At 53.5% G+C, this 56919-nt stretch carries 51 protein-coding genes, 1 tRNA gene and 1 pseudogene; 14 read left to right on the plus strand and 39 right to left on the minus strand.

Annotated elements, in window-relative coordinates; genetic code table 11:
- Positions 1–197: 197 nt before the first annotated feature.
- From NXT00_RS06535 to glf, 10 genes are all read right to left on the minus strand, one after another.
- Positions 198–2042, minus strand: coding sequence for a FadD32-like long-chain-fatty-acid--AMP ligase (locus tag NXT00_RS06535; protein WP_259078581.1), 1845 nt, complete (start codon positions 2040–2042; stop codon positions 198–200).
- 143 nt (positions 2043–2185) lie between these two features.
- Positions 2186–3094 carry a cutinase family protein gene (locus tag NXT00_RS06540; protein ID WP_259158471.1) on the minus strand — a complete coding sequence of 303 codons (909 nt, stop codon included), beginning with the start codon at positions 3092–3094 and terminating at the stop codon, positions 2186–2188.
- A gap of 18 nt (positions 3095–3112) precedes the next feature.
- The gene (locus tag NXT00_RS06545) at positions 3113–3610 is read right to left on the minus strand and encodes a DUF732 domain-containing protein (protein WP_259158472.1); all 498 of its coding nucleotides are present in this window, start codon (positions 3608–3610) and stop codon (positions 3113–3115) included.
- Positions 3610–5538 carry an alpha/beta hydrolase-fold protein gene (locus NXT00_RS06550; RefSeq protein WP_259158473.1) on the minus strand — a complete coding sequence of 643 codons (1929 nt, stop codon included), beginning with the start codon at positions 5536–5538 and terminating at the stop codon, positions 3610–3612. Before NXT00_RS06550 ends, NXT00_RS06545 begins: the two co-directional genes overlap by 1 nt.
- 302 nt (positions 5539–5840) lie before the next feature.
- Positions 5841–6857 carry an alpha/beta hydrolase family protein gene (locus NXT00_RS06555; protein ID WP_259078575.1) on the minus strand — a complete coding sequence of 339 codons (1017 nt, stop codon included), beginning with the start codon at positions 6855–6857 and terminating at the stop codon, positions 5841–5843.
- A 217-nt stretch (positions 6858–7074) separates the two neighbouring features.
- A complete protein-coding gene (locus NXT00_RS06560; RefSeq protein ID WP_259078573.1) occupies positions 7075–8043 on the minus strand; it encodes a decaprenyl-phosphate phosphoribosyltransferase in 969 nt (322 codons plus the stop codon).
- A gap of 6 nt (positions 8044–8049) precedes the next feature.
- Positions 8050–8541 carry a phosphatase PAP2 family protein gene (locus NXT00_RS06565; RefSeq protein WP_259158474.1) on the minus strand — a complete coding sequence of 164 codons (492 nt, stop codon included), beginning with the start codon at positions 8539–8541 and terminating at the stop codon, positions 8050–8052.
- The gene (locus NXT00_RS06570) at positions 8534–10477 is read right to left on the minus strand and encodes a glycosyltransferase (protein WP_259078569.1); all 1944 of its coding nucleotides are present in this window, start codon (positions 10475–10477) and stop codon (positions 8534–8536) included. The genes NXT00_RS06565 and NXT00_RS06570 overlap by 8 nt, the downstream gene beginning before the upstream one ends.
- A 264-nt stretch (positions 10478–10741) precedes the next feature.
- Positions 10742–11281, minus strand: coding sequence for a phosphatase PAP2 family protein (locus NXT00_RS06575; protein ID WP_259158475.1), 540 nt, complete (start codon positions 11279–11281; stop codon positions 10742–10744).
- A 100-nt stretch (positions 11282–11381) separates the two neighbouring features.
- Entirely contained in the window at positions 11382–12548 is a 1167-nt protein-coding gene (gene glf / locus NXT00_RS06580; protein ID WP_259158477.1) for a UDP-galactopyranose mutase, read from the minus strand.
- Between the two features lie 223 nt (positions 12549–12771).
- Here glf and NXT00_RS06585 point away from each other — a divergent pair, with 223 nt between their 5' ends.
- Positions 12772–14649, plus strand: coding sequence for an N-acetylmuramoyl-L-alanine amidase (locus NXT00_RS06585; RefSeq protein WP_259158480.1), 1878 nt, complete (start codon positions 12772–12774; stop codon positions 14647–14649).
- 305 nt (positions 14650–14954) lie between these two features.
- Here NXT00_RS06585 and NXT00_RS06590 read toward each other — a convergent pair whose 3' ends face one another.
- The 3 genes from NXT00_RS06590 to serS are packed head-to-tail and all read right to left on the minus strand — an operon-like array spanning position 14955 to position 18079.
- Positions 14955–15767, minus strand: coding sequence for an HAD family hydrolase (locus NXT00_RS06590; RefSeq protein WP_259158481.1), 813 nt, complete (start codon positions 15765–15767; stop codon positions 14955–14957).
- A 44-nt stretch (positions 15768–15811) separates the two neighbouring features.
- A complete protein-coding gene (locus tag NXT00_RS06595; protein WP_259078561.1) occupies positions 15812–16801 on the minus strand; it encodes a 1-acyl-sn-glycerol-3-phosphate acyltransferase in 990 nt (329 codons plus the stop codon).
- 18 nt (positions 16802–16819) lie between these two features.
- Positions 16820–18079 (minus strand): serine--tRNA ligase, encoded by a 1260-nt coding sequence (gene serS, locus NXT00_RS06600; protein ID WP_259078560.1) that lies wholly within the window; start codon positions 18077–18079, stop codon positions 16820–16822.
- 102 nt (positions 18080–18181) lie between these two features.
- On the opposite strand from serS, the gene NXT00_RS06605 reads away from it, so the two are divergent.
- Together NXT00_RS06605 and NXT00_RS06610 are read left to right on the plus strand one after the other, a co-directional pair.
- Positions 18182–19198: a septum formation family protein gene (locus NXT00_RS06605; RefSeq protein ID WP_259158482.1), complete on the plus strand. Its 1017-nt coding sequence runs from the start codon at positions 18182–18184 to the stop codon at positions 19196–19198.
- A 16-nt stretch (positions 19199–19214) separates the two neighbouring features.
- On the plus strand, positions 19215–19559 hold the full coding sequence (locus tag NXT00_RS06610; RefSeq protein WP_259078557.1) for a metallopeptidase family protein: 345 nt from the start codon (positions 19215–19217) through the stop codon (positions 19557–19559).
- Between the two features lie 8 nt (positions 19560–19567).
- Here the strand turns inward: NXT00_RS06610 and NXT00_RS06615 are convergent, their stop codons facing one another.
- Together NXT00_RS06615 and pheA are read right to left on the minus strand one after the other, a co-directional pair.
- Positions 19568–20233, minus strand: coding sequence for a histidine phosphatase family protein (locus NXT00_RS06615; RefSeq protein ID WP_259158483.1), 666 nt, complete (start codon positions 20231–20233; stop codon positions 19568–19570).
- A gap of 52 nt (positions 20234–20285) precedes the next feature.
- Positions 20286–21203, minus strand: a complete 918-nt coding sequence (pheA, locus tag NXT00_RS06620) for a prephenate dehydratase (protein WP_396124763.1) — start codon at positions 21201–21203, stop codon at positions 20286–20288.
- A gap of 82 nt (positions 21204–21285) precedes the next feature.
- Between pheA and NXT00_RS06625 the strand changes: the two genes are divergently transcribed.
- From NXT00_RS06625 to NXT00_RS06635, 3 genes are read left to right on the plus strand one after another with little or no spacing between them, the layout of a single operon-like run.
- A complete protein-coding gene (locus NXT00_RS06625) occupies positions 21286–22446 on the plus strand; it encodes an amidase (RefSeq protein ID WP_259158484.1) in 1161 nt (386 codons plus the stop codon).
- The gene (locus NXT00_RS06630) at positions 22443–23183 is read left to right on the plus strand and encodes a CPBP family intramembrane glutamic endopeptidase (RefSeq protein WP_259158485.1); all 741 of its coding nucleotides are present in this window, start codon (positions 22443–22445) and stop codon (positions 23181–23183) included. The genes NXT00_RS06625 and NXT00_RS06630 overlap by 4 nt, the downstream gene beginning before the upstream one ends.
- A 37-nt stretch (positions 23184–23220) precedes the next feature.
- Positions 23221–24348, plus strand: a complete 1128-nt coding sequence (locus NXT00_RS06635; RefSeq protein ID WP_259158487.1) for an LCP family protein — start codon at positions 23221–23223, stop codon at positions 24346–24348.
- Positions 24349–24386: 38 nt separating this feature from the next.
- Here the strand turns inward: NXT00_RS06635 and NXT00_RS06640 are convergent, their stop codons facing one another.
- From NXT00_RS06640 to NXT00_RS06665, 6 genes are all read right to left on the minus strand, one after another.
- Complete coding sequence (locus tag NXT00_RS06640) at positions 24387–25892, minus strand: sodium:alanine symporter family protein (RefSeq protein WP_259158490.1); 1506 nt, start codon at positions 25890–25892, stop codon at positions 24387–24389.
- 314 nt (positions 25893–26206) lie between these two features.
- The gene (locus tag NXT00_RS06645; protein WP_259078542.1) at positions 26207–27112 is read right to left on the minus strand and encodes a DUF5926 family protein; all 906 of its coding nucleotides are present in this window, start codon (positions 27110–27112) and stop codon (positions 26207–26209) included.
- Positions 27113–27117: 5 nt separating this feature from the next.
- Positions 27118–27843: a glycerophosphodiester phosphodiesterase family protein gene (locus NXT00_RS06650; protein ID WP_259078541.1), complete on the minus strand. Its 726-nt coding sequence runs from the start codon at positions 27841–27843 to the stop codon at positions 27118–27120.
- Positions 27844–27907: 64 nt separating this feature from the next.
- Positions 27908–28858, minus strand: a complete 951-nt coding sequence (locus NXT00_RS06655; protein WP_259078539.1) for an L-lactate dehydrogenase — start codon at positions 28856–28858, stop codon at positions 27908–27910.
- 343 nt (positions 28859–29201) lie between these two features.
- On the minus strand, positions 29202–32123 hold the full coding sequence (gene topA, locus NXT00_RS06660) for a type I DNA topoisomerase (protein ID WP_259158491.1): 2922 nt from the start codon (positions 32121–32123) through the stop codon (positions 29202–29204).
- 230 nt (positions 32124–32353) lie between these two features.
- A complete protein-coding gene (locus NXT00_RS06665) occupies positions 32354–32557 on the minus strand; it encodes a cold-shock protein (protein ID WP_259078531.1) in 204 nt (67 codons plus the stop codon).
- Between the two features lie 391 nt (positions 32558–32948).
- On the opposite strand from NXT00_RS06665, the gene NXT00_RS06670 reads away from it, so the two are divergent.
- A complete protein-coding gene (locus tag NXT00_RS06670) occupies positions 32949–35294 on the plus strand; it encodes a DEAD/DEAH box helicase (protein ID WP_259078530.1) in 2346 nt (781 codons plus the stop codon).
- Here the strand turns inward: NXT00_RS06670 and NXT00_RS06675 are convergent.
- The 7 genes from NXT00_RS06675 to ssd all read right to left on the minus strand — a co-directional run bounded on the left by NXT00_RS06675 (position 35265) and on the right by ssd (position 39636).
- Complete coding sequence (locus NXT00_RS06675) at positions 35265–35576, minus strand: Rv3654c family TadE-like protein (RefSeq protein WP_259078528.1); 312 nt, start codon at positions 35574–35576, stop codon at positions 35265–35267. The two genes, NXT00_RS06670 and NXT00_RS06675, sit on opposite strands and share 30 nt — an antisense overlap.
- Positions 35569–35901 carry a hypothetical protein gene (locus tag NXT00_RS06680; RefSeq protein ID WP_259078526.1) on the minus strand — a complete coding sequence of 111 codons (333 nt, stop codon included), beginning with the start codon at positions 35899–35901 and terminating at the stop codon, positions 35569–35571. The genes NXT00_RS06675 and NXT00_RS06680 overlap by 8 nt, the downstream gene beginning before the upstream one ends.
- Positions 35876–36058 carry a DUF4244 domain-containing protein gene (locus tag NXT00_RS06685; protein WP_259078524.1) on the minus strand — a complete coding sequence of 61 codons (183 nt, stop codon included), beginning with the start codon at positions 36056–36058 and terminating at the stop codon, positions 35876–35878. Before NXT00_RS06685 ends, NXT00_RS06680 begins: the two co-directional genes overlap by 26 nt.
- Positions 36059–36081: 23 nt before the next feature.
- Positions 36082–36651, minus strand: a complete 570-nt coding sequence (locus NXT00_RS06690) for a type II secretion system F family protein (protein ID WP_259078522.1) — start codon at positions 36649–36651, stop codon at positions 36082–36084.
- Complete coding sequence (locus NXT00_RS06695; RefSeq protein WP_259158492.1) at positions 36648–37283, minus strand: type II secretion system F family protein; 636 nt, start codon at positions 37281–37283, stop codon at positions 36648–36650. The genes NXT00_RS06690 and NXT00_RS06695 overlap by 4 nt, the downstream gene beginning before the upstream one ends.
- Before the next feature lie 152 nt (positions 37284–37435).
- Complete coding sequence (locus NXT00_RS06700) at positions 37436–38587, minus strand: TadA family conjugal transfer-associated ATPase (RefSeq protein WP_259158493.1); 1152 nt, start codon at positions 38585–38587, stop codon at positions 37436–37438.
- The gene (gene ssd / locus NXT00_RS06705; protein ID WP_259158494.1) at positions 38584–39636 is read right to left on the minus strand and encodes a septum site-determining protein Ssd; all 1053 of its coding nucleotides are present in this window, start codon (positions 39634–39636) and stop codon (positions 38584–38586) included. The genes NXT00_RS06700 and ssd overlap by 4 nt, the downstream gene beginning before the upstream one ends.
- Positions 39637–39962: 326 nt before the next feature.
- Between ssd and NXT00_RS06710 the strand changes: the two genes are divergently transcribed.
- Positions 39963–40805 (plus strand): HAD family hydrolase, encoded by an 843-nt coding sequence (locus tag NXT00_RS06710; RefSeq protein ID WP_310470428.1) that lies wholly within the window; start codon positions 39963–39965, stop codon positions 40803–40805.
- Here the strand turns inward: NXT00_RS06710 and NXT00_RS06715 are convergent.
- Positions 40802–41440: a hypothetical protein gene (locus tag NXT00_RS06715; protein ID WP_259158495.1), complete on the minus strand. Its 639-nt coding sequence runs from the start codon at positions 41438–41440 to the stop codon at positions 40802–40804. The genes NXT00_RS06710 and NXT00_RS06715 overlap by 4 nt on opposite strands.
- Positions 41441–41666: 226 nt before the next feature.
- Between NXT00_RS06715 and NXT00_RS06720 the strand changes: the two genes are divergently transcribed.
- Together NXT00_RS06720 and NXT00_RS06725 are read left to right on the plus strand one after the other, a co-directional pair.
- Positions 41667–42167 carry a phage holin family protein gene (locus NXT00_RS06720; RefSeq protein ID WP_259158496.1) on the plus strand — a complete coding sequence of 167 codons (501 nt, stop codon included), beginning with the start codon at positions 41667–41669 and terminating at the stop codon, positions 42165–42167.
- 84 nt (positions 42168–42251) lie between these two features.
- Entirely contained in the window at positions 42252–43163 is a 912-nt protein-coding gene (locus tag NXT00_RS06725) for an alpha/beta fold hydrolase (protein ID WP_259158498.1), read from the plus strand.
- Here the strand turns inward: NXT00_RS06725 and NXT00_RS06730 are convergent.
- From NXT00_RS06730 to nth, 4 genes are read right to left on the minus strand one after another with little or no spacing between them, the layout of a single operon-like run.
- Positions 43160–44371, minus strand: a complete 1212-nt coding sequence (locus tag NXT00_RS06730; RefSeq protein ID WP_259078509.1) for a MarP family serine protease — start codon at positions 44369–44371, stop codon at positions 43160–43162. The two genes, NXT00_RS06725 and NXT00_RS06730, sit on opposite strands and share 4 nt — an antisense overlap.
- Positions 44368–45129 carry a CoA pyrophosphatase gene (locus NXT00_RS06735; protein ID WP_259158499.1) on the minus strand — a complete coding sequence of 254 codons (762 nt, stop codon included), beginning with the start codon at positions 45127–45129 and terminating at the stop codon, positions 44368–44370. The genes NXT00_RS06730 and NXT00_RS06735 overlap by 4 nt, the downstream gene beginning before the upstream one ends.
- A 6-nt stretch (positions 45130–45135) precedes the next feature.
- Positions 45136–45690 (minus strand): TlpA disulfide reductase family protein, encoded by a 555-nt coding sequence (locus tag NXT00_RS06740; RefSeq protein ID WP_259078506.1) that lies wholly within the window; start codon positions 45688–45690, stop codon positions 45136–45138.
- 2 nt (positions 45691–45692) lie between these two features.
- On the minus strand, positions 45693–46430 hold the full coding sequence (gene nth, locus NXT00_RS06745; RefSeq protein ID WP_259158500.1) for an endonuclease III: 738 nt from the start codon (positions 46428–46430) through the stop codon (positions 45693–45695).
- Between the two features lie 442 nt (positions 46431–46872).
- Between nth and glxR the strand changes: the two genes are divergently transcribed.
- Positions 46873–47556, plus strand: a complete 684-nt coding sequence (gene glxR / locus NXT00_RS06750) for a CRP-like cAMP-activated global transcriptional regulator GlxR (protein WP_259078503.1) — start codon at positions 46873–46875, stop codon at positions 47554–47556.
- Positions 47557–47590: 34 nt separating this feature from the next.
- On the opposite strand, the gene NXT00_RS06755 is transcribed toward glxR, so the two are convergent.
- From NXT00_RS06755 to NXT00_RS06770, 4 genes are all read right to left on the minus strand, one after another.
- A complete protein-coding gene (locus NXT00_RS06755) occupies positions 47591–48421 on the minus strand; it encodes an MBL fold metallo-hydrolase (protein WP_259078502.1) in 831 nt (276 codons plus the stop codon).
- Between the two features lie 59 nt (positions 48422–48480).
- The gene (locus NXT00_RS06760; RefSeq protein ID WP_259158501.1) at positions 48481–48936 is read right to left on the minus strand and encodes a RidA family protein; all 456 of its coding nucleotides are present in this window, start codon (positions 48934–48936) and stop codon (positions 48481–48483) included.
- A gap of 3 nt (positions 48937–48939) precedes the next feature.
- Positions 48940–49095, minus strand: coding sequence for a DUF4177 domain-containing protein (locus NXT00_RS06765; RefSeq protein ID WP_259078499.1), 156 nt, complete (start codon positions 49093–49095; stop codon positions 48940–48942).
- Positions 49096–49196: 101 nt separating this feature from the next.
- On the minus strand, positions 49197–49535 hold the full coding sequence (locus tag NXT00_RS06770; RefSeq protein WP_259078497.1) for a WhiB family transcriptional regulator: 339 nt from the start codon (positions 49533–49535) through the stop codon (positions 49197–49199).
- Between the two features lie 183 nt (positions 49536–49718).
- Between NXT00_RS06770 and NXT00_RS06775 the strand changes: the two genes are divergently transcribed.
- Positions 49719–52103 carry a transglycosylase domain-containing protein gene (locus NXT00_RS06775; protein WP_259158502.1) on the plus strand — a complete coding sequence of 795 codons (2385 nt, stop codon included), beginning with the start codon at positions 49719–49721 and terminating at the stop codon, positions 52101–52103.
- Between the two features lie 31 nt (positions 52104–52134).
- Here the strand turns inward: NXT00_RS06775 and NXT00_RS06780 are convergent, their stop codons facing one another.
- Positions 52135–52596: a GatB/YqeY domain-containing protein gene (locus NXT00_RS06780; RefSeq protein WP_259158503.1), complete on the minus strand. Its 462-nt coding sequence runs from the start codon at positions 52594–52596 to the stop codon at positions 52135–52137.
- Between the two features lie 71 nt (positions 52597–52667).
- Here NXT00_RS06780 and NXT00_RS06785 point away from each other — a divergent pair, with 71 nt between their 5' ends.
- Entirely contained in the window at positions 52668–53600 is a 933-nt protein-coding gene (locus NXT00_RS06785; protein WP_259078493.1) for a metallophosphoesterase, read from the plus strand.
- A gap of 96 nt (positions 53601–53696) precedes the next feature.
- Positions 53697–53773: transfer RNA gene (locus NXT00_RS06790), tRNA-Pro, on the plus strand.
- Between the two features lie 2326 nt (positions 53774–56099).
- On the opposite strand, the pseudogene NXT00_RS06795 reads toward NXT00_RS06790, so the two are convergent.
- Positions 56100–56919: pseudogene (locus NXT00_RS06795) on the minus strand (MSCRAMM family adhesin SdrC); the annotation flags it as partial.

A 56919-nucleotide genomic window follows, 5' to 3' on the forward strand; every position in this document is an offset into this window, starting at 1 on the left:
TAATCGTACCGTCAGCACCATGTTGATTAGTCAAAATCTACCCTTTGTCTCGTCTTTTCGCTCACACTGGGACGCCACCTTAGGACAGCGCCCAATCGCTCTATTTTATATCGCATATTGTTTAATAGCTGTTTCACACCTCAAGACCCCACGATCACTACCCATCATCGTGGGGTCTTGAGGAAACTGCGGAGGATTTAGGAATTCTCGTAGCGCTTTTTATTCACCCGGCGGGCAATCTTACCGGCAGACGAGCGCGCAATTTCATCTGGATTCAGGATCTGAATATCCGCCGGAACTACTCCATGAGCATCGGTTACAGCTTGTCTAATAGCCGCAATAGCGTGGGCGTCATGCGCAGGATCGGCATCGAGATCTCGCTCGGCGAGAATAATGAGCTTTTCTACATCCTCACCTGTAGTGGCGAATGCGGCAACTGCGGTAGGGCGCACCTGAGAGCTGGCATGCTCAACGGTATATTCAATATCTTGAGGATAGTGATTCCTGCCTGCGACGATGATGAGATCCTTGAGTCGGCCGGTGATATAGACTTCGCCGTTGATAATGGTGGCGAGGTCCCCAGTAGCCATCCATCGATCATCATCAGGCGCCCCGACAACCCGAGATCCCTCAACAAGGCGCTGACCTAAGGTATTGCGGAAGGTCGCCATGGTTTCTTCGGGGCGATCAAGATAGCCGGCAGCCATATTATCGCCATGGCACCATAGTTCACCTATATGGGAATCTCCGAGCTCGGCACGGGTCTCAGGATCAACAATCGTGAGGTACTGCGGGCGCACCGCCTGCCCACTGGACGTGAAGGCGACGGACCGATCACTGCGCTCCACGATCTCGGCGAGACCCTGAGCCAGCTTATCGCGATCAAAGTGGCTAATCAGTGGTCGACTTTCCGTTTGCGGGGTGGTAACCAAAAGCGACGCTTCCGCCAGTCCGTATGAAGGGCGCAGCGCTGACTTTTTCAGTCCGTATTCCTCGAAAGTTTGAAGGAAGATTTCCACTGCCTTCTCAGTTACTGGCTCCGAACCCACGATTAGTCCATCAACTGTAGAAAGATCGAGCTCGTGTCCAGCTTCAGGCTTGGCAAAACGGGCCGCCAATTCAAGAGCGAAGTTGGGGACAACGGTGTAGATATGGGTACCCGACTCCCGTTTATCAAGGAGCTGGACCCAACGTGAAGGCTGCTGAATGAAATCACGCGGCGCCATTAACTCAAAATCGAGTCCTAGAATGGTGACAAAGGTTGCCAGAATGATGCCCATATCATGGTGCAACGGCAACCAAGAGACTAAGGTCAGAGGGGTTTTAAGCTGAGCCGCGGTAAAAATTTGCAACACATTGGTCAGGATCGAGCGATTGGTGAGCATAACACCAGCTGGAGTGCGTGTAGAGCCCGAGGTATATTGCAAAAAGGCGGGCAAATCGACCGGAGCTTTTTGTAGGGTGGCAAGCATGCGCGCAGCCTCAGGGGAGGTAAGCGGATTGCTAAAACTGGCCGCCAAACTATCGGGCACAGCATCAACGAGTAGAATGCGGGGGCGCTCATGGCCTGGACGATCAGCGAAGAATGCCCGCACGGAGCGAGCAGATGCCTTATTAGTTAGTACCGCAGACGGTTGTGAATCGCCGATAACGGCCGCAAGATGTTCAGCGTGACCTGGCTCATTGGGATCATAAAGCGGAATGGGAACCATTCCAGCGTACATGGCCCCTAGCATGGAAAATAAATACTCTGGAGAGTTATTAGCAAGGATCATCACGCGATCACCGATGGAGCCCACCTGCTGCAAGCGAGCGGCAACGGCCTTAATCCGAGTATTGACCTCCGCGCGACTGTATTCCTTGAGCTGCCCGTCACGACGTTCAGAGTAATCCCAAAATTTCAGCACGATGCGATCGGTAGTTCCAGCCATTTTTTCCGTCTGGAACATCATCTCGCACATCCCTGCGAGGGTAATCTCCGGCGGTAAGGTAATCTCGTGCTTCTCGTTGAAAAATTGGCCAATTACTTTATTAAGATCCATTATTCTCCTTCATATCAGTGCTGTCGCGCGAAGCTTCACCCTCTAGTGCAAGAACCCACAAGGCAGTGTCCCTTAGTTGATCGGTACTAACCAGAAGATTATTACTTTTGCGAAAAAAATTATTTTACACCCTATAGGGCCGCTTATCCGCGATTAATCAAATCACTAGCCCATTCCACAACCCAGCTCGGTGCGGTGGTGCCTGGAACGACATTCGGATTCGTGGCGTATTGAGCATGAATACCATTGGCTTCAATGAGATCAAAAGCGCGGCCGAAAGCATCGTTCACATTCTGCGGAGCATCGCAGATAGTGTCATCAGGAGCACAAATATCAAAGACCCGATCATTAAGAACTCCGAAGCCGCCGGTGCGCGGGCCACGCATGGTTGCGCCAGGAACAATGGGTTGAACTACTAGATTCAACGGTGCCAGCGAAATCTCGGCCCCTACCCCACCCACGGGTGTGCCCACAGCCTGGCCCACACCCGGCTGTCGGCGACCATCAGCGATCAAGGCGACACCCCTGACCACGTGGGAGGGAATAGGAGTTTCATGCACTCCAATTTCATTGGCAAGATCACCCATAATCACAGCGCCTTGAGAAAAGCCAGTGAGAATAAATTCTGTCAGCGGACATTCGCGGTGTGTCTCGTTGATTTCTCGCTTAAGGGTGGCCATCCCCTCATTGCGAGAATCGTCGTAGCTCATTTCCTGTTGGGCGTTGATATTGCGAAACTGCGCAGTATACGGCAAGGTCCATATCTTTATATCCCCATGAGGGTAGCGCTGCTTGAGAGGATTAGTAATGGTCAGCATCAAAGAATTGGGGTTGGCCATCGGGTTAAGGGGATCATCGACGCTCGCAGATTCCCACGTCCCCGGAGCTGCGATGACCTCCACCCGTGGGCACCATTCAGGTTGCGTTGGACCCGCTTGATTCGAATCTGGTGCACCTGGAATATTATCGGTGCTACGCAGCCAACCCACGACCCCCGCGATAATAATCCCAATAACAATGAGTGCTACTACCGCGGTGAAAAACTTTTTCATACTGCCTTCAATCTAGATTTAGCAATAACTCTGGCGTGCTGCCTGCTCAATAACCGTAGTTATCTGCTCCACCGCCAGGGTGGAGCGGCCTTGCTCGATGAGCTGACCGGCCACAGCAGGGGTAGCGGCAGCAAAGTTATTGGCACAAACGACCTGCGCAACGCCGATCATTTGATTCTCTGCACCTGTGACCGTGATCCCCGCTAATTCCAAAGCTTTGAGAAATTCCCGATCTTGTTCAGTCAGGGATAGCCCTGGGGTGGGCACGTCACTGACTTCTCGGGCGGCCTGATCACCAGCCGAACGCGCGGGCGGGTTCTTCAAAGGTGGAACGCTGAGATCGATGCTCGTGCTCGGTTCTGCGCGTGCAGATGCACTAGGCGTTTTCGACATTTGGGCGGCCCGAGTGAGCGGCGCTACGGTCATCTCGGTGGGCTCCTCAGTGACACTGGAGCTCGAGCACCCAGCTAAAAATCCCAGTGCCACCAGCAGTGCGCAGGGCATAGCCTTATACACTATTTCTTCTCCTCAACGATGAGACCATTGATTTGAGAAATGGTGCCACGTTCGAAGTGAACGATCTCGCCGCCCGCTGGAATTAGGGCATGATCTTGGGTTGGGAAGCCAAATTCGCCCTGCTCCCAATTTTTCTTAGCCCATGCGTCAAAGATATCACCGTAGTTAATCACGTGTGCATCAGTTGCAGGTGACCAGTAAATATTGCCCCGCTCGAAGCGTTGGAAGGCACCACCATTGATGGCGATTTCATCCGTTGTAGGGAATCCCAGATTGCTGGTCGCGGTATTGATGGCTCGGTACTTCGCAGCGATCGCTCCTCGAACATGGAAATTTTTGTTATCGGGAGTACGGACTACATAGCCACCTTCAAACTGCTGCACGAAGCCGTCGCCGATCTTCTCAGCTGCAGAAACTGGGTACCCGAGTGTGCCATTTTCCCACTGCAACTCACCCCACTTATCCACAATATCCTTAGGCACGGCCACGGCACCCAGTGCTGGAGTCCAGTAGATATTGCCATGCTCGAAAGCTACGTAGCGGCCACCCCGTACCAATTCACGCTCGGTGCTTAAGGGGAAGCCCAACCAGCTAGCGGGACCGCCCATTTCGGTATAGAGAGCACCGATACGGCCATAGAGAGCGAAGGCTCCATGCTCCGGAGACCAGTAGGCACGACCCCTAGTGAAGTCTTCAGCCTTACCACCGGGTACATCGTATTCGTTGTTGACGCAGTTACCAATTATTCCAGAGCGTGTGGCTTCAGCAATGGCGCCGATAGCGGTGCAATCAGCGCCGCGGTCTTCCTTGGAGATATTCAACGCTTTTGCCATATGCGGCCATGCTTGTCCCAGTTCGTACTGCCAGTACGGCCAAGCATGTACGCCGGTGGGGCGGAAGACGGAAATGACCTCAACCTGCGCACGCTTAGCGTAGTCGACGAAGGTCTGGGTGGTCATCCGGGAGATTACTTCCAGACCAATACCAGCGGAATTGGCCCCATGCTTGGCTACGGAATCTGGCTCACCGAAATCATCGCGACCAGAGCCGGCTGATACATATACGGTTTTGCCTTTAAGGGATTCAATACCGAGTTTCGGATCGTGATCAATCCAATCTTGAGAACCTTCAGGGCCCCACATAGCCTCCGCATCGTAGCCGCCACCGTCTTGAAGGGCAGCCTTGACGGCAGCTGGCATACCAACGCTGGTCATATCGAGGTAACCAGAGAACGAGCCAACGAATTTAAAGAGCTGAGGGTGGCGTTCAGCTAGGTTAATAGCGGCGGTGCCGCCCATAGAAAGGCCGAAGATCGCGCGCTCCTCATTGGAGCGGTAGCCGTTACGCAGGATGGGTACGAGCTCTTGGGTGAGGAAGGACTCCCACATATAGTGCTTGCCGTTATTTTCACGCTGCCAGTCCGAGTAGAACGAAGACTCGCCACCGATTGGCAGAATAACGTTGACATTCTTATCGGCAAAGAGCTGTTCGATATTAGTCTCGGAGGTCCAGCCATTCTCAATATCTGTGGCGCGCAAACCGTCGAGGGCCCATACTTCAGGGAAGGTACGCGTGGGATTCGAGTGCCAATCGCGCGCTAACAGGATTTGAACTTTCACTGGCGCACCTGGCATCACGGCGGAGCGGATATACAGTTGTATACGGCGATCGCTAATCCAGTTCACGCGCTCAACTTCAACTCCGGCGGGTAGGCCCTGGATATTGGGGTTTTCATCCACGCGTATGGGGGTGCGTTCCTGGGAGTTTGGATCGAGGTAATCCGTGAGGCCGGGAAAGAAATTCGAAGATCCCGAAGATTGGGCCATGGTGGTAGCAGGGATAACTCCCACTAATCCGAGGCCGATGACTACAGGGAGCGTACTAACCCAACGGGTACGTCGAGTCGAACGGGATGCGGTGTCGCGCATAATAGGTTCCTTTTTGTGTTAGCGATTTTTTAGGTACTCCAGGTGCTCAAGCGCTGCTGCTTTTCCCACCTATCCCACGGTATAGCTATATGTGGGGTATAGCTCCACTGTGGCACAAGACTATGCTCAAGTTTAAGTTGAACTTGAGAGTTAGGGTTGAGACACACCGATTTACAGCTGTTTATTTTGTTTTCACCTTTAACATAGCTAACAACGCTCACATCGTTACATGACCAGGGCACCGCAATAAAAAACCCCGCGGCCTGTGCGGCAACGGGGTTGTTCTTACGGCGGAATGGTTCCTACCAAGCGTTCATATAATCTAGAATTCGCGGCTTCGTCTTCTCTAGCTGCGAGATCCATTGTTCCCAGCTGTGAATACCTGCCGGCGGATAATCTACCGTTACACGCAAGCCCTCAGCACGTGCCTTAACCTCCCATACCGAGGTGGAGTACAGCGAGACACCTTCGAGTACGGAGCCGACGATCCGGTCCCCAAATTTAATCCCTGGGCCGTCATAGCCTGACCAGAATCCGGTGGCCGCAGAGATATAGATATCGGTATTGCGCAGACCGCTCATATTCCACAGCGGGTCATTTGAAAAGCGTTCTGGGCTAAAGAAGAAACCGTACATGGCGTTGATATTAAAGCCACCCAATTCAACGAGTGCCAACCGCAGGAGGGAGTGCATCCCAGGCAGGGTCATGGATGGGTAGCCCGACCAACTCAAGGTCTGTCGGAATTGATTGGGGTGGCGGGCCGCGAGATTGAGCGCAGCGGTGCCGCCCATGGAGAGACCTGCAATTGCGTTATTATTGCGCGCGACGCCAAAATTTTGCTCAAGGTAAACGGGAAGCTCTTGAGTAAGGAATGTTTCCCACTTGAAGTGGTAGCCTTGTCCGTTGTAGAAGGCTGGCCCCAACCAGTCCATATAAAAAGATCCAGCGCCACCGACGGGCATGACGAGGGTGATATTATGTGGCGCATATGTGGCAGGAGCATTAGCTGAGGTCGTCCATGCACTAGCTCGTTCACTCGCACGGGCGCCATCAAGAAGGTAGAGACCAGCATTGCCCCCACGTTGTGCAGGCTGGATCTGAACAGTAATGGTTCGGTTATTAGCGGGTGACCACACATCACAGCGCTGTACCCAGTTTCCTACTTGGTCCCATTCGCAAGTCCCGGTGGCATCAGCGCGCAGCCAGTCACGATTGGCAGCCTCCGCCACTCCCTGTCCAGCGACCATAAGGGCACCAGCGGTGACCACTGCTGTCACTGTGGCTTGAGCCTTTCGTAGAGCTTGGGCGAAAACCTTCATGCTTCTCCTTGTCCAATTCCTATACCTTGGCGCTACCTTGGCGCGACATCATGGTACCCGCCTCATGACGGAATACAAAGGCACCTACTATATTTAGCGCTTATTATAGGCACGACACGCTACAGCAAAGACTTTATAACAGATTGGTAAAGCACGGGTAGTTTTCCTGCCCTTCACGCAGCAAAGGTCACCCCCACCTTGGTTTATGTTGGGAATTTTAAACGAGATAAACCGCTATTACTACGCTGGTCACCCACAACACGGCGAGTACTTGCAAAGTGCGATCCGTCAGTGCCAACTCATCTGGGGCGCCACCATCGCCACGGTCAACATCGGCAGCATAACGCAAGATAGCAACGGTGAAGGGTACCATCGAAATTTGGTACCAGACCCCAGCCACTGGGCTTGAAAGCCGAGCCATCTCAAAACCCCAGAGTGCATAGCTCATCACCACGGCAGTAGCCGCTAGAGTCCACACAAAACGCAGGTACGTGGGCGTATAGCCTTCAAGAGCCTTGCGGATCTTAGCCCCTGATTCTTGTGCCAGGAGGATTTCAGCATATCGCTTTCCGGAGGCCATAAAGAGAGATCCAAAAGCTGCAACCAAGAGGAACCACTGCGATAAATCAATGCCGGCCGCCACGCCACCAGCCATAGCTCGCAACATAAAACCAGAGGAAACCAAGGCAATATCGATAACCGGCTGATGTTTCCACCCAAAGCAATAACCCAACTGTAGAGCTATATACACCGTCATAACGATGGCCAAACTCCTGCCTGAGCTGGCGAAGAAATAACTCAGTACAATAGCGCCGATGATAAAGGCCACGGCCATAAAAAAGGCGAGGCCCACGGGAAGTACTCCCGCCGCAATAGGGCGATAGCGCTTAGTGGGATGCTGGCGATCAGCCTCGACGTCCTTAGCATCATTGATGAGATAAATGGCGGATGCCGCCATGCAGAAGGCTAGGAAAGCAACTGCGATATCGGTGAGGATACGCGGCTGCAGCAGGGCTTCAGCACCAGCTGCCATCGGAGCTGCTAGAACTAAAACATTTTTAACCCACTGCTTGGGCCGCAGCCCCTTAATCATGGCATCAGGAAGGTTCTTAGGCGGATGCAGCTTCCTATTATCTTCTAAGCCTCGAGTGTGTGGCTCAGATCCGATGAGGGATTCATTCGACATTACTCATTAAGCCTTCCGGGAATGACCAAGCGCTCGACTAGTTGCCCACCCCACGAGCGCACCTGTTAATACATCAGAGGGGTAGTGTACCCCTAAAAGCATCCGTGAGAACATCATCACGGGGACCCCAATCAAAGGCACACGGCTTTTCACAATAGCCGATAGGCTGGTGAAAAAGGCCGTGGTGCTGGTGGCGTGGGAACTCGGGAAACTCAAAGAGCTGGGAGTTTTTACCCCAATAGTGATGCGGGGATCATGGGGGCGTTGACGTCTGACAATCCTCTTAATGATCACCGATAATGCGTGGCTTATGAAGGATGCTGCAATAAGTCGCAGCCACTGCGGACGACGGTGTTTATCCCACAGTGCAGCCAGCGCACCAATTCCCATCCACCCCAAGGCATGCTCCCCAAAGTGGGATAGGGCACGGGCTATGCGCAGCGTTATTGGATAACCGACGGTGCGTTGGATCTGCACCAAGATGTCATTTTCAGTCATGATCGAATACCTTGCTCCATGCTTCGCGGCTAATCAGGTCGGGATAGGCGGCGCGATAGGCGGCGCGCAAGTGCTCAAAACGTTCCCGAACTAGTTTATGTCGTTCCCGTGACTGCTTATATAAATGTTTGGCCATGTCGAGATCGCGCTTGCGGTATGCCACACCGCGTCCATCCGCCGTGGCAACGGTGGCGCCATCGACACGCGAGAGACTAAACCACCGTGCCTCTATGGGCGCAAAATTGGCCTGTGGAATCTCGTGATGTTGGCGATCTGCGGGACGAAGGGAATGTTTGAGCCCTTTTAGTAGCCACACCGATTTTTTCAGCGGTGCCAAGCGCCCGCCGATATCCTTAACCGGTACCCCAGGTGCTCCCGTTGGGGTGGGGAAATCCGTGGCGGAGTCTAAAATGACCGCATCGGGGTATTCCTTGCGGATTTTTGCTATGCGCGGTAGCGATGTTTCCAAAATATCGAAAAGCTGATCGGGGCCAGCAAGGAAATCATCGATAGCTTCGATTTGGATCGCTGCGGTGGAATACTCAAGGCACAGAAGGTGTTTGACCAGTGCCTTATGCATACTACGCAGGAGCCCATCGATTGGGCCATCATGGTTGAGCGCCGCCACAATCAGTCGATTTCGTAGGTGGAAATAGGCTTGCCAGTCAATGGCGTCGTCCTTATCACTCCATGCCATATGCCAGATAGCGATACCAGGCCAGGTAGCAGTAGGGAAACCATGGCGCCCGGCGCGCAGGCCGTATTCGGCGTCATCCCACTTGATAAAGAGCGGCAGCGGCTGCCCGATCTCCTCGGCTACTAGCCTCGGAATCATGCACATCCACCAGCCGTTATAGTCCACGTCGATCCGGCGGTGCAGGTCACGTGAATGCTGAGCATCGGGCTTATCATCAACGGCTCCGCGATCACTAAGCGGGTGCTCGTCGAAATTGTGGTCGTAGTGCACGTGGGGGGCTTTAGTCCACATGAAGGTGCTACGGTCGATCACCTCACCCATAGAGTGCAAGTGGCTACGTTCCTGCAAATTGAGCATTTGCCCGCCTACGAGAATAGGGCGCTTAGCATAGCGGGCTGCTTGCAGGGCACGAAGGATTGAGTCAGGTTCGATGGCGATATCATCGTCCATATAGAGGATATAGGGGGATTTTTTTGCCCCTGCCGCGCCGTCGCCGAGGGCTTCGTACATAATGCGGGAATATCCGCCTGATCCGCCGAGGTTTCCCTGGCGGAATTCGAAGAAGCGGTCACCGAAGTGCTCCACCGCATCCTGATAGCCTGGTTCATCCGCTGGGTGCTTGGTACCTTGGTCGGGCATGATGACCGCATCGATCACACCATCAACCTCTGCATCACTAGCCAAAGCCTGTAGAGCTGCGACAGCGTCGGTGGGGCGGTTAAAAGTAGGAATACCGACAGTGACGCGGGCTTCGAAGGGGCCAACAGTGGTGCCGTCGGGGAGAATTTGGGCGCGTGGCGCATGCGGAGCGTACCAGCCTGCCTCATTAATGGTGACGTCGGTATCGGTAGTGATATCCCACCATAGCCAACCGCCAACTTCGAAGGGCGCGAGAGAGAGTTCGAATTCCGCGACATCATCGGTTACGAGCTTATTGCTGATGCTCAGCCGGGTTCCGTCGGGCTTTGAGCGGTAGATATTAATTCGGGCAGTGCCGGTGATATCCACTTTCAAAATGACGGTGTCGAGCTGTGACCATCGGCGCCAGTACGAGGCGGGGAAGGCGTTGAAATAAGTGAGGAAGCTAAGTTCGCTGGCGGCTGGAATAGTCAGTGAGCTGCGATCATGCCATCGAGGCTTCTCGAGATTATCCTCGTGTTCTAAGATATAAAGCTTGCGCACATCGCTAGGCTCCCCGATGTGGGGAAGCAGGAAGCGTTGCAGCTGGTTGTCCTTCATTGCTCAAAAACCTTTCGTTTCCGCCCCAGGGTGGTGCTCTAGGGGTATAGTTCCGCCACTTAAGGGTAGTCGCTTCGCCCCAGCCTCGCGGAGATAGCCACGCTCAGTTGCGCTAATCAGCTCACGAATGCGCGGAGAAATCGCCTGAAATGGTCAGTTCGGGCTCGCGATTTAGCACCAATAAACGCTGAAGGGTCAGCGCTTTTACTTATATCTATACTGGGACACGTTATAAGCAGCTATTGGGTACATACCTTCAAAATATTATTCCTCGGAGTGTTTTTCGGGGCGCGAAGACAGACGAGAAATTCCCAGTAGGCGTGCGATCAAGGCGCTAATGATGAGCCCTAGGATAATACCGCCAATAATATCGCTCATCCAGTGCACCCCGGTATAGAGCCTTGATATATACACGGCAATCGCCACGATATAAGTCCACCACGTCTTTTTCCAGCCCCATATTATTGTGGCCATACTCGCGCAGGCAGTGATTGCCGTAGCGTGTCCGGAAGGGAAGGCAAAGCTAGTGACTTCCACAAGGTGGCCGGCGATATCGGGGCGGGGTCGGGCAATAATCATCTTGATACCTTCTGCACTCAGACTGGCGAGCGCGACCGAAATAGGCAAGGCAAATATGACCCGAAGCGGACTTTTTAGCCTCGGCAAGCAGGACCAGAGTACCGCCATAATAAATAGAGAGATCGTGAGATATACCGGCCGCAGTGCGGTAGTAAAAGCGATAACGGCGGGGGTTAGTGGAGAATCGTTCAGCGCTAAAAAGCAGTTGTTGATGACGATATCCACACTATTTTCCTTGTACAGCTATAGAGAGCTAACAGGGTGCGGATTTTCGCGCACCCTGTCGGGGATTTTTTATGTACTTCTTAGGTACCTCTGTGGACTTTTATGCGCGCAGTGCCGGGCTGATCACATTATCAAATAGAGTTAGCGCCGAGGCAATAGCCATATGCATATCCAGGTACTGGTAGGTTCCCAGGCGTCCCCCGAAATAGACCTTATTCTCGGCGGTCTCTCGGGCGACGTGTTCGCGGTACTTTAACAGCATCTCGCGGTCTGCAGGGGTATTGATTGGATAATAAGGCTCGTCCCCGGCTTCCGCAAAGCGTGAATACTCGCGCATAATGACGGTTTTATCCTGAGGATACTGGTTGTCGCGCTCGGGATGGAAGTGGCGGAATTCGTGGATTCGGGTAAAGGGGAACTCAGCATCGTTGTAGTTCATGACGGGAGTTCCCTGGAAATCACCAGTTTCGAGAACTTCGGTCTCGAAATCAAGCGTGCGCCACCCTAGGGCTCCTTCGCGATAATCGAAATAACGATCAACGGGACCGGTATAGACCACGAGCGCCTTCGGGGAGGCGGCGCGCACCTCATCGCGAACCTCAAACCAATCAGTATTTAGACGCACGTCGATATTGGGGTGATCGGCCATTCGTTCTAGCCATGCGGCGTATCCGTCTGTAGGGAGGCCCTCGTAGGTATCGTTGAAATAACGGTTGTTGAAGTTATAGCGCACCGGCAGCCGGGTGATATTACCGGCTGGGAGATCCTTGGGATCCGTTTGCCACTGCTTCGCGGTGTAATCGCGAATAAAAGCTTCGTAGAGGGGACGGCCGATCAGAGAGATAGCCTTTTCTTCTAGGTTTTTAGCATCTTCGCTCTTGATCTCGGCAGCCTGCTCAGCGATGAGGGCGCGAGCTTCGTCTGGAGAGAAGTACTTTCCGAAGAACTGGCTAATAAGCCCGAGCCCCATGGGAAATTGGTAGGCCTGGCCTTTGTGCATGGCGAAGACGCGGTGCTGATAATTAGTGAAACTGGTGAATTGATTGACGTATTCCCAGACTCGCTTATTGGAGGTGTGGAAGAGATGGGCTCCGTATTTGTGGATTTCAATGCCGGTCTCTGGTTCGGCCTCGGAATAGGCGTTGCCGCCAATATGATCGCGGCGCTCAATAATGAGTACCTTCTTATTCAATTGGCTGGCTGCGCGCTCCGCTACGGTCAAACCGAAGAGTCCGGATCCAACAACGATTACATCAAAGTCAGTCATAGCTAAAACCCTAGCCATATAAGGTGCGTTTCGCTCTGCAGGACACACCGAGATATTCACTGATCCGACACGCCGGGAAAATAATTCTTATGCCCTTTACATGCACTTTCTTATTCACATGAGCAACATGCATCCCTTTTACCCCATAAATACACTACAGTTAAGCCCGATAGGTGGCACGACTGTGCCCATTTATCAATCACAATAAAGTTGGGAGATTAACGTGAAACAACGCCGCCGCCTTGGCATTACCTCGGCGCCCCCGATCACCGCAGCAGTGTTAGCAATGACCCTCATTGCTGGAACCGCTATTGGCGTGGGCACCACCTCAATACTGAAAACCGAATCTGATGGCATCGAACCCATCACTGCAACCACCAGCACCGAGAACTTCAACCTCGGCCAAAACGTGCTGGTCAACGATGCAGCCCTCGCCACTCAAAGTGACGAGGAGGGGCCCGTCGAACGCACGGTAAAACAATTTAACCGCGAGGAAGAATTCTCCATCTTCGCTATGACCTGGGCGGGAGAGAAAGATATCGCCGCCTTCGTCCGCAGCCAGCGCGCCGACGGTACCTGGACCGAATGGTTTGAATCCGAGGCCGTTGACGCTCGCGAAGTAGCTGACTACGAACGCCAAGGCACCGAACCCATCTATGTGGAACCGACTAAGTCTGTGCAGGTCTCCATCCTCGGTGTCGATCTCTTTAATCCTGAGGAAGCTGCAAAGCTCGACGCTGTCTTTATTGATGGTGGCGAATCCCCTATCGTCGATACCCAGATCACCTTGGCTAATGACGCGGTTGGCTTGCCGCGCGTGATTTCCCGTAAGGGCTGGGGCGCCGACGAATCGATTCGTTGCAAATCGCCAGAATACGCTGATGGGGTATCAGCGGTTGTCGTGCACCACACAGCTGGTTCCAATAACTACACCGAAGCCCAAGCTCCAGGCATCGTGCGTGGCATTTACCAGTATCATGCCCAGCAACTCGGCTGGTGCGATATCGGATACCACGCGCTCGCCGATAAATACGGAAACCTCTACGAAGGTCGCTACGGCGGACTAAACAAAGCCGTCATTGGTACCCACGCAGGCGGCTTTAACCAAAATACCTGGGCCATTTCAATGCTCGGCAACTACCAAACTGCTCAGCCCACTGCCGCAATGCTGAAATCAGTCGGCGAATTGGCTGGCTGGCGCGCTAAAGTTGCAGGTTTTAATCCGTCTGGCAATAATACCCACTATTCCGAGGGCACCAGCTATACCCAATACCCCTATGGTACCGCTGTGCAATTGCCCAATATCTTCGCCCACCGCGACGTTGGCCTCACCGAATGCCCCGGCGACTATGTATACAACAAGATGGGCACCATCCGTCAGATCGCTCAAGCTAAATATGATCTGCTTACTTCCAACGCTGTTCGACCTAACCCACAGCCAAAGAACACCATTCCACCGGTTGTTCCGCAAACACCGAACCGACCAATCCAACCGAGCCAACCAAGTGCAACCGGTAGCTCGTCCGAAGGAGCGGACCTTTTCACCAAGCTCTTAAGTTCCAATAATGGTGATGCAACTACGATTATTGTCTCGGCAGCCTCGCTCATCGTGCTCGGCATCGGTGTCGCTGGCGCTCTTGGTGTACTGCCTGAAGGCGGTATTGAGAGGATTGGCAATATCGAGGTAGTCAAAGGCTTGAAGCTGGAGAAGATCCCGGCGCTCATTAGTGCTTCAACTCAGCTGTCCTCCGACTCGGAGTTGAGTCGACTGTGGAACCAGCTCTCCCCAATCTTGGGCAAACTGCGCTCTGGTGCGATTACCTACAGTGGCGCCGATGGTCGCGATGTGACCTATCAGCTCTTCGACAACGGGATCATCGTCGATTCCGAGACCACTGGACCCCAGGCGCTGTGGGGTGTCATTGGTGACACCTGGGCTGCTCAGGGCTTCGACTTCGGGCCGCTAGGACTTCCCATTAATATGGAGCACCCCGATGACGGTAAGATTCGCGTCGATTTCGAACACGGCTATATCACTTTCGATCCTGCCACTGGAGCTGTTGATGCCCAGGCTTATGAGCCTGCTCCCGTAGCTCCTTAATAATCTTGGCGCGGGGATATTCTCCCAGATCCCCGCGCCATTTGCCGCCCCAAGCCACCACAGAAAGTGGTGGCTTTTCGCATTCGGGGCACGTCGAGAAAGAAAAACTGGTGCTGTATCTTTTCTCCCCGTAAAGGTAAGCGCTCACCTATATTACCGCTAGCCACAAAGACCGTAACGACAACGAGAGAGTATTAATCACCCTCGAGAGAAAGCACACTCCCTTCGACCTCTCTGAAAACCACGTCTGAAGGGCCGCCCGCAGTTTCGCCTTCTCTCTAGCGGTGGGGTATCGAGCGTTAATTTTACTGGCCAAAAACCCTCTCGAGAATCCGCGCGACACCGTCATCGTCATTGCTCGCGGTAACTTCATCAGCGCAAGCCCGCAGCTCTTGTTGGGCATTAGCCATGGCCACTCCGTGGCCCGCCCACTCGATCATTTCGCGATCATTGCGCATATCGCCAAAGGCGAGGACATCTTTAGCGGCGATTCCCATATCATCACAGAGCTCTTTCAAGGTCTGGGCTTTGGTAATATTCGGTGCGGATACTTCAAGTAAACCTTCATTAATGGAATAAGTGATGTGAACCAGATCGGTCGGGATCGCCGGGCGAATCAGGTCAAAAAGCTCCGGCGCTGTTAAGGCTTCATAACGCAGGAGTAGTTTCACTGCTGGTTCAGCAAGTGCGGAATCCAGATCCACGACGCTGTGTTCCGTAGAATCCCACGCGTGGGCATAATCCTCGGTCACCACATAACAGCCCTGGTTAATATCTAATACGGAGGTGCCACAGCGCTCTACAGCTACCCCAACGGGAAGGACTTCTCGCGCTTTACTCACCACAGCACGCAATACCTCCGCCTGAATACTGTGGTTTTTTATAATACGATCGCGAGCCGAATCATAGACAACAGCTCCGTTAGCGCAGATGCACACAGGTTTGAAGGGTAGTTGATTTACCAGTGGAATTACCCAGCGGGCAGGCCTACCAGTAGCTATGACAAAGTGATACCTGCCATTTGTGCACTCAAGTGCACGGTAGAGCCGAGGGCTAATCCGCTCGGCGCTGTTAATGAGCGTCCCATCCACATCGCTGGCGACCAACTTATATGTCATATCGTCTATCCTAGCGATCCCTTTCCGAGATGCGGACCGGCGATTTAGGAATCTTTCCACTTAAAGTAGATGACCTTGAGCTTCTCGAAGAAGGAAAGTTCCTTGGCTACAAGGAATTTTAATTCGCGTCTCTTTTCGCGGCGGTGCCGACGAGCCGCGCGACGCTCCCGCTTCGCAGCTTTCTTAGCCTCCTTTTCGGCGCGCTTGAGGCGTCGTTTTTCGCGGATCGCTCGAGTTTTAGCGGCAGCCTCTTCGCTAGTAGGAGCACCCCCACCGAGTGAGGCGGGTCGCCAATTCTCACCGCCTGGGAACGGTCCGTTGAACTCCTCGTATGCTGCGCGCACCTCGTCAAGAAGATTGCTAATCGCTTGCTCGAGGCGGCGGGTATCTTCATGGATATCGCCAGTTCTCACGACCGGTTCGCCCACCTTTAGCCACACAGGAAAATGGTTCCTACCTAAACGTTTAGGGAGGTCCTTGGCCCAGATCCGTTGAGAGCCCCACAGTGCCATGGGAATGAGCGGACAATCGGCTCGATTAGCAATCCTGGCCGCGCCCGTTTTAAACTCCTGTAATTCGAAGCTCGGAGACGTGGTTCCCTCGGGAAAAATTCCCACAAGGTTACCGTCCCTGAGACTCGCCACAGCTCGATCGAGAGCACTTCGGCCAGCGAAGCGATCTACCTCGATATGTTTCATTCGTGCTAAGAGCCGCCGCGCTCCTGGAATATCAAACAGCTCTTTCTTAGCCATAAAGCGCACCAATCGGCGGCCTCTGGAATAAGCAGAGCTACCCACGAATATGAAATCGTAATAGCCCATATGGTTACACGCCATGAGCGCCGGGCCCTGGGTTGGGATATTCTCAGCCCCAAAAATAGTGACCGTAATTCCTTGGGCCTTCAATAGGGCCTTCACCCCCACGATGATGCGATTATAAAAACTCTCGCGGCTATCGGGATGGAGGGGAACGTCCTCGACTGAATCCTCTACGAGGAAAATATCTTCAACGCGGTGAAAACCTGGGCGGCTCATGGCTTATAACCTCAGTTCTTAGTTTTTCGGTTCCAAGATATCCTTGCCCACAAAGGGCCTTAAGGCCTCAGGAACAACCACGGAACCATCAGCTTGCTGATTATTTTCCAAGATGGCAACCAACCACCGGGTTGTCGCTAGCGTGCCATTGAGCGTCGCGGCGATCTGTGGCTTGCCATTCTCGTCTCGATAGCGGGTGTGCAAGCGGCGGGCTTGGAAGGTCGTGCAGTTCGAGGTTGAGGTGAGTTCTCGGTACGTATGTTGGGTGGGCACCCACGCCTCGGTGTCGTATTTACGCGCCGCGGAGGACCCGAGGTCACCCCCAGCGACATCGATAATTCTATAAGGGACTTCGACGGCGGAGAGCATATCGCGCTCCATATCTAACAAAGCCTGGTGCTGGGCTGCGGCCTCCTCTGGTTTGCAATATACGAACATTTCCAATTTATCGAATTGGTGAACGCGCAAAATACCGCGTGTATCTTTGCCATAGGAGCCAGCCTCCCGGCGAAAGCACGACGACCAGCCGGCATATTTCTTCGGCCCCTGCGTGAGGTCAATAATTTCGTCTTGGTGATAACCAGCTAGCGCTACTTCGGAGGTGCCCACTAAATAGAGGTCGTCCCGTTCGAGGTAGTAAATCTCGTCGGAATGTTCCCCGAGAAAACCGGTACCGCGCATGACATCGGGGCGCACTAAAACTGGCGGGATCATTAATTCAAAGCCAGCGGCACGAGCCTTCTGGGCAGCTAATGTGAGCATACCTAGTTGCAAGAAGGCCCCATCACCAGTGAGGTAATAGAAACGGGCACCACCAACTTTAGTCCCACGTTTAACATCAAGAAGCCCTAAGGATTCGCCCAAGTCGAGGTGATCTTTAGGTTCGAAATCAAACGTTGTGGGTTCGCCTACATGCTCCAGCACGATAAAGTCGTCTTCGCCACCGGCCGGGGCACCCTCAACGATATTGCCCAATTGCATCTGCAAGGAGTTCACTGTCTCCTCTGCTGCCTTCTGGGCCTCCTCCGCTTCTTTAACCTTAGCTTTGAGCTGGTTGGAGCCAGCTAAAAGCTGAGGGCGCTCGCTAGGATCGGCTTGTCCGATCTTCCGCCCAAAGGTTTTTTGCTCGCTGCGCAGCTCGTCAGCTCTTTGGATTGCTTGTCGCCGGGCTTCGTCGGCTTCGATGAGAGCATCGACAAGCTCAGGTGACGCGCCGCGGGTGCGCTGGGATGCGCGGACGATATCAGGATTTTCGCGGAGGAATTTTAGATCAATCACGATCTTTAGCCTACCGCTAATCCTTGTAATACTTAAAGAATACGGGCCGAGAAAACGTAGTACGCTGGGGTCAACATAGCGATACGAGTACCTGAGGTTGAGATGGAGATAGAGTTTAGATCCGCCACGGCAACGCGGATTATATTAGTAGCCGCCCTCTCGGCATCATGTGCCATGGGTGCCTATCAATATCAGCGAGCCCAATTAAGTTCTCCACTCGTCACCCCCGTCGACATGACCACCAAGGTACCGGCCGCATCTACCGCTTCTTTTACCACCGCCGATGTCGGCTCGTGCGTGACGTGGACTGTTATCGACGGCACCGTTAGTAATTTTGAACAGGCAGATTGTGCCAGTCTGCACCGTTTTGAAGTCTCCTCCCGCGAAGATCTTGGCACCTACCCCAGCAGTGAATTTGGCCCTAGTGCGGCTATGCCTAACCAGACGCGGCAAGCGCAATTGCGAGAAGAACTATGCTTAGCGCCTACAATGCGCTACCTTGATGCGAAATTCGACCCCTTGGGCAAGTATTCCATCGCCTCAATCCTGCCACCCCAAGAGTCGTGGGATTTGGGCGATCGTACACTTTTGTGTGGGATTCAGGCCACGAATGAACTCGGCGAGGTCATTGAAACCAAAGGCAGAGTCCAAGATCAAGATCAGGCCCGCATCTCACCCGTAGGAACGTGCCTAGCTCTCGACGCCTCTAATTCCACGAAGCAGGTTGCCTGTGGAAAGCCGCATCAGATGGAGATCACCGCCGTTATTGATCTGCTCCCGGTTTTTCCGCAGTCGATCCCGTCGACCGAGGAGCAAGATAATCATCTCAGTCGTGTATGCACCCAAGCGGCCCGTGATTATCTCGGAGGCGATGATCCTCTGTATTTCTCCACCCTTAAGCCTTTTTGGACGACGATTGCCCCCAGCTCTTGGGATACTGGCTCCCACAGTGTGAATTGCTCGCTCGTCTTCCCCGTTGATAATCGCTTTGCGGTGCTCGAGGGCAGCGCAAAGGGCAACTTCACTATCAACGGAACTCCCCCTGAGCAGCGCCCCGAACGCGCCCCCATTATTAATCCCGAGGCTCTTGATGGTGTGGCTCCACCGCCACCACGCTAATCACTAGACTTGATATATGGTTGAGATTTCTGAAGCAGACTTTGCGGATCTAGTTGATGCAGCACTGGCTACAATTCCCCCCGAATTTCGGGATCATATGAGAAATATAGCCATATTGATTGAAGATCTGCACCCTTCAGGACCTGGAGTGCTCGGGCTGTATACGGGTATCCCACTTCCGGAGCGTCAATTTGGTAACGCCGGATATTTACCCGATACCATCACGATTTACCGTGAGGCATTAAAGCGTTTTTGTACCTCTAGGGAACAATTAGCAGAACAGGTGCGCATTACGGTGATTCACGAAGTGGGTCATTATTTTGGCTTCGACGATGAGGAGCTACACGCTCGCGGTTATTAGGGTCGCTCCTAGGGTACTGGTTGATCGGCAAAATACTTGCACGTCCAGGTACCGAAAGCGCCGCGGGGTTCGATGATACTCAAGGAGCCATTGGCGATATAGCTCTCGCGAACATAATCACCGTCAAGTGTTGTCGCATGCAGCCCAAGGATGCGGATAGCCGCCCCATGGATAACCATTAAGCTATCTTGGTTGGTGTCGTGGCAGCGTTGAGCAACCGCTTCTAGGATGGGGGTCGCTCGATTGAGATAATCCTGGGCGGTCTCTCCACCCGGCATTCCCGCATGTAGATCGCCCTCATTCCACCGCTTCAACGTCGCAATATAAGCATCGTGGGCTCGATCATCACTGCGCCCCTCGAGATCACCCGCTCCCAGTTCGTGGATGCCTGGCAGCACCGTCATAGTCATTTTTGGCTGGGCGATCTGAGGCACCTCACCCTCGTCCCCACAATATGCGGCCACCGCGAGGAGCATGGACTGCTGGGCCCGTAAAGCCTGGGAGCTCGCAGCGTAGCCTACGTTATCGCTAAGCGTGCGCAGCCTGCGTCCGGATTCGCGTACTTGGTGTCTGCCTATAACCGATAATTCCGCACCAGGTAGCTGAGTATCAAAAATTCCGCGAGCATTAGAATGCGTCCGGCCATGGCGCATCACAATAATTCGACCACTCATAGATTCCCCTCTTGTCTTACTCAGTTCATGGGTGCTGATCCACGAACATAGTCTAGCCCACTGGTGTGCCTTTCAATAAGGACTGAATCCACGACTGAGCACTCCGATAACGCGGCTCTTGGTCAACGCGGTCTATGGGGGCATCAATACGCGGCCATGAACCTAGAAAGATAAGATCAGTGGCGCGGCGGTACAGTGCCGCGAGGGCCTCTTGGATATCCGGGTCAGATATATGCCCATGAAGATCCACGTAGAAGCGGTAGCTACCCAATCCCTGATGCAGGGGGCGGGATTCAATACGGGTTAAGTCCACACCCCGTACCGCACATTCATTTAAAGCCCCTACCAGAGATCCCGGGGTATTCGGCAGGGTAAACGCTAAACCTGTACGATCATGACCGGTCCGTGGGGTGGGGACTCCAGGGAGACCGACGAGAACAAATCGGGTCATGGCATGGGCCTGATCTGCCACGTGAGTGGCCTTAATCTCTAATTCGTAGATCTCGGCCGAGAGGGCTGGTGCGACTGCAATATCTGCCTCACCTCTAGCTACTGCTTGTGCGGCAGCAGCATTCGAGGATGCGGGGAGAAATTCGTGCTCACCAATATGATCTTTTATCCACACCTTCGTTTGCTGGTATGCCACCGGATGCGTGCTTAATATTGGGCGCTTGCCATAGCTGTGGTGAGGGCGAGTCATGAGGGCGAAAGAGATTTCTAGGTCGTACTCATAATAAATTTGCACCCCCCTCGTTAGCGCGTCAAAGGTGGCTGTAATGGGCCCATCAACCGAGTTTTCCAAGGCTACACATGCATAATCGGCCTGGCGATCAAGCACAGCGGAGATAGCCTCGCTGGGAGAGTCAGTAGGGAGGGAATTGCTTTGAACCCCAGAAAAATGCGCACGTCGAAATTCGGCGAGAGCCATCTCAGTGAAGGTCCCCGCTGGTCCAAGATAGGACATTGTCACTGGCTGGTTCACCGCGTACTCCCATATATGCTCATGATGCTCGATGCTACCGCAGCCTAGGCGGACTCGGTACGCTAATCCTATGGTTGTTTCTGCAGTCTCTCAGCTGGCAAGCCAGCTACAGGCACTCACCCCTAAGGATCATGGGTTTTCCTATTTTGACCCCCACGCCCGCGCGCATGCTCACGGGCGGCTAAGTGGTTGGATTATTCCTGCCAAAGACTTAAGCGATATAGCGGGCATGCCCACTACTTTGGGCAATATCAACCGCACCTATATGGCCACAGAAACGGATGCCTTCCTCGCCTCTATCCTCAGCCAAGGGGCTATCATCCCTGGCAAATCTCTCACGCCGGAAATGGGACTATCTGCCTATACCGAGCCGGTGGGGCAGGCGCGCCCCGATAACCCACTCTTGCCCGGTCACACGCCTGGCGGTTCCTCGGGCGGAGCGGCTGTTATGGTGGCTCGCGGGCTGGTACGAGCGGCCCATGCCTCTGACGGGGGCGGTTCGATTCGCGTTCCTGCAGCGGCGACGGGGTTGATAGGGTTTAAGCCAGCACATTCCACCGCGGGAGCAAATCCCGTGGTGCAAGGTTTCCTCACACGCACGCTTGCTGACGCCGCCTATGTGCATGCAATCAGGCCTGTGACCCCACCTCCCCTGCACATTGGGGTGCTCACCCAACCGCTCCACGCCGAGACCCCCGTGGCCGATATGATGCTTGAAGCAGTCGATAGCGCTGCGACGCAGCTAAGTCAGAAGGGTCATAAGATCTCGGTGCTTGCTCGGCCTTATGGCGATTCCCCTTTTGAGGCCTTTAGCACTATTTTGGCCTTGCGTGCTCAGCGTATTCCAGGCGCAGCCTCTCCATTGGTGGAGTGGCTGCGCGAGCGTGGAGCACAACTATCACAGGCCTCCAGACGGCAAGCGGTTGCGGAGTTTATGTCGGTGAAGGATCAAATCCTCCGCGCTTGGGAAGTTGATGTGGTGCTCAGTCCCACCTTGGCATTTTTGCCCCCAGTCCACGGCTATTTTTCCTCTTATTCCCCCGAGGAGGATTTTTATCGGCAGACCCAGTGGACTCCTTGGGCGACAACCTACAATATGGCGGGTCTCGCGGCTTTATCCTTGCCCCACCTGTCGCCCTTGAGTTCTATCCATCTCGGAGCATTACGAATCAGTGCGGCAGAACTTTTTGGCCTCGCCATGCAATTATCAACACCTGGAGGTTCCACATGAGCATATCTGCAACTCAGTCTGAGCAGCGTCCGTGGGAGCCTGGTCTAGGGGCAGAGATTGTGGTGGTGCTCCTTGCTACCTTTGGTACTTCGGGGCTGAGAGCACTGTTGAATTTGGCCCGCTCGTTACTCGACACCAAACCGCTGAATGCGCAGCAGGTCGCAATTGTTCCCTCGAGAGCACCATTGCCACTGATCGATATCGGTTTTCAGCTCACCTCCATCGCTCTGGTTTTTTCCTGGGGCTTCTTGTGCCTCTACCTCCTTAAGATTCGGCTATGGCCAGTAGCACACCTCGTCCATTCCGCACGTTTAGGGGTGGGCCTGGCCGCACTTATTGGGATTCCGGGACTGCTTTTCTATCTAGGTGCCCTGCATCTAGGCCTGAGTAAGCAGGTTATACCGGTTCCAGCTGATAGCCCGTGGTGGCATATCGGATTAAGTGTGGGATTCGCTGCCGCAAACGCTTTTAGCGAGGAAGTAGTAGTGGTGCTGTGGTTGATGACGCGCCTGAAAAGCGCTGGGGTCTCGCAGGTAAAAGCGATAGCTTCTTCGGCTCTACTCCGCGGCTCTTATCACCTCTACCAGGGCATATCCGCTGGGGTGGGCAATATTATTATGGGGATAGTATTTGGGTATGTCTACCACAAAACGAATAGAGTGTGGCCGCTCATCTTCGCGCATTTCTTTATTGATCTCGTGGCATTTGTTGGATCTGTATATCTGAACCTTAAATAGTTTCAAGGCCTCAGCTGTTACTACTACTGTTAAAGCTATGACTAACCAGGGCAACCATATCGAGTATCTGCGTGATGCTCAGGGCAGGATCGTCACTGATCGTTTCGGTCGCCCCGTTCGAGCGCGTCCTAGGATGCAGCCCCCACCACAGCGCCCGATCCAGCGACCTTCACGTACCGACCCGATAAGACCACGCCAAGAATTACCCGTTCAGCGTCCAGCTACAATTCCACAGCCGCCTCGTCGCTTAGCCCCGCGGCGCTCTCCGGCACGACGATTCTTCAAATCGTTGAGTCTGATTCTGGCCACCATTGTGGTGTTTTCCTTGGTGTCAGTGCTGTGGCTGGATATGAAGATCAATCGCACTCCTTTCGCCTCCGCGGCGCCCATCGCGTCTACGTCGGGAACGAATTGGCTATTGGTGGGTTCAGACTCTCGAGCTGGGCTTAGTGAAGAAGAAGCGAACCGTTTAGGTACGGGTGGTGATATTGGTTCCCGGCGCACAGATACCATTATGGTCATGCATATTCCGCTGCGTGGACAAGCCACCTTGGTCTCTATTCCGCGTGATTCCTATGTCAATATTCCAGGTTACGGGATGGATAAAATCAACGCCGCATTTACCTATGGATCCGCGCCGCTCCTTACCCAAACAGTGGAGGAATCAACAGGCTTAAGTATCGATCATTATGCGGAGATCGGAATGGGTGGCTTAGCCCATGTGGTGGATGCACTGGGGGGCATTGAGGTATGCCCCGATCAGCCCATTGAAGATCCGCTCGCGCAACTCAATATAGGGGCAGGTTGCCAACTTGTCGACGGTCCTACGGCCCTTGGTTATGTGCGCACCCGCCAAACAGCGATGGGTGATCTCGACCGCGTGCAGCGGCAGCGGGAATTCTTCTCGGCATTAGTTAATAAAACCACCGACTTAAGTATCATTTTCAACCCCTACCGTCTGATACGCACAATTCTTACAACCGTTGATAGTTTCACGGCGGGTTCGGGTGATCATCTATGGCATCTGCTCCGCGTGGCTTTTGCTATGCGCTCTGGGGTGCGAACTGAGACGGTACCAGTTGGTGGCTTCGCTGAATATGATGTGGGTAGCGTGGTGCTGTGGGATGAAGCGGGAGCAACGGCATTATTTGATTCTATGCGTTAACAAAAAAGTGGGCCTATATAGGCCCACTTTTTTCCTATTTAGACGCGAGTTGTGCGCTTTCGGGTGCGCTCTTCCCAGAAGTCTGCGTTTTTAATGCCAATAGCTGCGGGGTCAAATTGGGGATCCACTCCAGCTTTCTTCTGTCGTTGATAATCACGCAGTGCCTTGTGGGCTGGTATCTGCAGGATCAGAATAGCGATAATATTCAACCACGCTGTCATTCCCACTCCGATATCTCCAAGAGCCCATGCGGTACCTGGAGTAGTCATGCCACCAACAAGGACCGATATAATAATCAACGCACGCAGTGCCCACACCATGGTGCGACGGATGACGGGAGAGCCAATCCAGCGATTGAAGTAGGCGATATTGGTTTCAGCCATATAGTAGTAGGCCAGTACCGTGGTGAAGGCAAAGAGCATAATAGCCACGGCAACGAAACTTGGTCCAACGCCACCGGCGAAGCTGTTAAGACCAGCTTGAACAAATCCTGGACCTACCGGAATACCCTCGGCTAAGGATCCACTATAGATAACTGTTCCTTCATCGGAGCCGCCTTCAAAGACTTTGTACATATCGGTCGAGATGATAATAAAGGCAGTTGCCGAACAGACAAAGAGCGTATCAATATAGACGGCGAAAGCCTGAACGAAACCTTGCTTAGCGGGGTGGGATACTTCGGCCGCCGCTGCAGACTGGGGGCCGGTACCCTGTCCTGCTTCGTTGGAGTAGATTCCGCGTTTGACACCCCACATAATCGCTACGCCGAGCATACCCGCGAAGGTGGCGTCGAGACCGAAAGCAGATCGAATAATGACCATAAAGACATCATCGATTTGATCGTAATTGGCAAAGAGGATCGCAAGCGCAACGATGATGTAGATAACAGCCATAAACGGGACGACGAAGGAGGCGAAATTAGCTATGCGCTTGACGCCCCCGAAGACAATGATAGCCAAGGCTACAGCGAGGATAATCGAGGTGATCGTCACATCGGTACCCCATGCATTCTCGACCGCGGCGGCTACTCCGTTGGCTTGGATACCTGGGAGGAAATAGGAGGTAGCGAGCACCATGGACACAGCGAAAATAATGGCATAGATCTTCATAAAGGGCGCAGCTTTGGTTCCGCGATAGGCCTTTTCAATATAGTAGGCTGGCCCACCACGGTATTCGCCGGTATCGCGGTCTTGTTCTTTGTAAATCTGCGCGAGGGTACATTCTATAAAGGACGTGGCGGAGCCGAGCAGTGCGACGGTCCACATCCAAAAGACAGCACCCGGGCCACCAAAGGCGATGGCAGTGGCTACACCTGCAATATTACCTACGCCCACGCGACCTGCGAGTGAGATCATCAATGATTGGAATGAGGAAATACCGTTTTCGGATTTTTCTCCATCGCGTAATTGCTTAAGCATATCGGGAATACACCGGATCTGGAGAAAACCGGTGGCGATGGTGAAATAAACACCGGCGCCGAGGCATAAGAAGATAAGTGCCGGTGACCAAATAACCGACGTTAGAAAATTAATGAACGCTTCCATTTAGGGGTCCCTTCATATTGTTGACTCCACACTAGAAGGAAAGCTGTGATAACAATCACTTAAAATGAGGTTTGTTCCCAATTCTGCACGAGCCAGACCGCAATTGCCACTATGAAATTATGGGCACGGTTTTAAGTCGCGAATAAGAAAGTCTCAGAAACTAGGAGAAATCTGCAGCTAAGCGGCAGATTTACTAAACCAATACCTCTCGGTTACTACCCGCTTTTTCCTACCCCCACCTACTGCCCCCTCTTTCGATCAACCTATAGAAAATAGATCCGAGCTCCCACTCGAAAGAGCGGGAGCAAGTGAATCTAGCGCAACGTGACTTGACGAGATTTAATATTCTCCAACTGACGGCGCTCATCAGCGCTCAGCGGAGCATCATTATCAATCTCGGCGCTAATCTTGGCATCCAAAGCCTCCAGATCTGCCGCATAGCTAGCAGACTCCCGATGCGGATCGAGATCCCACACCGGCACCACAATGCCATGAGTACGGAATGCGCCAGCGAATTTGGTCTCTGCACCCAATTTCAGCTCGCCACGCGCAGCAATACGAGCAAGAGCGTACAACACCTGATCCTCAGCCTCAGGGCGCACCCACCGAATGTGGGCCTTCGTCCCTGGATTAATCCACCACGCGGTGCCCGAAATCTTGGCCTCTACCTTAGCGCTCGGCAGAACACTCTCGTTAGCAGCCTCAATAGCCTGCAGATGCTGAGGGTCGGACTGGGCCGCCTCGGGGAGCCACCAATTGAAATTGTCATGCTCGTCAAAGACGATGTCTTGGGTGGGATCGAGGATCTCAGTCAAAGCCGGCTCAGTACCATCCGCATGGCCATTCTCCAAGGTTGCACCAGGGTGCGCGGACACAACCCACGCCAGCGCATAAGCAAGATCACGATTCGGGTTACGCGAAGGGGTGCGATGTTGGAGGGCTACCAGCGCCTCCCCATCCTCGCGCACAATTGCAGCCGCGCCACCAGGTAAAACTGTGCACAATAGCACCTTGCGGTCGGTTCCGGTAACAGAGATGGGAGCGAAAGCGGAAGGGACAAATTCCTGAACGGCGATAAGATCAGTTTCGTCCTTCACATCTCCGAAGGGACGAGGATCGCGCTCGAACTTAGCACGTTCTGCGGCGCGGGCCTGTAATTTCGCCTGCCGACGGCTCAATCCATCGGTTCGTTGGTTGTCATTCTTTTTCTTCTTAGCCATGCAGATCAATCTACCGCAGTCATCGCACGCGGGGGAAAATCAGTGGCTATGATCGTCACTTTATGGTCTCGACACCATATGAGATCTTCCACCTCATTGACCGTGAAGACATAGCTGGGCGGAACAATATAATCGGGTCGCAATTTAGCCCCGAGGATCGAAAGCCCCAAACCTTTAGGTTGAGACAATCCGAGTCTCGAGCTATCAAACCAACGTTCCCATTCGTGGCGTAAATAATAAGTGTCAAGATCAGGCACCCGAGCCCGTATACGGCGCAGAGCGGCGTGCGAAAAAGAAATGATATGGATACGATCGCACTGATCAAGGCCACGCTGCTGAAGGAGATCAACGAGATAGATATCGACTTTACGACGCGCGCATAACGGCTGTTTCGTCTCGATAAACAAGTGCTTATCAGTAGCGAGAACCAGATCGATGAGCTCCTCAAGCAGCATAATGCGCTGCGGCGGATATGGCGCGGTTGAGATATTGAGCTTGCTTAGCTCCTGGTAGGTCGAGCTTTCCACACGCAGCGGGCTGCCCGCCGTTCTGAGCATCGTAGGATCGTGGGTTAATACCAGACGGTTATCGAGAGTGAGCCGGACATCGCATTCCACACCAAAAAGACCAGGAAGCTCGAGTGCCTTTTGAAAAGCCAGGCGCGACATCTCCGGATACTGGCCGCTAAAACCGCGGTGGGCGACAATTTTTGGCGTGATATGTGCGCTCATTATTCCTAGCCTACAACGGAGAAAGCCCCACCCCAAGATAAGGGGCGGGGCTTTTTTAGCAGCATTAGTCTTGGAAGAACTTCTCCTGGATAGCGCGCAGCGTATCAGCAGAATGCTTGAAACGCTCGGCTTCATGGTCGTTCAGCTCCAGCTCAACAACGCGGCGAATACCCTTGCGATGGATGATCGCTGGGGTGCCGATATAGATATTTTCTTCGCCATACTCACCGTTGAGTAGCGCCGAAACAGGCAAGGCCACATCTTGGTTACGCAAAACAGCCTTTGCTATGCGGGCAAGACCCATGCCGATACCATAGGAGGTGGATCCCTTAGCATCAATAATCGTATAAGCGGCATCGCGGGTTTCTTCGAAGATCTTCTCTAGCTCCTCCTCCAGCCCCGGAGTCTTCTCCAGCTGCTTACGCATAGAGACACCTGCAACGGTAGCGGAGGAAAGAACAGGCAGCTCAGTGTCACCGTGCTCACCAATAATATAGGAGTGAATAGAGGTCGGAGCCACTTCATAGCGCTCACCGAGCATATAGCGGAAGCGAGCGGAGTCTAGCACAGTGCCGGAACCGATAACGCGGTGCCAGTCAAGACCGGAGTAGCGCCATGCAGCATAGGTGAGAATATCCACTGGGTTGGAGGCGATCAAGAATATGCCATCGAAGCCTGCACCCATCACGGAATCGACGATGGACTTCATGATCTTCATATTTTTATCCACAAGCTGCAGTCGAGTCTCGCCTGGCTTCTGGGGTGCGCCTGCGCAGATGACAACCATGGCTGCATCTTCGCAGTCAGCGTAGGTACCACGAGTGACCTTGGTGCGTGAAGGAGCCCACACCACGCCGTGGTTGAGGTCCATGACGTTGCCCTCAAGCTTCTTCTCATCAATATCAATGATGGCGAGGTGATCACAGGTACCCTGGTTGACGAGGGCATATGCAAAGGCGACTCCGACGTCGCCGGCACCAATGAGAACTACTTTATTTCCAACCGTTTGCTTCATAACGCAATGCGCCTTTCCCTTGAACCTTGAACTCTGGATAGAGTATGAGAAAATATTCGCGGTGCACCTCGTCTAAGCAGGCACTTTAGGCGCGGCGCCCCAGTATGTTGAATATGCTTTTAATTATGCCCGATAAGTTCCGATTTAGCCCGTTTTGCGGGAAATTTGTGGGGAATATCGCACCACGTTTCTCCTGTCCGATATCTAACGAGACATCTGTGACGGGTACATATTATAGGTTGCCCATCTGTGCTTGAGTGCTCGGCTGCAGAATACCTATTTCTGCCTGAGGTGGTCTCATTGGTATATGGGTGCGAACGCCAGCCCTCACCCATATATCGGACTACTTCTTCTTTGCACGTCCTGCTTTAACGACTCGTTTTGTCGTTTTCGCAGGCTTCTTCGTGGTCTTTTTAGTCCCAGAGCGCTTCTTTGGCTGAGCACCGCCATCAGCTAAGTCTTTGGCGCGGCGTTCGGAGATTAACTCATTCGCTCGCGCATCGGTCAGCGCTTGCGGATCGTCGCCGCGTCTTAAGGATGCATTCGTTTCCCCGTCGGTAACATACGGGCCAAAGCGGCCATCTCGGACAGTCATCGGCTTCTCTGAGACGTCGTTATTGCCCAGTTCCTTAATGATCGACTGCGAGGCAGCTCGACCGCGGCGCTTCGGCTCCGCATAAATCTTCACCGCTTGATCGAGCGTGATACTAAAGATTTGATCCTCACTTGAGAGCGAACGGGAATCCGTCCCCTTCTTCAGGTACGGGCCGTAGCGTCCATTTTGAGCAGTAATCACCTGATTATCTTCGGGATCGATACCCACTTCGCGCGGCAGAGAGATAAGTTTAAGAGCCTCTTCCAGGCCCACCGTGCTGGCCTCCATCGAAGAAAACAGCGAGGCGGTTTTAGGTTTGAGGGTCTCTTCAATAATCTGATTAATACGCTTCTCTTTAGCCGCCAAAGCAGTCTTGGTTTCCCAATTCTTCTGCCGCTTACCTTCGGCGGCGCGCTGCGCATCTTCGGCGGCGCGCTCCTCGGCGACGATTTCTTCTGCCTTGGCGGCTGCTTTCTCCTTCTCATCCTCACCCATGATCTCGGTGACATAGGGACCAAAACGTCCTTCCTTCACCACGATCGTGCGACCGTTATCGGGATTGCTACCCAATTCTCGTCCCGACTGAGGGGTAGCAAATAATTTCTCTGCAAATTCCAGCGTCAATTCATCTGGGGTGGTGCTATCCGAGAGATTGGCGCGCTGGTATTCCGGCTCACCGTCTTTTATCCCCACCTGTCGTTCGAGGTAGGGGCCGTACCTGCCCACGCGCACATATACTGGACGCCCTTCGGCATCATCGAAAAGCGGCAGAGAATTAACGGAGCGAGCATCGATTTGTTCTAAGTTATCTCCTACCAATGCTTTGAGCCCACCTTGGCGCGCAATGGAATCTGCCATCGCATCCGAAGCCTCGGCGTCGCCAAAATAAAAACCGCTCAGCCACTCACTGCCAATCTGGGTGCCAGTTGCGATATCGTCAAGCTCATCCTCCATCGAGGATGTGAAATCATAATCCACCAATGCCCCGAAGGATTGCTCCAAGAGCCCAACCACGGCGAAGGCAACCCACGAAGGCACCAGCGCATTGCCGCGGGAATACACATAACCACGATCCTGAATGGTCTTGATTATGCTGGCGTAGGTAGACGGGCGACCGATACCGAGCTCTTCCATCTTCTTAACAAGGGATGCTTCCGTATAGCGCGCCGGCGGGTTTGTTGTGTGACCATCAGCAGCCAGTTGATCCGCCTGCACGGGGTCACCCTCGCTCAAACGTGGCAAATATTTCTCAGCATTATCTGCAAGATCGCGACCATCTGACAGTTTGGTGGACTCGACATAGGCGCGGAGGAAACCTTGGAAAGTAATCGTGCGCCCGGTAGCGGAGAATTCAACGGCTGTGCCATCATGGGCGTTACCGCCAAGGGTGACCTTCATCGAGGTGCCTTTGGCATCTGCCATTTGGGACGCGACGGTACGCTGCCAAATCAGCTCGTATAGGCGAAATTCTTCGGCATCCAGGCTTGACGCCAATTGACCTGGAGTAGCAAAACTCTCACCGGCGGGGCGGATGGCCTCGTGCGCCTCCTGAGAATTTTTCACCTTACGGTCATAGGTGCGCGGGCTGGGAGAAACATAATTCTCACCATAGAGCGCCAGAGCCTGCTCGCGAGCTGCCTGTAAGCCTTGCGCAGACAGTGCGGTGCTATCAGTACGCATATAGGTAATATGGCCGTTTTCATAGAGCCGCTGTGCGATACGCATGGTGCGCTCAGAAGTATAATGTAATTTTCGTCCAGCCTCTTGCTGCAAAGTGGAGGTCATAAACGGAGCATAGGGCTTACGTGTATAGGGTTTTTCCTCAACTCGAACAACAGCCATCTCAGTGCCCGTGAGGTCCTCGACGAGCTGTTCCGCACGTACCTGGTCGATCACATGTGCCTGCGATGTCAACTGTCCGCGGTCATTAAAATCGCGACCGGTTGCCACGCGCTGTCCGTCGACACTGGTGAGGCGGGCTTCAAAAGCACTCGGATTACCGTCGTTGAGGTTTTTGCCTGAATCAAATTCCCCTTTGATATCCCAGTAATCAGCGGAGATGAAGGCCATGCGCTCACGCTCACGCTCGACAATGACGCGCGTAGCCACTGACTGCACCCGCCCAGCCGAAAGCCTGGGCATGACTTTTTTCCACAGCACAGGAGATACCTCGTAGCCGTAGAGACGGTCGAGGATACGTCGGGTTTCTTGGGCATCGACCAGATTATTATCTAAATCGCGGGTATTTTCAGCGGCCTGCAGAATCGCTGGTTTTGTGATCTCGTTAAAAACCATGCGGCGCACGGGCACGGTAGGTTTGAGAGTTTCCAATAGGTGCCAAGCAATGGCTTCACCCTCGCGGTCGGGGTCGGTCGCAAGGAGAAGTTCGTCGACTTCCTTGAGTTTCTTTCTTAAGTCTGCGACCTTCTTTTTCTTATCGGCGCTGACCACATACAGCGGCTTGAAACCAGCATCAACATTAACACCAAGCCGTGCCCATGATTCTTTTTTATATTTGGCAGGAATATCAGCAGCACCCCGTGGTAAATCACGGATATGACCGACTGAGGCCTCCACAATATAATCATCACCAAGATATGGCGCGATCTTTTTCGCTTTCGTCTGGGACTCGACGATCACAAGTCGCTTTATTCCGCTGCTCTTGGCCATAAGACGAAGAAACCTCAATTTCTAATCAAACAAGTTTAACTGCTTACCCTATCAAGCATGTGCGCACTAAGGGTATATCACACGAAGGGAGAACGTTAAGCACACGGGTATTCATGCGAAAAAGCCGCCGATCCCTTTTCCTTAGCATTCATTCCACCATAGTGATGAGGAGAAAGCGGGAGACAAGGTTCCAGCGGCTTGAAGCTAGCTACCTAGTGGTAGCTATGAAGTTAGATCGCGCGAACGGAAAGAGCCTGTGGGCCCTTGGCGCCGTCGCCGATTTCAAACTCGACTTGTTGGTTTTCTTCGAGGGAACGGAAACCGTTTCCTTCAATTTCAGAGTAGTGAACGAAGACATCAGCAGAACCATCTTCTTGAGAGATGAAGCCGAAGCCCTTCTCAGCGTTGAACCACTTTACAGTGCCCTTAGCCATGTGTATATCCTTATTTCTTTAAAACTATATTGAACACCGCATCCCTCAGATACATGTGAGACGCAAGCATTTAGCAAGCGATCACCCGTAAGAGAACTAACAGACCCTGGTGTAAAAGAGCCCCGCGGTTGCCCCAGAATGAGGAAACCGTGTGAAACTAGCAAGCTAGAATCAGATACGTATGCTTGAACGAGAGTAGGTCAAGGAAACTCTTCATAGAAGAATCTCCAGTTTTTATGCCCAATGGCTCTAAGAAACAACATCCGCCCCGTAAGGACGTGAGGAAGGTTCACTACCGTTTTGCAAAAAATCATTAAAAACTTTAACGAAGACCTATCCCTAGTGTGTCACAGATCTAAGCCCATGCCAAGAGCTACCCCCAGGAGCGCTCATGAATCAGCCCGCCGGCTCCCCTAATGATCACCCTCGTGTCGGCGCCGAACTAGCTGCCATTCTTGCCGACGTACTGGAAGCGCCGAGTGCTTGCCACACCGAATATATACCCCCCCAGACTGCCCGCTACGGCTCGTGGCCCGACTGGGCTTACCCACCCCTTGTGGAGTATTTCTCCGAGCTTGGCATCACTCGCCCTTATGAGCATCAAATACTTGCGGCCGAGAGTATTTACCACGGTAAACACACCGTGATTGCGACGTCGACTAGCTCTGGAAAATCTCTCGGATATCTACTGCCATCTCTCAGCGTTTTGGCAGATGATAAAACGGCAACAGCCCTTTATCTCACACCCACAAAAGCCTTAGGCTCCGACCAATTACGCTCTCTTATGAAGCTTACGAGTAGCACTCCAGGCTTCGAATCGATCATTCCCGCGCCCTATGACGGTGACACTCCCATTGACGCTCGCGCGGATATTCGGGCTCGATCTCGCTTCATTTTTTCTACCCCCGATATGCTCCATAGTGGCATTCTGAGCAACCACCATAAGTGGCGTCATTTTTTGAGCAACCTTCGCTTTCTCATCATCGATGAAAGTCACGTGTATCGCGGGATCTTTGGAGCCCATATCGCCCTAACCTTACGGCGTCTGCTGCGCATAGCGCACCACTATCAAGCGCTCCCCACCGTGGTCCTTGCTTCCGCTACCCAAGCACAACCCGAACTCAGCGCAGCGGCACTGATCGGAGCCCCCGTACAGGCGATCAGCTCCGATACCGCACCTCATGGCGCACGCACCATACTATTATGGGAGCCAGGGATCAGCGACGAGGCAGGGAAAAATAAACGCCCTGCGCTGGGCGATTCTGCCTTGATGATGGCCACGCTTATCAAAGAGGGAGCCAGAACCTTAGGCTTCGTCCGTTCACGCGGCCAAGCTGAACGCTTAGCACTGCGAGGAAAAGAATTGCTTGCCAGCTGGGGTCGCTTTGATTTAACCGAGCGACTAAGTTCTTACCGCGCTGGCTACCTAGCTGAGGATCGTCGCGCATTAGAAGCCGCCCTCAGTAGTGGGGATCTTTTAGGTGTTGCCAGCACGAATGCCTTGGAATTAGGTATCGATATTGGCGGGATTGATGCGGTTATTACTACTGGGTTTCCCCGAACTATCTCAAGCTTCTGGCAACAAGCTGGACGCGCAGGGCGTCGCGGGCAATCGAGCTTAGTGATCTTTGTTGCCTACGATGACCCACTCGATACCTATCTGGTTAGGCACCCCGACAAGCTCCTATCCGCCCCCGTGGAACGCACCGTTTTTGATCCCTCCAATCCCTATATCCTCAGTGATCATCTACTCTGTGCCGCTAGCGAAAAACCCCTTGATGAACACGATATTGATTATTTCCAGGCGGGTGCAATCCTGCCGGCTCTAATCCACAAGGGTCTCTTACGCACACGCCCCTCCGGCTATTTTTTGGCTGCACAACCAGGGTCAGAAAGCCCCCATCAGAGGGTTTCCCTGCGCTCGACTGGCAGTCAGATCATGATCTTTGCAGATTCTCAGCTCTTGGGTACCGCGGGCTCAGCCCAGGCACCACGACAACTGCACCCAGGTGCCGTTTATGTTCACCAGGGCGAATACTACGTGGTGGATTCGCTTGATCTCGAGCGTCGGCTTGCTATCGTGCACCCGGAGAATCCGGATTACTATACGGTGGCCCGCAACCACACCGATATTATGATCACCGCTGAACCCCAGCAGCTCCAGCAGTTACACCCTGGGGTTTGGTTAAGCAGTGTGGAGGTCGAGGTAGTCAATCAAGTCACGGGCTATTCCACCTATAGTTTCGATAGGCAATTGATTAGTTCCCAGTCCCTTGATCTACCCTGCCAGCGTTTAATGACTAAAGCCTGTGCCTATACGGTAGATCCACTCGTGCTACGCGACCTGGGTATCAACAATATTCCTGGTACTCTTCACGCTGCCGAGCATGCTGCAATCGGGATGCTCCCGCTTATTGCCACCTGCGATCGCTCTGATATTGGTGGTGTGTCTATAGCACTGCACCCAGATACCGAGTTGCCCACGGTCTTCGTCTATGATGGAGCTCCCGGCGGGGCCGGTTTTGCCGACCAAGGCTATGAGCACTTCGCCCAGTGGATTCACGCCACCTACGAGACTGTGCGAGACTGCGCCTGTGATCAGGGCTGTCCGTCCTGTGTCCAGTCGCCCAAGTGTGGCAATGGTAATGACCCTCTCGATAAGGAGGGGGCCATGATCCTTTTGGAATTTTTAAGCCAAGTGGCTCATTCACACCCGCCCGGCGCGAGCGCGGGCTAACTGAGTACCCATTCGGACTTGAATATAAATATCACCATCGATCTCCCGACATCCACGTGGCTCGGCCTCGTGAAGCTGGACGATCTCCACCGCGCGGGGGCACCCAGGGTGCCCGGTGGCAAGCTCATAGGCCCCTGCGACCGCCGCGAGGTCGGCAGCATTGCGTGCCTGATGAGCCTCAACCATGATGGTGAATACGTGGGCTAAGATCCCCACGATGACAACGATCATTACGATCATTCCGGCACTCACGATGGTGGTGGAGCCTTCTTCATCATTCATAGCTACTTCCTTCAAGGGCGAAAATAGCCTGAGCCCGCATCGTACCGAAGAGACTAGGCACTTCAGCGGTGGCCGTAGCCAGTGTGCCGGAGGTAGTGATATGCACGTGCCCTCGAGCTGGTTGATAGTCCACCCCGATCACATAGCTACGAGCGGCAGCGCCAGCGATATCAATAGCGCTGAGATAGCTAGCTGCCGATAGGATTGCCCCCACTGCCACACCCAGTACCGTCATGAGGCTAGCTATCCCTATCGCCGTTTCAATCGTGGTGGATCCGTCTTCGGCGCCGAGGACGCGTCTAAGCGGGGACTTGATTGAGCGCATTGCCGATAATGGACTCGATACCCTCAGCAACGGCGCCAGAACTCGCCACCATATAGAGAGCGCCAGCTAAGGCAGCCGCGGCGAGAGCGCCCATGGCATATTCGATCGTAGTCATACCTTCGTCATCGGATAGCTGGAGAAAGAAGTTGGAAGACATAAGGATTGGTCCTTTTCTTGTGTTTAGAAGGGGAGGATGGTTTGTCCCAGACTCAGTACTAGGGGCACGAGGCCTAGCAGTATAAAGGCTGGGAGGAAACATAGGGACAAGGGCACGGCAATGGCCACTCCAGCTCGCTGAGCCCGCGCCTCTGCGCGATTGTCTATCTCGGCTGTGAGTCTGGCGCTGAGGCACTCTAGCTCAGGAGCTAGGCTGGCACCCGAATGCGCTGAATTTTTCAATGCGGAACCGATGTCGTCGAGTTCAGCCCACGCCCGCTCGGGGGCGACACCCAGATCGAGAAGATCTGCCGCACGCAGCCATTGCAAAGATCCACCGCTAGCACCTAAGGCCCTGGCAGCGGAACTGTGACTCAAGCCGGTACGAATTAGTGCTGCAAATAATTCCACATCTTGAGCCTGTGCACGCGCGTGCATATGCGTGCGACGATTTCCACGGCGGAAATATTTAGGCCCATCTCTAGGGTTGACGCCACTCATACCATTACTACCAAGGCGCGTTATGGACACAGGGTAGGGGTGGATGGCAAGTCCAATAAGTGCCAGGACTAATGCCAAAAGGATCCAACTCATTCTGCACCTCCTGTCATAATGCGATGAGTGAAGAAAATTCCCAGAGCTTGTGCAGTAATGCCAAGGAAAAAGACGAGCTGTCCTAAGCTATTGCTCACGTAAAAGGCGAGAGTATTAATGCCCATGGCACCACCCATGGCCACTCCAATGACGGGCAGGAAAGCGAGCATCCACCCAGAAAGTACGGGTCCTTGCATTGCGGCGTGGGCTCGCTCTGCGGATTGGTGCCTATCCTCGAGCATCTTTCGGATACGCGCGGTTATCTCGGTCAGTGCGATACCGTGGTGCAGCGATAAGGTCCACGCGGTGGCGAGAGTGATCAGAGCTGGATTCTGCGAGTCGGCTAACTCTTTGATCCCCTGATTAATATCCATGGCAGCTCTGGATGCTGCTAGTTCCAAGGTCATACGGAGCTGCTCGTCGCTAGGCTCCGCGGCACCCGCTGCCAGTGCTGCCGCTGGAGTAGCGCCTGCGGATAATTCCGCGGCGATAGTGCCCAGGACGTGGATAGTGGATTGTTCTGTCTGTTTGCGCAGAAATCTTAGGCGATAATCGTGGATTACCCATCCGAGGCTGAGGCTTATGATGACTAGAGCCGCCATGACTAGAAAATATCCTCGCGCGATGCTCATAGCCGCGCCCACTCCCCCGACAACAGCGAAGCATTTTGGGTGTATCAAAAAAGAAGTGTAGGAGCCCTGAGACGAGGCGATGCGCTCGATAGGTCGCATGAGGGGAAGAGAAAAGGCAATGAGTATTAGCCCTAGAGAGCTCACAGTGGTAGTCATCGCGGTTGCCACCCCGCTACACTCATAAGCTCTTCGGGAATCATGGCTCTCCTGTGGTCCCATAAAATATCTACCTGCGGCGGATGGGAATGAATCTGAGCAATCTGCGAGAGGATACGAAGACGGCCTTGGCGCGCAGTACACAAGATAACTGGTTGGGCGGCGGCGAGCTGGGAGTGCAATGCGCTGGTGTCAAGGCCACCCATTGCAGCTAACGCCTCCAGGCGAGCCGGCACTTCCTGGCTGGTATTGGCATGTAGGGTGCCGGCTGATCCCTCGTGCCCGGTATTTAGAGCGCTGAGCAAGTCGATTACTTCCTTGCCCCTAATTTCCCCGATCACTATACGATCGGGGCGCATTCTTAGAGCTTGTTGCAAGAGAGTGCACATACCAATTTCACCCCTGCCCTCGGTATTCTTCGCACGGGTGATGAGATGAACGGTATGAGGGTGGCGGGGTTTTAGCTCTGCAGTATCCTCGATGCAGATGATGCGTTCAGCCTGAGGAACCTGCTCTAAAAGGGCACCCAGGAGAGTAGTTTTGCCACTGCCCGTGCCACCAACGACAAGGAAGGACCGTCGGGCCACGATTAGGGCGTCGAAGACGCGGCGCATTTGAGGTGGGAAACTGCCGCTTTCTTCTAGGTGTCTGAGATTTGCGGTGGCACTGTTTAAAACCCGGATGGAGATGAGTGGACTTGTTTCCGCGGGTGGGGACAAAATGGCGTGGATACGCACATGAGTTCCATCCTCTCGGGCGATTTTTCCGTCCCCATAACTTTGGGCTCCGTCAAGGCGGCGACCGGCGACATGGAGAAGGCGGGTGGCAAGCCGACGTATATCGTCGTGGGTTGAAAAACTCACCGTGGCTTTTTCAAATCCAGCCCCGCGATCGAACCACACCTGATCGAGATCATTAACCACGATATCGGTGATCCCCCTCAGTGCGAGGAGAGGTTCGAGCACCCCCAGTCCCACGGTATCGTAACGCAGTTGGCGCATAATGGTGAGAACATCCACATCACTCACAACCCCCGAGGACTCTGCTCGGATGAGAGTAACGATCTCCTGGGGAGTCAATCCTTGAGGGTGCTGGGCTATCTGGCGTTGGATAGTGGGGATGAGATCAGCGGCGACGTTGGAATTCATAGGTCGTCCCCCTGGGCTATCCGCATGGCTGCACGTCGGATCCCCCGCGGCAATTTCTGAAATGTTCCAGCGAAACCGGAGGTTTCCTGGCGTTTATTCATGCCAGGGTCCATGGGTACCTCTGCACTAAATGCCGGTTGAATCAGACGCTCCATTTCTTTTCGCGTCAGAGCTGACCACCCGCGGTGATTGATCACAGGGTGCGCCCGCACCGGAAAATTTCTTAACTCTTTGAGCAATTCACAGGCAGCAGCGAGCACGCGTACCTGTGGAGTCATGACTACAACGCAGTGGTCACTGCGCTCAAGTACTGCGTCAAAATAGGGGGCAGACCATGGGGTATCTATGACAATGGAATAATTGCTACGGACAATGTCAAGGACATTATTAAGCTGATTTTCTTTCTGTTGTGACCGCCCGACTCCACGTTGAGTGCTGATCACTCCCAGGCCTGATTCTGTATGAGGTAATGCTTGGTAGAGAGTAGGAGCTGGAGTGCTGCCATCGTCGAGGTTGATATCGGGCCATCGAATCCCGGCAGTATCTTCGAGCCCTAGAACGAGATCGAGTCCAGCCGAGAAGGGGTCAGCGTCGACAAGTAGCGCAGGATCATGATCGTGGAGGGCAAGCGCGAGAGCTGCAGCCACACTACTGGTGCCCACACCCCCAGCGGCCCCCGTAACGGCCCAGATGGGGTGAAATTTGGAGCGTGATTCTGCACTGCGAATATGCCCGAGATAGGTGAGAAGTTCTTGGGCTTGCGCTGGCAAAACATAGGCATCACGGATGGGGGTGCGGGCGACGAACTTCCAGTCTATATGCGCAATATCGGCACAGACTAGGTAAATCGGAACGGTGGGAGCTACCTGAATCACGTGCGCGGCGATGGTGGGATCGACAAGGATGCAGTGCGCCTTTTTAGCCCAGCGTATAATCGAACGCGGGTCGGTGGTATCGATAGTTTTTAATCCGGTTGCAGCTGCGACGGCGATAGCTTCAGGATGCACGACGGGATCCGCGACGGCTACGAGGATGGACGTGGAGTTCATATCCTCAGTGTGGGCGTGTTATGCAGCGGGCTCAACGGGTACGACGTCAGGCGAAGTAAATCTGTGGATAACGGATAATCAGCTGTCCGTAGAGTATAAAGCGGCAGCTCGCGCAAGGGGGGGTAATGAGCGCGAGCTGCCTACCCGGCCATTAAAGGGGGGTTCGCTGGCCGGGGTGTGCCGGCCGCACTGTATATCGGGGCCTGGCTATTGCTATTATGACATATAATCCCAGTCCTGCCAATACTTAAGTGCCCAGCTTATTGCGCCCTTTGGCAGGTAGAATTGAGGGGTGAGATTGGCGTCCAAGCTACAGTTAAGAAATCATGAGAGTTCCCGATTCGTCCCCCAGTGCGGCAATCCCCAATGCCTTGGAGCAGGATGCGATGCACACCACCATAGGGGCTTTCTTCGATCTCGATAAAACCATCATCGCCACCTCTTCGGCCCACGCTTATGGTAAGGAATTTCTCTCCTCAGGTTTAATTTCGGTGCCGAAGGCGGCGCGCCTTTCTCTCCAAAAAGTACTTTATTTATGGGATGGTCTCTCCCGCGACCAACTACACCGCACTCGCAACCAGCTAGCCTCCATGATTAGCGGCTGGGAGGTGGGCGAGGTCGAGCGCATTGTTGAGGAGTCTTTTCATACGGTCTTGTGCCCCACGATCTATGCCGAGGCACGGGAGCTCATTCGATGGCACCGCAATCAGGGTCACCGTGTTGTCATCATTTCGGCAAGTGCGGATATCCTGGTGCGACCAATTGCCCACGAACTGGGAATCGACGATATTATTGCCACTCAATTAGCTCAAGAGAACGGGTGTTTTACCGGTGAGATTCTCTTTTTCTGTCAAGGCGAAGCCAAAGCCGACGCTCTTCACAGATGTGCTGAGCAATTCAGGCTGGATCTTTCTCAGTCCTTCGCATATTCAGATTCCTTCACCGATGTACCCATGTTGGAAAAAGTGGCTCATCCTGTAGCTGTCAACCCTGATAGGGCTTTACTAGCCACGGCACGTGATCGAGGGTGGACAATCCAGTATTTCCATCACCCCATCCCTTTAATCCCTCGCCCTTCCTTTAAGGAGCTTACGGTAGGGACCGGAGTGATTGCCGGGCTTGCGGCGGCTACTATAGGCGTGCGCTGGTGGTTAGGCAGACACAATTAGCCCTCGGCTACCATCCGAGCGATACCTTCTGCCTCAGCGGCCCCGGCCAGGCACGCCTGAAAATAAAATTCTGGCCACTGTGAACTATGCGCTGATATCAGATCGTAATACTCCCGCTTATGCCGGGAAAAATACACCTCAGGTACCCCTAGTCCAATGGGATCGAAGCCAGTCACCATGGCCGCGAGACGCGCGGCGATCGCCGCTATGAGATCGCTGCGTGCTCCGAAAAGCTGCGGGGCTGCGATCGCAAGAAAAGTGTGAGCCGGTACCAGTCCCATATGTGCGTGAGGATCGCGCAGCGCGCGCAGATGGGAAAGGGCTGGACCTGGCGCTCCGACGGGGCGACCACTGCCGCCCACAAGCGTATCAAGCCGCGCGAGAACCTGAGCCGGAGCCCTCTTGAAGAGGGCTGCCGTTTGTTCGCGTTGCTTTGGCCCCAGCATGCTAAAAGCACTCAATGCTTCCTCTATAGTGCACGCGTCGGAGCGAAGCTGATACATGAGCTTAGCGCCTCGAACTGCGGATTCGCTGGTGGTGACGTTATTTTGGCGAAGATTAACCGGCCTGCGGTACACCCGCCGTAGTGCTTCTAGGGCTTGAGTGTAGGTGGGAAAATCTGCGACGGCGTCCATGAGGGTTATCAGTGTAGTCGGGGGTTGACCGAGCTTGAAAAAAATCTGACTCTACTCAGAAAAGTCCCGCTTATTCGGGGGGTTTCTTTCACACAGGTAGTCAAACTGTTAGGATTATGGGAAAGGTCAGCGTATTGCTTCATCCCAGTTTGGTCTGCACCGGAATGCCTGTCATTCCAGCGCTGTCTTAAATAAATGTGAAAGAGAAGAAAGAGGATAGGCACACGTGAAGAAAGAAAACGGGCTATTTACTGAAGGCCCTGAAACCTTCGAGCCACAGGTAAGCTCCATTCCCCTGGCGGCAGCTGATAGCGATATCGAAGGATCCTTCGGCAACTTGGTCAGTAATGCCACCGAACAAGTTTCGTCATTAGTGCGCTCCGAGATTGAGCTAGCCAAGACGGAGATTACTCACGAGGCCAAAAAAATTGCCTTCGGAGGTGGCCTTTTCGGCGTGGCCGGAGTTATCGCTCTGTATAGCTCCTTCTTCTTTTTCTTCTTCCTCGCGGAGCTGCTAAATATCTGGCTCGACCGCTGGGCATCTTTCCTCATTGTCTTCCTCGGCATGATTATCGTGGCCGCTATCTTGGCCCTTATCGGTTGGAAGAAGGTCAAGAGTCTCAAAAAGCCCAAGAAAACTATCGAGAGCGTGGGTGAGCTCAAGAATATAGTTCCGAAGAAGCAGTCACCGGCCGTTGAGCGTCGGCATTCCGGACTTTATAGTTAGCCCTTCGCACGGATCTTTTCAGCCCTCCTAATAGAGTTAGGAGGGCTGATAAATTTTTTACTCATAGAAAGACTTTCTTCAAGGATGCGCGCAGCAAGTCCCAGCACAGTGGCTCTTCACGGCCCGTTTACCCATCACGATCTTTATACGCGTGGGACGCGGCTCCATGCGGCCTGCGCTGGAGAGGCTAGCTCACCTCTAATTATCTTGATCCATGATTCTTTTAGCTGCTGGATCGACTTCGCTGAGGTGATACCCCTCCTTCATGAAGCGGGATTTCATGTTGCCGCTCTCGACCTGCGCGGCTACGGAATGTCAGATAAGCCGCCTCACGGCCATGACCTGAGAATCCTGTGCGGGGATCTTAATGGTGCCATCCAAACCTTAGGCCATAACTCCGCCCATCTGGTGGGAGTGGGTATCGGCGCCACCCTAGCTTGGGCACTTGCCACCTATGAGCCCAAAAGGGTCGAATCGATTAGCAGCTGCGGTTTTATCCATCCCACCGATATGCGGCGCTCCGTTATCCGCTACCCCTGGCTTTTTTTAAACCTCATCGCCTTTAAAGTCTTTCTCGCCCTTCCCTCAGGAGTGCTTAAGAGATTGTCTTTCTTGCTGCCTCGAATCACAGCCCATGATCTGAAGCGCACAACCGTGAAGGAATTTCACTCTTCTCCTGGTTTTATGCGCAATCTGACGCGCCGCTCGACCGCGCTCGCCATCAGTAATACCTTGCCGGCCGTGGTGAGGTCGTCACGTTTATCAGTAGTATCTACTCCGCTCGCGTGGGCGGACCGCATTATTACATGCCCTGTTCTCTTCCTGCCGGGGGAAAAACCCTCACGCCAGCAGCGGGTACTAGAAAGAGCGGCCCGAGAGCGCACCCTCGGTGCTATCCGCACGGTTCGGATCCCCCACACCAAGTACCGCCCACATATAGAAAACCCTGATGATTTTGTAAATACCGTAGTGAGATTTATTCGCGGACTGAGCTAACGTAAAACGCATTCTCCTGTACCTACTGGGGTACTAAGTACGCTGAGATCGCCAACAGCCTCGCGCACTTCCCGAGCACTGAGAACGTAGCCAATATCGGATTCGTCTGAGCTAGCGCCAAAGATCACCCCGATAACCTCGCCGCGCGTATTAATCATCGGCCCTCCGGAATAACCTTGGCGAATGGATCCTCGCACCGTATAGGCTTCGCGTTCCACGCGCTGGTCAGCATAGATATCGAATCCCGTTATAGTTAAGCGATTATTTACGCGCGCAGGCGCTGCCTCGAAGGGGCCGGACTCAGGAAAGCCCATGGAGATGGCATCGTCGCCACTTAAAGCGCTCTCTTCAGCCCATTTCAACGGCTCAATATTCATATCTGGGGATTCTAGAACCGCGATATCGAGTTGGGGGTTATAGTAGACCACCGTGGCTGGGTACGTACCCACAAGCGTATCGAGATTGACGCTATTAGCACCTGCAACAACATGGGCATTCGTGATCACGTGATTACTATCGACTACGAAACCCGAGCCCATGAGCCGTCGAGCGCAGGAATCGGCGGTGGAAGAAAGATGGACCACGCTGGGGCGCAGGGCCTCCACAAGAGCAGTATCTTCCACCAGAAGAGCTGGGGCCTCCACCGTGACGTTATCGGGATTGAGAAAGGGCGATACTAAAGGTGGCAGGCCCGATTCCGAGAGCATGGCGGACACTTTAGAAGGCAGCATGGCCAATTGCTGCGGGGCCCGGTGGTCCACCGCGCTCAAAATCTTGGAGTTACGTACCTGGTGGGCTATATTGCCGGGCAATGCCGTCACCAGAGGAATGGCGACCAACCAGGTAACGATTAAGACAGTGAAGGCTTGAAAGATGGCGCCGATCCCTGAATCGAGCCTTAAAGAGCTGCGCCAGCGCATATGGGATCGCAATCGTGTTCCCAGTACCCCACCGGTGAGATTACCAATACCTACCAGCATGGCCATTGTTGCTAGGGCGAGGAGAAAGCGCAAAGCCACATGGTCGGTTAATTGCATGGCAAAGGGGGCCAGTGCTACTCCGCAGATGAGGCCAGCGACAACCCCGACGGTCGAGAGGATGGAGGCGAATGCTCCTTGACGCCAGCCAGTGTAGAGAGCAATGATGAGCACCACTACGATCGTGGCGTCGGCATAGAAACCCGGTGCGGGGTCAGCTAAGTAGTTCATGCTTCCTTATACTGCTGAGATATTTCGCTGTTTCTTGAGGCCCGCAGGGCGGCCTTGAGATCCAAGGTATGGGAGTGATCCCACGGCCGCTCCCACCCTGCACGATGGATAACGAGGTGCAGGATCTGGGCTGTGAACCCCCATATTATATAGTCACGGATGCGAAATGCCGGCCCTCGCCACTTTTCACCGGCTAAGTGGAGGCGGTTGCAGGGATCAATCAGTTCCTTGAAGGGCACCATAAAAACCTCATCGACTTCGACGGGGCTTGCCACTGTGACGTCTGGAGGCGTGGGGGCGTAGGCAAGAATAGTATGAACGGGGGCACCCGTTGCCCCAATAAAGGTGCGGCCGATATCAGCCAAGGGTGTGACCGCTGCAGCGTCAAGCCCCACCTCCTCACGAGCCTCTCTTAATGCAGCGGCCAGAGCATGGGAATCCTCCGGATCGATGCGTCCACCCGGAAATGCGATCTGCCCCGAGTGCTGGCGCATGGTGGGGGAACGATGAGTTAATAAAACTGCCGCGTCATCAGGGAGCCGGGAGCCAGTCTCTGCTCCTGTCACCAGCATGAGCACGGAGGCGGCCTTGCTATCGTCTATCGGGGCACGTTGGGCCACATCTTCGTGAAACTGTTGGCGCAGCTGCCCGCTGCGGGCAGCTGTAGTCACCGGTGCCAACCATCTAGGGCCAGGCCAAGATTCGAATTTGGGCGCCTGATATTCGTCCACCATTCCCCTATTCATACGATTATTCATACGATGTTAAGCAACTTTTTCTCTCTCAACCTCTTTGACGACGGCAGAGATAGCCGAGTCAAGATCTTGCTGAGAATCAAAGACCTGCGGAAATATCGCTATGCGCTGAGTCCCTGAAAATACCAGCGTAATCGGAACTACCTTGGGAAGGCCTAATTCAGCGGCAAATACGCCCTGGGTATCGCTGAGCGTGGGAAGCTCTAGACCCAATTCGTCGATAAATTTCGCTCCCGCTGCTGAGTTGGGATCTGCGTGGACACTCATCACACGCCACTGCGGGTGTTGGTGAGCGAGAGTGTCGAAATAAGGTAATTCCTTGCGGCATGGGGCACACCAGAAGGCCCAGATATTGACCACGGTAATCTGGTCGGAGTTTTCCTGGCCCACCTGTCCATGAAGGCAGGGGAGTTCAATGCCACCTACCTGTGCTGGCGGGCACATGGGTTTACTGGACTGCGGCCTATGAGCTGGGGTATCAGGGGGTGCACTAGTCAGCTGCCAGCCAAGGAAGCCCAAGGCCACAGTAAAGATGAGGGCCGAAAACGCCAGAGCACTACGCACCTTTACGCCTCCATTTCTGCGCGTAGGGCTAGAAGATGCTCTTTTTCACTGGGGATGGCTTTAACCAAGTCTTCGGCTACAGCGGGGTTCATCTCCCCCTCACCAGAGCTGGGACAAAGTTTTATAAGATAACAGGCGCCACATGCTGGCCTACGGCTATGGCAGATTCTGCGACCGTGGAAGATGATGCGGTGGCTAAAAAGCGTCCATTCCGGCTCCGGTATATAGCCGGCTATTTCTGCCTCGACTTTCTCGGGGCGGGTCTCGGCCGTGAGCTTAAACCGGCGCACTAGACGTCCGAAGTGGGTGTCTACGGTTAAGCCAGGGAGACCGAAAGCATTGCCACGTACGACATGGGCTGTCTTACGCCCTACGCCGGGAAGCGTCACTAGATCGGCTAAATCCCGGGGTACTTCGCCCTCAAACTCAGAGACGAGCACCTGGCCTATTTCTTTAAGATGGCGCGCTTTGACCGTGTAAAAACCAGTGGGTCTAATGATCTCTTGGAGTTCCACCTCGGCCGCTTGAGCATAATCGATAGCATGAGGGTAGCGCCGAAAGAGTGCAGGGGTTACTGCGTTAACCCGTTTATCCGTGCACTGAGCGGACAAGACAGTAGCTATGAGTAATTCGAGCGGGGTGTCGAAATCTAATTCGCAGTAAGCATCGGGGTAGCCGCGCGCGAGTTCCCTATGAAGCGCTCGAGCGCGCCGTTTTTTCGCCAGCGGGGTAGTTTTCATATGCTCTAGCCTAATTGAGAGCGTTCCCTATAAAGTCGAGGACCACCACCCAAACCTATTTTAAGGCTTTCTTATCTTCTATTCAGGAGTCATCGGGGGCACCCAAGAGCGATTGGCGCGCAGCTCCTTGTGGCACTTCGTGAGTTCCAGGCCGCGAGTATTTTCTATGGACTACTAGAAAATGTGCTTTTAGCTCGCAAAAGGGAAAACGATATAAGAAATGACCGCTGCCCCCCGCTAACTACCCCCACAACACAGGGCGAGTTAAGTTTCCCGTTTCCGAGGTGTGATAGTGACGTATTCCATAGTAGGATAACTAATGATACCCATAGAATTCAACGATTAGGCCAGCTTCATTTGTCAGCAATCTCCCTGCGGAGTTTCCCAGCAACGCACCTAAGATTGTCCAGACTCACACGAACTAAAGAGGAGTACGTTTCAGGTGGAAGGCGTTCAAGATATCCTGTCCCGAGCCGGAATTTTCCAAGGAGTAGACCCAGTGGCGGTGGCCAACTTGATTGGGGACCTTGAATCCGTCCGGTTCCCCCGCGGTACTACCATCTTTGAGGAAGGCGAGCCTGGAGACCGGCTCTATATCATCACTGCCGGCAAGGTGAAGCTAGCTCGGCACGCCCCAGATGGTCGCGAGAATCTTCTTACGATTATGGGACCATCCGATATGTTCGGAGAGCTTTCTATCTTCGATCCCGGCCCTCGTACCTCCTCAGCAGTATGCGTGACCGAGGTCCACGCGGCAACGATGAATTCCGAGGTACTTCGCCAGTGGATCGCAGACCACCCCGAAATCTCGGAGCAGCTCCTGCGCGTTCTTGCCCGCCGCTTGCGTCGCACCAACTCGGCCCTTGCGGATCTCATCTTCACTGACGTACCGGGGCGTGTGGCCAAGACTTTATTGCAGTTGGCTAATCGCTTTGGCACCCAAGAAGGTGGCGCACTGCGCGTTAACCATGATCTCACCCAAGAAGAGATTGCCCAGCTTGTGGGAGCCTCCCGCGAAACAGTCAATAAGGCGCTCGCCACCTTCGCCCACCGCGGGTGGATTCGTCTCGAGGGCAAGTCGGTGCTGATTGTCGATACTGAGCATTTAGCTAAACGTTCTCGGTAGAAAAATCCCAACCTCTTGTGAGGTTGGGATTTTTCTAGATATTCGGATGATACTCCCCGGTGCGCTCAAGATATCGCAGTGCTACCCGCGTCGTTTGCTCTGCCGCCCCACGTAAAACAGGATCGACTTTGTCATAGATTTCATCGACGAGCTGTTTTAGGCCGATATCGTGACCGTTTTTATCTAAAGCTTCGCGGATCTGATCAAGTCGCTGTTCCCGGCGGCTAAGATACCAAGCGGCATATTTGGAAAGATCCTCTCCATCAGGCCCATGACCGGGGAGGAGATGGACACCCTTCCCACGATCTTCTAATAAGTGTAGGGTCTTAAAATAATCACCGAGATCTCCGTCAGTTTCAGAGATCATCGTGGTGTGGCGGCCCGCGATAGTGTCGCCGGTAATGACACCTTCTAAGGTGGACTCATGCGGGGTACCTGACCAAATAAAGAAGCTCACGGAATCACCGGTATGACCTGGGGTATGCACCACTTCAATATGTGGGCTCAATCCATCTAAAGTGATGATCTCACCATCTACAAGCGCCTCGCCGTGATGACAATAAGCCTTTTCAAAGGCTCTTACCGGAGCACCAGTGAGCTGCCGAAAACGATGCGCCCCATCGGCGTGATCGTGGTGACGGTGCGTAAGTAAAATGAGACCCACTTTATGCGCCTTGGTATTAAGAACATTAAGGTGACCCTCATCCTCAGGGCCAGGATCGATCACAATACTTACCGGATCATCTTCAGCGCGGATAACCCACGAATTGGTTCCCTCTAAAGAGGCATAACCGGGATTCATACACAGCACGACGGCTGCAGACGGGGTAACGGGCCGCAATTGGCTATAAGCAGGATGCTTCATGGTTTCTTAGCTTAGCCGATCGCTGGGGATGGTAAGGAGAAATATAGCCAATTTGTCTGCTAGTCGAGCTCGAGATAGAGCTCTACTTCCACTGGCGAATTAAGTGGTAGGTCTGATACCCCGACGGCGGAGCGTGCGTGGATACCTTGATCACCAAAAATATCGCCGATCATACGCGAGGCACCGTTAATGACCAACGCCTGATCGGCAAATCCCGGCGCGGAGGAAACAAATCCCACCACTTTAAAGACGCGGCGAATACGGTCGATTCCAACTAGAGCGTCGGCGGCTGAGAGAGCATTTAAAGCACTAGTCCGCGCTAATTCATAGGCTTCGTCAACGCTAAGGTCAGCTCCGACCTTTCCAGTTCTTGGTAAGACCCCATCGACCATTGGAAGTTGTCCGGCGGTCCACACCTGATTACCTACCTGAACCGCCGGCACATAGGAGGCTAGCGGGGGAACTACCGCTGGTAGGCTTAATCCGAGCTCCGCGAGTTTCTCACTGACCCGCATCGGCTAAACGACCTCGCGCTTCAGATAGGCGACTACATTTTCTGGATTCATCCCTGGCACGACGGTGACCAGCTCCCAGCCGTCTTCACCCCAGCTGTCGAGGATTTGCTTGGTGGCGTGTACTAATAGCGGTACGGTTGCGTATTCCCATTTCTTCATAACTTCCACCTTAAACTAGCTGAGACTAGATAGCTCGCGTAAAACTGAGAAAAACTGAAGGGCTCACTGCAATGAGTGCGCCCTTTTGCAACTTGATGATTTTAAATACCGTGGAGTTCGCCGCCATTGGCAATATAATCAGCCCATGAGGTGATGTCGGGGTTCTTGCGCAAAAGTGCGCGGCGCTGTCGTTCAGTCAAGCCTCCCCATACCCCGAATTCCACGCGGTTATCGAGGGCATCCACACGGCATTGGAGGAGCACTGGACACTGCCTACAGATCGCCGCAGCACGGCGTTGTGCTGCTCCACGGACAAAGAGGGCGTCAGGATCTTCATTCCGGCAATTTGCGTGCATTACCCAATCGCCACGGTCGATAGAACCGAGTCCACTGGGGTCCAGGAGCGCATTGTTCTGTGGGTTCGCCAGAGATGTTGTCATCTTGGTTGTCCTCCTGAGGGAAACTTATTGAGAAACTGGTCAAATTGACCGGCATTTCGGTCTATACTGATCCGTTGGTCATGTGTAAGTCTATTCACACAACCTAGTGAATGTCGAACGAGTCACACATTAAGGGGGTCTGATTATTCCCACTTTCACACCGTCCTCGGTAATGTAGGGGATGTGTCCCTCTGGAAATCTGTGAACCAATTCATTGGCGCCACGCTCGCAGCTGGTGTGGTGGGAGCCGTTGCGCTCTCCCCTCTCGCTGCTATGAGCGCCCTCGCCATCCAGCGCACCAACGACGTCATGCAGTCGAATATTCAGGATCTCAACTCAACTGAGACCCCAGGGGTGACCACAATGCTCGACAAAGATGGTCACCCCTTCGCATGGTTTTATGCCCAACGTCGCTTCGAAGTTCCACCTGACCGTATTGCCCAGTCCATGAAGGAAGCGATCGTGGCCATCGAAGATCGCCGCTTCTACGAACATAATGGCGTCGATATCCAGGGAAATTTCCGCGCGGTGGTGCGAAATCTCCTCGCTGGTGGGGTGGAACAGGGAGCCTCTACCATTGACCAGCAGTATGTAAAAAACTATCTGCTCTATGTTCGCGCCTCTACTAGTGACGAAAAAGCTGCTGCTGTCGAGACTTCGATCCCCAGAAAATTGCGCGAGATGCGCATGGCTTCTGGAATTGAAAAAGTTTTGAATAAAGACGAGATTCTCTCCCGTTACCTCAACGTTATCCCCTTTGGTAACGAGGCTTTTGGAATCGAGGCTGCGGCTCAAACCTATTTCGGAATCCCTGCCGCAGAGCTCACCATCCCACAATCGGCCATGCTCGCCGGTATGGTGCAGTCCACAAGCTACCTGAACCCCTATACCAATGCTGAGGCCACGATCGCCCGCCGTAATACCGTTCTCGACGCAATGGTCGATGTGGGCACAATTTCTACTGCAGAAGCTGATGCCTTTAAAGCTGAACCCCTGGGAATTTTAGAGTTTCCCCGCGGCCTGCCTAATGGCTGCATCACTACTGGCGATCGCGGTTTCTTCTGCGATGAAGTTCTCAACTACCTGAGCGATAAGGGGCTTAGCCTCGATGATCTACACAAGGGCTCGTATACCATCGAAACGACCCTAGATCCAGTGGCCCAAAATATTGCCCACGAAGCCGTTGTTCAACACGTCAACCCGCGTGAGCCTGGAGTCTCCGAAGTTCTTAATCTGGTCGAGCCCGGCAAGGAGTCAAGGCGCATCCTCGCGATGACCTCCTCCCGCGATTATGGTCTCGATCTCGAAGCTGGTCAGACTGTTCTCAATCAGCCCGCCACCTTAGTAGGTAGCGGCGCCGGGTCGGTCTTTAAACTCTTCACCGCCGCCGTCGCTCTCGAACAGGGCTATGGCCTCGATACCCAGCTCGACGTTCCCCCACGTATAGAGGTGTCCGGCATGGGCGAAGGGGGAGCAAAGAACTGTCCACCAGGCAAATACTGTGTGGAAAATGCCGGCGTCTATGCCCCCACCATGAGCCTGCGCGATACCTTAGCGCAGTCGCCCAATACCACCTTTGTGAGCCTTATCGAGGATGTGGGCGTTCCTGAGGTAGTGGACATGGCCGTAAAATTAGGTCTCCGTTCATATACCCAGCCCCAGACCTTCGATGCTGATAACTCCATCGCTGATTATATGAAAGATCATAATCTAGGATCATTCACGCTTGGGCCGGTGGCAGTAAACCCTCTTGAACTGTCAAATGTGGCAGCCACGCTCGCCTCCGAAGGAGTGTGGTGTGAACCCACACCGGTTAATCGTGTACTCGATCGCTTCGGGCGCGAGGTATTTATTGATAAACCCGCGTGTGACGAAGCCCTTGCCCCCGAAGTGGCCAAGGCCTTAAGCGCTGGCTTAAGTCTTGATGCTACGAAGGGCACGGCAGCTGATGCTGCGCGGGGCGCAGGCTGGAATGCTCCTATTGCGGCCAAAACAGGAACGACCGAGTCCCATCAATCGGCGGCTTTTCTAGGATATAACGACCGCTTTGCTGCAGCTCCTTATATCTACAACGATGGCACCACGATTACACCATTGTGCACCGTACCAGTGCGTCAGTGCCCCGACGGCAATCTCTTTGGCGGTTCTGAACCTGCGCGCACCTGGTTTGCGGCAGCTTCTCGCCTCAATGCCTTCGAGGGAGGGTTACCGGAATATAATCCGCGGTTCAATGCTGGTACCTCAGCCACCTTCGGTCAGGAATATATTGGTCGCAAATACGGCGATGTTAAAAGAGAACTGGTGGCCAGGAAATTCAACGTATTACAACAGATCGTGGCCGGCAACGGTGCCGAGAAGGGAACGATCGTCCGCGCCAGTGCCGATCTCCCACTCAAGAAAGGGAGTACTATCATTCTCTTCGTTTCGGATGGTTCTGCCCCTCCTCCACCACCAGCGGTTAATCAGACTCAACCGCAACCAAGGACCGCCTTTAATGAAGAAGATCAATTTCGTTCGGACGTGGAGGAATTAACCAATCAGATTCGCGATCTTCTGCAATCGCCATAAAAAGTGGAGCCGTTATCGGCCCCACTCCTTGTTACTGCAACGCAGCTCGGACCGCGGTGGATAAGCGTTTGCCGTCCGCAGTGCCGGCGGCTCGTTCGGTAACGACCTTCATAATCTGACCCATGCTCTTCATATTGATCTCAAGTCCTTCGCCGTGTAGCTCTTCGATGGTTTGGGCTACTAGGGCTTGGATTTCATCATCAGAAAGCTGCTGCGGGAGGTACTCGTTGAGGACAGCGGCCTCAAGGAGCTCCTGATCGGCCAATTCTTGACGCCCATTGGCGGCATAGACTTCAGCAGACTCCTTCCGTTTTTTAATTTCACGTGCTATTACCTTGAGAATTTCTTGGTCTTTCAATTCGTGCTTTGTGCCAGAGGTTTCTTCAACCTGTATGGCAGCGAGCAGCATTCTGAGAGCTCCGGTGCGCTCTTTTTCTCGCGCCTTCATAGCAACTTTGATATCGTCTCGAATTTTTAGCTTCAGTTCACTCATAGTGTCTCCATTCTACTCGGATCGCATCCTCATAGAGCTACCTGTGCGCTGAAGCAGGTAAGGTCTAAAGGATGAACAAGGATTTCACATCTTCATGCCCGCGTTGGGCATCTCAGCTTCTGAAAATCGGTAGTCTGGGAGCTATAGCTGGTACCGCAGCACTCTGGTGGGGCTATAAAGAGTGTGAACGCTTCGAACTCGAAGAAGTCGAGGTACCACTCCTTTCGCCCGGCACCCTTAGATCACGTGAAGCTTTTAGAATTTTGCACATCTCGGATATTCATATGGTGCCAGGGCAAAAGAAGAAGCAGGAGTGGATTGCAGATCTGGCGCGACTCAAGCCCGATCTAGTGGTCAACACTGGCGATAATCTCTCCGATCTCCATGCAATCCCGAGCCTGCTTGCCGCTATTCAACCTCTGTTCGCTTTTCCCGGACTCTTCGTCTTTGGATCCAATGATTACTTTGGACCCAAGCCAGTCAATCCTTTTCTTTATCTGGTTGGCAGGAAGCGAAAAGTATCACGTGTAGAACTACCGTGGAAAGATATGCGCGCAGTATTTTTAGAGCATGGTTGGCGAGATGCCACACATCAAAGGCACGAATTTAAGGTTAGCGGCCTCAAAGTAGCGGCCTCTGGGGTCGACGACCCTCACCACGATTTAGACGACTATGAGAGCATCGCGGGAGCGCCTAATCCTCAGGCCGATATGAGTCTTGCCTTAGTGCATTGTCCCGAGCCGCGGGTACTCGCCCGTTTTGCTGCTGACGGTTACCAGCTTTCCCTTTCTGGGCACACTCACGGCGGACAAATTTGCTTGCCTGGATCTATAAGCTTGGTAACTAATTGCGGTATTGATCGAGCGCGGGCCAAAGGTTTGCACCAGTTTAAACACATGGCGATGTATGTGTCCAAGGGGCTAGGAACTAGCAAATTTGCCCCTATACGTCTCTTCTGTCGCCCCTCAGCTACTCTGCTAAAAATTACCGAAAAGTCGAGCTAGGTTACCGTTTCTATCTTCTAAAATAGGGCGCTTGAAATGTCGCTATAAGAGGACTAACATCTGTTGATGGTTGTTCGGTAGTTATCGACACGCCACCGGGATATAGCGCAGCTTGGTAGCGCACTTCGTTCGGGACGAAGGGGTCGCAAGTTCAAATCTTGTTATCCCGACCAGCAGTTAGCTCTCTCACACTTTTCTAGTGTGGGGGAGCTCTTTCTTCGCATATACATATACGGGTCACCCCTCAGCCCGGTACGCCACCACCTTCGATACCTCACGTTTAAGATGAATTCGGCCACGCAGATGGTGGAGCTAAACTCGTGCCCCGGCTATATTTTTCTATGTTTTTATTTCGGGGTATCGGTTGAAGATCTTTTTGCACCCAATCTTCACATCTGCGATGGGAAGATTGGGGCCTCACCTACATTTGGCAATGGCAAAGTATCTCTGTTGGCCGCAACTACTACCCGCCCAGCCGGCCACACCCTCGTCCACACCACCGATCTATTCACCCCGCAGTTATGCGCGTACTGGAAACTTAACACTCGAGCGGGCCCTAACTAGAGCCATCCAAAATCAGCTGAATACAGGCCAGGAAGAGATCATCTCCTGTCATCTGGGGCACTAGCCACAAAAATTAGCGATAACGCTATAACAGCAAGATGACATAAGTTTTCTGCGCGATCCACATAGGAGGACAATTAAATATGCACCATATAGTAGTTCTCGAGAACTTAACGATCAGCGCAGATATTGGTATCTAGGAGCCAATTGGGCACAATTCGGGCCCTCGATTAGCGCCTACAGTGGCGCGAAGGCTAGGAGAAAGCCCAGCTGCGCCACCTCAAATCCGAGACAATCCTCGTGGGGCTTATACGACGTTTGTTCCACGAGAAGTCACTTAAACACCTTTTTAACAGTTCTGGTCTGATGAGTCATTCTCTTAGAATTTCGCTCATTGCACACCGAATGTAGGCGGTTGGACATCTGCAGGTAGATTTCTTTAGATGATTCGCCGCTCTACCTGTCAACACCCTCGTAGGAACGAGAAATCGAGGGAGAAGGCAGGTCTACTCGTGGTGCTCACTGCGATTATCTTTTTAGCCAATCGCGATTTCTTGAGTGGTTATAAGCTTCATACTCCCTGGCGTATAGGATGTTAGGGACAGAGGATATGCTTAAACCCACACTCTAATCTTCAAGACTAAGTCTGCCTTTGCATCGGCTAGAACATTCACTTCCCTATAGGGGAATAGGCAAAAGATTAGACAATATTCACGGTCTAGAGGCGTACTACGTGAAGCATCACCGAGACTCTGAGTGATGTAGCATCTCCAGCTAATCGAGGATGCGAGCGAGGGATTACCAGGACAGCGAGCCCCGCAGTGCAAATCGGACCAAACCAGGTGGCTGTCAATCACTCGGGTCTAAGAAAATGAGACATCGCTAAAAGCAAACGCCTTATATGAGAGTCCCGGATTCTAAACGCCATCGAGAGAGCACGCTCGTGCTCTTGAGGCCACTCCCGGCAACGGACTGGCTCACTATACTGCCGTTTGAAAATCACCAAATCCGAATACTGTTATTCATGGAGCAGGCTGCAAGATGTATGAGCCAGCAGTACTGAATTCTCCCCGCACGACTTCTCCACACCACTCGATAGATTAGGGAGGATTTGAAAAGTTCTTTGCACGACGACAAAGATGCCATGACACCCCTAGCCTTCTGCTTTGCCTTCCAATCAACCTGAGACCTATATCAAGAGGGGGCGGTTGAGTAACCTCATCCGATCCCCAATCTCAACAGGCTCTGATCAAGACACAGATGGAAGCTTTATATAGCTACGATTCCCTCAAACAGAGCTCTGAACGTGCACTATGAGCAGGTAGACGCCCGGCGCTTCACCAGCACCTAGCTAGCGGGCGGAACTGTATCTTGCTACGCCGTGCAGCACACACCTGTTGCAACAAGAGGCCCCTCAGGGCGCCCCTATTGAGCAAGGCAATGGGAGGCTCTCACGAGGTGAGCCTCTGCCTCTGGAGCTCCGCTGAGAGGCTCCGAACCAAACAGTGACGGTGGAACGACTCTAGATGAAGCCCACAGAAGTCGCAGCCACACTCACGGCAGGTTGGTGGTACGAAGTACACTCCGGACGAAATTCTACGAATTCGGGGAGATGCAGAGAGATCGGTGAAAAACAGGAAATTTCGCGTGCCTATGCCCACCTAGCCAGCAGGTGGGCAATCAAACTCGCGGCAGGACCGGGCACCCTTCATATTGCGTAATCCTCTGGACAGCTGCTTACCAAGGCTCTCCACCAAGTCCAAATAATCCGATTAAAACTGCCCTATGAATCAGTCGCTTGCGGGGAGCCGTAGAACACGCTTGGGTACGGAGCACAGAAGAAGACCGCGCCTCTCTCAGTAAGAGGGACGCGGTCTTCTTCTACTTGGTCTCAGGGGTCTTCGAATTACTAGGTTCGAAGTGGGTCCCTAGAACTTAGTGCTTAGCAAAGCCTTTCTTGAGACCAGGCTTCATAACACCAGGCTTCTTATTTTCCTTAGGAGCAGGAGCTGGTACTACGAACAGGCCTTGGATGAAGGCAACGATCGAAGGAATGTTCAGGAGCAGAAGGATCGCACCTACAACACCAGCAACGATGCCAGCAATAGCTCCAGGTGTGAGCTGATCGGAGGAACCATTGTTGTCAGTGGAGCCAGCGTTGTCGGAAGAACCTTGGTTGTTCGGGATATTCGGATCGGTCTTCGGTGCATCGGCAGCCTTGTCAGGATCCGCTATCGTCTTACCAGTATTCTTGTCGACGATCGTATTGATCTCGTCGCCGTCCTTCAACTTATCACCGTCGGTATCGGCGGCGTTCGGGTTGGTGGGGTCGCCCTTGCCATCGTTGTTGTTGTCGAAGGGGTTCTTCTCACCAGAGATTTCGTCACCGTCGTTGATACCGTCATCGTCGGTGTCGGCTTTATTCGGATCCGTAGGATCACCCTTGCCGTCGCCGTCGTTGTCGAAGGGGTTCTTCTCACCGGAGATTTCTTCGCCGTCGGTCAGGCCGTCACCATCGGTATCCGCATTGTTAGGATCGGTGCCGTTCTTGATCTCGTCGCCGTCGTTAACTCCATCGCCATCCGAGTCAGCGTTGTTTGGATCGGTAGGCTGGTTTCCGAACTTATCGTTCTTCTCACCGGAGATTTCTTCGCCGTCGGTCAGGCCGTCACCATCGGTATCCGCATTGTTAGGATCGGTGCCGTTCTTGATCTCGTCGCCGTCGTTAACTCCATCGCCATCCGAGTCAGCGTTG

The organism is Corynebacterium sp. ES2715-CONJ3, from assembly GCF_024814365.1.
In the GTDB taxonomy this organism is placed as follows: Bacteria; Actinomycetota; Actinomycetes; order Mycobacteriales; family Mycobacteriaceae; genus Corynebacterium.

Coding starts and splice junctions, on each gene's coding strand:
- NXT00_RS06535 (WP_259078581.1), bottom strand. CDS start 2,042: ATGGATCTTAATAAAGTAATTGGCCAATTTTTCAACGAGAAGCACGAG.
- NXT00_RS06665 (WP_259078531.1), bottom strand. CDS start 32,557: ATGGCTAAGGGCACTGTAAAGTGGTTCAACGCTGAGAAGGGCTTCGGC.
- NXT00_RS06610 (WP_259078557.1), top strand. CDS start 19,215: ATGGTTGAGATTTCTGAAGCAGACTTTGCGGATCTAGTTGATGCAGCA.
- ssd (WP_259158494.1), bottom strand. CDS start 39,636: ATGAACTCCACGTCCATCCTCGTAGCCGTCGCGGATCCCGTCGTGCAT.
- NXT00_RS06655 (WP_259078539.1), bottom strand. CDS start 28,858: ATGAAGCAAACGGTTGGAAATAAAGTAGTTCTCATTGGTGCCGGCGAC.
- NXT00_RS06695 (WP_259158492.1), bottom strand. CDS start 37,283: ATGAGCATCGCGCGAGGATATTTTCTAGTCATGGCGGCTCTAGTCATC.
- topA (WP_259158491.1), bottom strand. CDS start 32,123: ATGGCCAAGAGCAGCGGAATAAAGCGACTTGTGATCGTCGAGTCCCAG.
- NXT00_RS06635 (WP_259158487.1), top strand. CDS start 23,221: ATGACTAACCAGGGCAACCATATCGAGTATCTGCGTGATGCTCAGGGC.
- NXT00_RS06645 (WP_259078542.1), bottom strand. CDS start 27,112: ATGGCTAAGAAGAAAAAGAATGACAACCAACGAACCGATGGATTGAGC.
- NXT00_RS06690 (WP_259078522.1), bottom strand. CDS start 36,651: ATGAGTTGGATCCTTTTGGCATTAGTCCTGGCACTTATTGGACTTGCC.
- NXT00_RS06555 (WP_259078575.1), bottom strand. CDS start 6,857: ATGAAGGTTTTCGCCCAAGCTCTACGAAAGGCTCAAGCCACAGTGACA.
- NXT00_RS06680 (WP_259078526.1), bottom strand. CDS start 35,901: ATGCGCTCAATCAAGTCCCCGCTTAGACGCGTCCTCGGCGCCGAAGAC.
- NXT00_RS06760 (WP_259158501.1), bottom strand. CDS start 48,936: ATGCGGGTCAGTGAGAAACTCGCGGAGCTCGGATTAAGCCTACCAGCG.
- NXT00_RS06565 (WP_259158474.1), bottom strand. CDS start 8,541: ATGACTGAAAATGACATCTTGGTGCAGATCCAACGCACCGTCGGTTAT.
- NXT00_RS06650 (WP_259078541.1), bottom strand. CDS start 27,843: ATGAGCGCACATATCACGCCAAAAATTGTCGCCCACCGCGGTTTTAGC.
- NXT00_RS06770 (WP_259078497.1), bottom strand. CDS start 49,535: ATGACAACATCTCTGGCGAACCCACAGAACAATGCGCTCCTGGACCCC.
- NXT00_RS06605 (WP_259158482.1), top strand. CDS start 18,182: ATGGAGATAGAGTTTAGATCCGCCACGGCAACGCGGATTATATTAGTA.
- NXT00_RS06715 (WP_259158495.1), bottom strand. CDS start 41,440: ATGGACGCCGTCGCAGATTTTCCCACCTACACTCAAGCCCTAGAAGCA.
- NXT00_RS06590 (WP_259158481.1), bottom strand. CDS start 15,767: ATGACATATAAGTTGGTCGCCAGCGATGTGGATGGGACGCTCATTAAC.
- NXT00_RS06560 (WP_259078573.1), bottom strand. CDS start 8,043: ATGTCGAATGAATCCCTCATCGGATCTGAGCCACACACTCGAGGCTTA.
- NXT00_RS06630 (WP_259158485.1), top strand. CDS start 22,443: ATGAGCATATCTGCAACTCAGTCTGAGCAGCGTCCGTGGGAGCCTGGT.
- NXT00_RS06675 (WP_259078528.1), bottom strand. CDS start 35,576: ATGAATGATGAAGAAGGCTCCACCACCATCGTGAGTGCCGGAATGATC.
- NXT00_RS06710 (WP_310470428.1), top strand. CDS start 39,963: ATGAGAGTTCCCGATTCGTCCCCCAGTGCGGCAATCCCCAATGCCTTG.
- glf (WP_259158477.1), bottom strand. CDS start 12,548: ATGACTGACTTTGATGTAATCGTTGTTGGATCCGGACTCTTCGGTTTG.
- NXT00_RS06625 (WP_259158484.1), top strand. CDS start 21,286: ATGGTTGTTTCTGCAGTCTCTCAGCTGGCAAGCCAGCTACAGGCACTC.
- NXT00_RS06725 (WP_259158498.1), top strand. CDS start 42,252: ATGCGCGCAGCAAGTCCCAGCACAGTGGCTCTTCACGGCCCGTTTACC.
- NXT00_RS06615 (WP_259158483.1), bottom strand. CDS start 20,233: ATGAGTGGTCGAATTATTGTGATGCGCCATGGCCGGACGCATTCTAAT.
- NXT00_RS06550 (WP_259158473.1), bottom strand. CDS start 5,538: ATGCGCGACACCGCATCCCGTTCGACTCGACGTACCCGTTGGGTTAGT.
- NXT00_RS06595 (WP_259078561.1), bottom strand. CDS start 16,801: ATGAGCCGCCCAGGTTTTCACCGCGTTGAAGATATTTTCCTCGTAGAG.
- NXT00_RS06700 (WP_259158493.1), bottom strand. CDS start 38,587: ATGAATTCCAACGTCGCCGCTGATCTCATCCCCACTATCCAACGCCAG.
- NXT00_RS06785 (WP_259078493.1), top strand. CDS start 52,668: ATGAACAAGGATTTCACATCTTCATGCCCGCGTTGGGCATCTCAGCTT.
- NXT00_RS06735 (WP_259158499.1), bottom strand. CDS start 45,129: ATGAATAATCGTATGAATAGGGGAATGGTGGACGAATATCAGGCGCCC.
- NXT00_RS06570 (WP_259078569.1), bottom strand. CDS start 10,477: ATGAAGGACAACCAGCTGCAACGCTTCCTGCTTCCCCACATCGGGGAG.
- NXT00_RS06640 (WP_259158490.1), bottom strand. CDS start 25,892: ATGGAAGCGTTCATTAATTTTCTAACGTCGGTTATTTGGTCACCGGCA.
- NXT00_RS06670 (WP_259078530.1), top strand. CDS start 32,949: ATGAATCAGCCCGCCGGCTCCCCTAATGATCACCCTCGTGTCGGCGCC.
- NXT00_RS06730 (WP_259078509.1), bottom strand. CDS start 44,371: ATGAACTACTTAGCTGACCCCGCACCGGGTTTCTATGCCGACGCCACG.
- NXT00_RS06755 (WP_259078502.1), bottom strand. CDS start 48,421: ATGAAGCATCCTGCTTATAGCCAATTGCGGCCCGTTACCCCGTCTGCA.
- NXT00_RS06685 (WP_259078524.1), bottom strand. CDS start 36,058: ATGTCTTCCAACTTCTTTCTCCAGCTATCCGATGACGAAGGTATGACT.
- nth (WP_259158500.1), bottom strand. CDS start 46,430: ATGAAAACTACCCCGCTGGCGAAAAAACGGCGCGCTCGAGCGCTTCAT.
- NXT00_RS06765 (WP_259078499.1), bottom strand. CDS start 49,095: ATGAAGAAATGGGAATACGCAACCGTACCGCTATTAGTACACGCCACC.
- NXT00_RS06780 (WP_259158503.1), bottom strand. CDS start 52,596: ATGAGTGAACTGAAGCTAAAAATTCGAGACGATATCAAAGTTGCTATG.
- NXT00_RS06540 (WP_259158471.1), bottom strand. CDS start 3,094: ATGAAAAAGTTTTTCACCGCGGTAGTAGCACTCATTGTTATTGGGATT.